Origin of the sequence: Ensifer sp. ENS10 (assembly GCF_014852025.1) — a bacterium.
GTDB lineage: Bacteria > Pseudomonadota > Alphaproteobacteria > Rhizobiales > Rhizobiaceae > Ensifer.
Map to the genome: position 1 here is coordinate 1,237,314 of NZ_JACVAS010000002.1, position 55,813 is coordinate 1,293,126.

The window sequence follows — 55,813 nt, forward strand, 5'->3', positions numbered from 1 at the left end:
GTTGGGAGAACGGCGTCATAGGTCCGGAGCGCATCGGCAAGCCCTTCGGCCGTCATCGGCACGTCCCCTTCGTTCAAGGTGACGTCGAACCGCTCGGCAAGCACCTGTTCCACCGCCCCCGGCCAGCGACGGGTGACGAGAATGCGGGGTTTCGAGCTCATGCCTGCCTCCGGAACAGAATCGTCGAGAGATAGTGCACGAAACGGCGCGACGCGACAGCCATCTCGACACGCGAAACACCTATCACGAAAAGCGAAGAAGAGGCGCCGTTGCAGGCGCCTCTTCCCGTGACTTCAAACGCATCAAGCCTTGGCGAAGGCGAGCAGGTCGGCGTTGAGCTGATCCTTGTGCGTGTCGGTGATACCATGCGGCGCACCGGCATAAACCTTGAGCTCGGCATGCGGGACAAGCGTCTTCGAGGCCCGTGCGGCCGCATCGATCGGCACGATCTGGTCGTCGTCGCCATGGATGATCAGCGTCGGCACGTCGAACTTTTTCAGATCTTCGGTAAAGTCGGTCTGCGAGAAGGCGACGATCGAGTCATAGGTGTTCTTGTGACCGCCCATCATGCCCTGCAGCCAGAAACTGTCGATCATGCCTACAGAGGCAACCGCGCCCGGGCGGTTGAAGCCGAAGAACGGGCCCGAGGCGATATCGCGGTAGAGCTTCGAACGATCCTTGAGGCTTGCCGCCTGCAGGCCGTCGAACACTTCCTTCGGCAGGCCGCCGGGATTGTTGTCGGTCTTGACCATCAGCGGCGGTACCGCCGAGATCAAACCGGCCTTGGCGACGCGGCCCGTGCCGTGGCGGCCGATGTAACGGCTGATCTCGCCGCCGCCGGTGGAAAAGCCGGCAAGGAAGATGTCCTTCAGATCCAGCGCGTTGATCAGATCGGCAAGGTCGTCGGCATAGTGATCCATGTCGTTGCCGTCCCAGGGCTGCGACGAGCGGCCATGGCCACGGCGGTCATGGGTGATGACGCGGAGGCCATTGTTGGCGAGGTGGAAGGCCTGCGCTTCCCAGCTGTCCGACGACAGCGGCCAGCCGTGGCTGAGCACGACGACCGGACCATCCTTCGGGCCCCAGTCCTTGTAATAGATCTCGACGCCATCGCGGGTGATGATGCGGCTGCCCGAAATCCCCCCACCTTGCGAACCGGCGCTCGACTGGTTGTTACTTGCCGCTGACACGTCGGCGGCCTTGGCCGGGCTGTTGACGGCCGATACGGCTGCAGCGGTCGCCGCAGCGCCGAAAGCGGCCGAGAGGACATCACGGCGGGAGATGCTGCTGGTTTCGGTCCTGCTGACTGCCTTGCTCATGGAGACGCTCCTTCTTCCCTGCGGTCATGCCGCGTTGCCGATAAATAATTAACGATTAGATCGTGCGCGATATATTCGAACTTAAATCGCCATCGATTAGATCGTGCACAAAGCTTTATAATGCGGTCGCACACCTGTCAATGCCTTGCGATTATATCGCGAACGATTTATTTTGAGGAAATGACAGGAGAGAACGATGACTGGCACCGAACTCAAAGATGACGATGCGATGCTGACGCTCGATAGTTTCCTCTGCTTTGCGGTCTATTCCGCAAACCACGCCTTAACGCGCATCTACAAGCCTCTGCTGGAGGAACTCGACCTCACCTACCCGCAATATCTCGTGATGGTGCTGCTGTGGGAAAAGGACGACCAGACCGTCGGCAGCCTCGGCGAACGGCTCTTCCTGGAATCGAGCACACTCACCCCGATGCTGAAGCGCCTCGAAGCCGCCGGCTACATCGCCCGCGTGCGGGATAAGACAGACGAGCGGCAGGTCCGAGTGCAATTGACCGATATGGGCAAGGCACTGCGCCGGAAGGCGGTCGATGTGCCGCGCGGCCTCACTGAGGCAACCAAACTCGGCGCCGATGATCTCGAGCGGTTGCGCGCCGAAGTCTCGTCACTGCGAGACACCTTGCTGAAGTAGCCAATCGCTGCGCCAAAGCCCCATCGCTAGTCTAGATGAACGCAGAAGGGATGCTTGGCCTTTGTTTCTAGAGCGCCGAGCGTTCAGACGAACGCACAAAGGACGCTCCACAGCGCCGCGCGTCTTATCAGACGCGCAAAGGTCGCTGCAGCACTTTGAATTGCTGCATGTTTTTGTCCTTTAATCGGATACGATTAAAGGAAACATGCAGTAGCACTTCGATTGTAGAGCATCTTTCCGCCTCCAGCGGCTCCACTTGAAAGCGGGATACTCTCGGCATCGCCAAAAAGAAAAGCCCGGCGATCGCTCGCCGGGCCTAACAGATCGGACGCGAGGTCCGAAATCAGAACTACTCGTTCTGGAAGTAGGTGTACTTGCCGTCGTCGCCCTTCTTCCAGGTGTACATGACGTAGTCCGGGCGGGTGATGTCGCCCTTTTCGTCATAGCCGAGTTCGCCGATCGCGGTCTTGAACGGACCCTTGGCCTTGATCGCTTCGGCAACCGCCTGCGCATCGGTCGTGCCGCCAGCCTTCGCAGCTTCTGCGATGACCTGGAGAGCTGCGTAGGAATAGAGCGTATAGGCTTCCGGCTCGAAGCCGGCAGCACGGAACTTCTCGACGAGTTCCTTGGAAGCGGGGTTCTTGCGCGGATCCGGCGCGAAGGTCATCAGCGTGCCGTCGACGGCGTCGCCGGCGATCGAGGCCAGTTCGTTCGAAACGATACCGTCACCCGACATCATCGTTGCCTTCAGGCCCTGGTCCTTCATCTGGCGCATGATCAGGCCGGCCTCGGTGTGCAGACCGCCCCAGTAGACGACCGAAACGCCGGCTTCCTTCATCTTGGCGATCAGTGCGGAGAAGTCCTTGTCGCCGATGTTGACACCTTCATAGAGGGCTTCGGTGAGGCCGGCTTCGTTCATCGCCTTCTTGGTTTCATCAGCAAGACCCTGACCATAGGGGGTCTTGTCATGAATGACGGCGATCTTCGCGTCTTTATGGTTGGCGGCGAGGAAGGCGCCGGCAACTGCGCCCTGCTGGTCGTCACGGCCGCAGGTGCGGAACGTGTTCCACATACCGCGCTCGGTGAACTGCGGGTTGGTAGCAGACGGCGTGATCTCCAGGATGCCGTTTTCGGCATAGACTTCCGATGCCGGGATCGACACACCGGAGTTGAAGTGACCAACGACGAACTTCACACCGTCAGCGACGAACTTGTTGGCGACCGAGATGCCCTGCTTCGGGTCCGAAACGTCGTCGCCGAGCACAAGCTTGATTTGTTCCCCGTTGATACCGCCAGCGGCGTTGATGTCGGCAGCGGCCTGTTCGGCACCTTTCTGGAGCTGCGCACCGAAGGCGGCGTTCGGGCCAGTCAGCGGGCCGGCGACACCAACGAGAATATCAGCCCAGGCCGTGCCGCTGAAGGCGACCATTGCCGTCAGCGCAACGGCCGACAGAAGAGATTTTTTCATTCTTGTTACTCCCAAATATTCGAGCGGGTCTCGTTATCAACCTGCGCAATGCCCACCATAGTTGCGCCGGTGTTTCCTTCGCACCGGCCGCGGCGGACCGGCACGCGCTGTTCCCTTTATTTGGTTTTCCAGGAGAAGGGTGAAGCCTTCTCGTAGAGCCAGTAGTAGATTTTGGTCATTTGCTTGGTCCGGTAGTACCGGAAAGCTACGGTAGCAAACAACAAAAGCACGATCGTGTCCACGATATAGTATTGCAGGCTGAACATCGTGCCGCCGAAGAGGGCGTGATGGATGAAACGGATCGCCAGCCCGAGCAACGCCACGTAGAGCAGCAGCCGCGGAACGTTATGCCAACTTTCGGCCACGCTCTTGCCCGTGCGCCAGGCGGTCCAGCCGCCAAGCACGCAGCTTATGAAAAGAAACTGCCAGATCGACGCTTCTTCGTAGAGAATTCCCTGCATGTCACTTGCTCCAGATGCGGCCGATCAATGACGGCCGCCTTCGAGATAGGCCGCGCGCACTTCCGGATTGGCGAGCAGATCCCTGCCGCTGCCGCTCATCGTCACCCGTCCGTTGACCATCACATAGCCGCGGTCCGAAAGCTTGAGCGCGCCGAAAGCGTTCTGCTCGACGAGGAAGACGGTCAGGCCTTCCTCCTTGTTGAGTTTCTTGATCGCTTCGAAGATGCCCTTGACGATCAGCGGCGCGAGACCAAGCGACGGCTCGTCGAGAAGCAACAGCTTCGGCCGTGCCATCAGCGCGCGGCCGATCGAGAGCATCTGCTGCTCGCCGCCTGACAGCGTGCCGCCGCGCTGCGCCTTACGCTCCTTGAGCCGGGGAAAGAGCCTGAAGATCTTTTCCACGTCCTCGTCGAAATGCTTCAGGTTGTCGAGGCTCGCCCCCATCTGCAGGTTTTCGAAAACCGTCATGCGCGGGAAGATGCGGCGGCCTTCCGGCGACTGGGCAATCCTCATACGCGCGATTTCGTGGGTCGGCAGGCGCGTGATGTCATGGCCGTCGAACATCACCGTGCCGGTGCGCGCCTGCGGGCTGCCGCAGATCGTCATCATCAATGTCGACTTGCCCGCGCCGTTGGCACCGATCAGCGAAACGATTTCTCCGCGATGGACCTCGACATCGACGCCGCTCAGCGCCCGAATGTTGCCGTAGTAGGTTTCGACGGCTTTCACTTGCAGCAGCGGCGCAGTCATTGCTTGGTGCCTCCCTGCCCGCCTTCGATTTCCTCGATTTGTTCGATCACCTGTTCAACCTCTTCATCCTCGACACCTAGATAGGCCGCGATGACCCTTGGATCGTTCTTCACGAAATCCGGGGTGCCGTCGGAGATCTTCTGCCCATATTCGAGCACGACGACATGGTCCGATATCTCCATGACCACGGACATGTCATGCTCGATCAGCAGGATGGAGGTGCCGGTGTCGCTGCGGATGCCCTGCAAAAGTTCATTGAGGGCATGCGATTCGCGCGGATTGAGGCCAGCCGCAGGCTCATCGAGGCACAGCAACTCCGGTCCCGTGCACATGGCACGAGCAATCTCCAACCGCCGCTGCGCGCCGTAGGGCAAGTCCCCGGCAGGGTCGTCTGCCCGGTCGATCAGCGATGCCTTTTCGAGCCAATGCTTGGCGAGTTCAGTCGCCTCCCTGGAGGCCTGCCGGTAGGCAGGAAATCCAAGGAGCCCGAGCACGGTATAGCCCGACGCCAGCATCAGTTTGTTGTGCTGCGCGACCAGCAGGTTCTCGAGCACGGTCATGCCGGAGAACATCCGGATGTTCTGGAACGTACGCGCCACCTTTGCATGCTTGGTGATCTCGAAGTCCGGCAGCCGCTCGAGGAGATACTCCTTTCCGGACTTCTGCTTCATCGTGATCATACCCATCGTCGGCTTGTAGAAGCCGGTGATGCAGTTGAATACCGTCGTCTTACCTGCCCCGTTCGGGCCGATCAGCGCGGTGATGTCGCCGCGATAGGCCTCGAAAGAGAAGTCGTTGATGGCCATCAGACCGCCGAAGCGCATCGACAGGTGCTCAACCTTGAGAATGGGATCTTGTGTCATTGTCATCGTCGTGGTCTCGAGGGCCATCAGCCATGCCCTTCCTTGGTAAAGCTGCCGGAGACGGCCTTGCGTTCGCGCAGGAACGCGGTCGGTTCACGCGATCCAACGAAGCCGCGCGGCTTCCAGACCATGACGACGACCATGGCCAGGCCAAAGATCAGCATGCGGTAGAGTTCCGGCGTGAAGTTCGGTCCGAAGACGGCCTTCAGGAAGTCAAGCTCACGCAGAATTTCGGTACCGCCGATCATGACGATCGCTGCGATCGCAATGCCCGTCAGCGACCCCATGCCGCCGAGGACGACGATCGCGAGGATCACTGCGGATTCGAGGAACACGAAGGATTCGGGCGACACGAAGCCCTGGCGTACTGCGAAGAAGGACCCGGCGATGCCGCCGAACATGGCGCCCATGGCGAAAGCCGTCAGCTTGGTGGTAACCGTGTTGATGCCAAGCGACTTGCAAGCGATCTCATCTTCGCGCAGCGCTTCCCAGGCGCGCCCGATCGGCATCCGACGCATGCGGATCGTCACGAAAGCCGTGATCAAGCAAAGACCGAGGATCAGGTAGAATAGGAAGATCTTGTAGTAGACCGACGAGATCGGCAGCCCCATCAATGCGGCAAAGCCATCCTTGGAGGCATCGAACTTGATGCCGAACAGCGTTGCCTTGGCAATGCCGGACACGCCGAACGTACCTTTGGTGACCTCGGTCCAGTTGATCAGGACAAGACGGATGATTTCGCCAAAGGCGAGCGTGACGATCGCCAGATAGTCTCCGCGCAGACGCAGCACCGGGAAGCCGAGGACCACGCCCCAGCAGGCGGCGAGGAGGCCGGCCACCGGCAACAACACCCAGAAGGACAGGCCCAGATAGGTGGAGAGCAGCGCGTAGGAATAGGCACCAACTGCGTAGAAAGCGACGTAACCGAGGTCCAGCAGGCCGGCGAGGCCGACGACGATGTTCAGGCCCCAGGCGAGCATCACATAGATCAGGATCTGGATGCCGAAATTGTCCACCCATTTCAGCGAGCCCTGAACACCGGTTAGCGCGACGATGACCGGCGGATAAAGGATCAAGGCAAGTATCGCAATCGTCGAGAAATTGCGGCTGAAGAAGCTTTCCTCCTTGGCAACTTCCGGCGCCGCCGCTTTGGCAGCCTTTCGCTGGGCAAGCCGCGGCTGGACATAGGCGACCATGAGGAAGCGGCCAACCATGGCGATGATCACGAAGATCGCCAGCAGGCCCCAACGTTGTGTCAGGATCAGCTCGTTGCGGATGTTCTGGTCGGTCTTGAGGCCGACGAACAGCACGAACAGTCCGAGCGTGATGAGGCCCGCGAAGACAGACTCGCGCAGGGCCCGCGCCGTCACCTCAGTGCCGGCGCTTGCAGTTGTAGAAGCAATGTTTGCCATTGAATTATACCTTCTCGACTTCCGGTCGTCCGAGAATACCCGACGGCTTGAAGATCAGAACGATTGCGAGAATGGAGAATGTCGCAACGTCCTTGTAGTCGATGGTGAAATAGGCCGACCACAGGGACTCGATCAGGCCGATCAGAAGTCCGCCCAAAACAGCGCCCGGCAGCGAGCCAATGCCTCCGAGAACGGCGGCGGTGAATGCCTTGACCCCGGGAACGAAGCCGTCGGTAAAAACGACCACGCCGTAATACATCAGGTACATGGTTCCCGCGACAGCAGCGAGTGCCGCACCCATGATGAAGGTCACCGAGATCGTACGATCGACGTCGACGCCGAGCAGAGCCGCCATCTTGCGATCCTGCTCGGTGGCGCGCTGTGCACGACCAAGCGGCGTCCTGTTGACGATGTACCAGAAGACGGAAAGCAGGATCGCCGTGATGATGATGATGATGATCTGCTTCAGCGAAATGGAGATGCCGAAAACCTCATAGACGGACGAGACGAGCGGCGGGATCGGCTTGTTGCGCGGTCCCTGCGTCACCTGGATGAAGTTCGACAACACGATCGACATGCCGATTGCGGTGATCAGCGGCGCCAGCCGGAATGACCCGCGCAGTGGCCGGTAGGCCACCTTCTCGATCGTCCAGTTCCACAGCGACGCCGCGAGCATAGCCACGACCATCATAAGCAAAAGCGCAAGTACAACCGGCACGCCTGCTATAAATGAGGTGAGAAGCAGAAAGACAATCAAAGCAGCAAAGCCGCCGAGCATGAAGATATCGCCGTGGGCGAAGTTGATCATGCCAATGATGCCGTAGACCATGGTATAACCGATTGCGATCATACCATAAATAGACCCAAGAGTCAGCCCGTTGACGAGCTGCTGGACGAAATACTCCATCAATCTTCCCCTGGACCAGATCCTTGAAGGTCCGGTCTCTTGTTTTTTGAGCTCATTTTGAGCGCTGTGTTTGATCGATTCCATACCTTTTTCAAACAAAAAGGAAAGCTAAAAAACGCGACTTCGGCAAAAACTTCCCCGATAAAATCGATTTGACGCTTTTAGAGCCAGAAAAACCAAAACTTCCGCAGCTTTCGCCCGCAAAATCATCAACTTTAGCCGTAAATGCCCGGGGATTCGCCTAGAGGCCTAGCCACCAAATGGCCAGGCCGGTGCGCTGCTTCGCCGCTCAGGTGCGCATCCGCTGCCCGTTTGCGTCGAACAAGGGATTCGCCTGGAGGCGTGCCGGCAGAATCTCGCCCAGGAGTTCGATCGACCAGCCATCGCTGCGATCGGCGATCTCCTTCGATACGTAACCCATGGCCACCGAAACGCCGCTCGTGTGCGCATAACCGCCCGATGTCACCCATCCGCGCACGACTCCGTCGAGATAGATCGGCTCGTCGCCGATGACGTCGGCATCCCTGGCCTCGAGGACGAAGGTCCTGAGACGCAGGGCGCCACCGTCCGCCTTCTCCTTCATTGCAGCCACCTTGCCGATAAAGTCCGCGTCCTTGCCGGTCGCGATGAAGCGGCCGAGGCCGGCCTCGACCGGGCCATAGAGCGGACGGTACTCGCGCGCCCAGCTGCCGAAGGATTTCTCGACGCGCAGCGCATTCAGCGCCCTGAGGCCGAACAGCCGGATCTCGGACGCTGCCCCCTTCTCCATCAGCAGCTCGAAGAGATAGCGCTGGTATTCGGGCTTCATCCAGATCTCGTAGCCGAGATCGCCGGTGTAGCTCACACGGCCGACGATCACGGGCGCCATGCCGAGGTCCATCCGGCGGATGTCCAGGAATGGAAAGGCGGCGTCGGAGACGTCGAGATGGGTGAGACCGGCAAGCACGTCGCGCGCCTTCGGCCCGGCGATCGACAGGCCAACCAGTTCCAGCTTCAGCGCCTTCAGCGAAACCGAGCCGTCCTCAGGCAGATGCGCCTCGAACCAGCGCATGTGATAGTCCTCGGCGATGCCGGAGCCGATCAGCAGGAAGTCTTCCTCCCCGAGCTTGGCAAGCGTGAAGTCGCCGATCAGCTTGCCGTCGTCCTTCAGCATCGGCGCCAGCGTCATGCGCCCCACCTGCGGAATACGGCAGGCCAGCAGCCGGTCGAGCCAGGCTTCAGCGCCCTCGCCCGTGATCGCATATTTGGCAAAGCCCGACGTCTCCATCAGGCCGACGCCCTCACGCACGGCGCGCGCTTCCGCGCCAACCGTCTCGAAATCCGTCGAGCGCCGCCAGGAGAAGGCGTCCTTCACCCCTTCGGGCGCAAACCACAGCGGCGTTTCGAGCCCATAGGACGCGCCGAAGACCGCGCCAGCCGCCTTCAGCCTGTCGTAGATCGGCGTCGTCAGCAGCGGCCTTGCCGCCGGCAGCTCCTCGTTCGGATAACGGATCGAGAAGCGACGTGAGTAGTTCTCGCGCACCTTGGCATTGGTATAGGCAAGCGTGGCGAAATCGCCGTAGCGCGAGACGTCCATGGCAAAGACGTCGAAGCCGGGGTCGCCATGGATCATCCAGTTGGCAAGCGCCAGCCCAACGCCGCCGCCCTGGCTGAAGCCGGCCATGACGGCGCAGGCCGACCAGAAATTCCTCAAGCCCCGCACCGGGCCGACGAGCGGGTTACCGTCCGGCGAGAAGGTGAAAGGGCCGTTGATGATCTTCTTGATGCCGGCTTTGTTGAAGGCCGGGAAATGCCTGAAGCCGACTTCGAGTTCCGGCGAAATGCGGTCGATATCCTCTGCCAGCAGCTCATGGCCAAAATCCCAGGGCGTGGAGATCGGCGACCACGGACGGCACGCCTTCTCATAGGTGCCCATCAGCATGCCCTGACGTTCCTGGCGCAAGTAGATTTCGCCATCAAAATCGACGCAGTGCATCAGCTCCTTGCCGCGCGTCTGGTTGAACTCGATGACCTCTGGCATATCCTCGGTGATGAGATACATGTGCTCCATAGCGAGCACCGGGAGTTCCAGCCCCACCATGCGCCCCACCTCGCGGGCCCAGAGGCCGGCGGCGTTGACGACGTGTTCGGCGACAATCTCGCCCTGGTTGGTGATGACCCGCCAGCAACCGTCTTCCCGCTGCACCAGATCCTCGACCTTGGTGTGCAGATAGATCTCCGCACCGTTCTTCTTCGCCGATTTGGCATAGGCATGCGTCGTGCCATAGGGATCGAGATGGCCCTCGACCGGATCGAAGACCGCGCCGACGAACTGGTCAGGATCGAGCAGCGGCATCAGGTCGTGCGCTTCCCTGGGCGTCAGCAGCTCGGCCTCGAGCCCCATGTAGCGCCCCTTGGCGAGGATCGACTTCATCCAGTCGAAGCGCTCCTTGGTGGCCGCCAGCATCATGCCCGATGTCATGTGCAGGCCGACGTCCTGACCGGAATACTCCTCAATCTCCTTGTAGAGCTCGACCGTATATTTCTGCAGCTTGGCGACGTTCGGGTCACCGTTGATCGTGTGCATGCCGCCGGCCGCATGCCAGGTGGAGCCGGACGTGAGCTCCGACCGTTCGAGCAGGACAACATCGGTCCAGCCGAACTTCGTCAGATGATAGAGCACCGAGCAACCGACGACACCGCCTCCGATAACGACGACCTTGGCATGGCTTTTCATGCGTACACTCCGTCTTTCCATGCTCCGGCGGAGGCATGGCCAAATTGTCAGGAAGAAAATCAAGACCGCTTACCTTCCGGACAGAAGCGCAGGCGGCGAATGGTGGCAGCCTAGTCAGAAAGGCGGCGCCGATAAAGACACGGCTGCGAAGGGCGCTTGTCCATTTCCGCCGTTTGCTGGCGGATCGGCGACCCGATTGCGGCATTTCATGCCGCATTTGTTTTCAGCCTCACGAAAGAGGCTGTTCAGTCTGAAAAAGCGGCGGTGAGATCGAACGCCCGCCCCATCCGCATCAGGTCGTCGAAGAGCGATTCGGCGTAGCTTCGCGGCACGATCAGTTCAAACGTATCCTCGTCCGTCCGGGCGAGATTGACCGGGATGTGGCCGCACAGAACATTGGCACTCCCCCCAAGCGAGAAGGTCGCGGGATGGACGTCGAGGCCGATACCTTTGGCAAGGATGCTGCGCACGTTCGGGCCGGTGAGGCGGAAGACGACGCGCCCGTCGCTTTGGTCGACGACATAGGCGCCCCCGTCGCAGAGCTCTTCGAGGCGACGCACGAGCCCGCTCGGCGCCTCCACCTCGGAGACCACCAGCCATTCCCCGGGGCCTGAGAAACGGAGCGACAGCTCGGGCACCGAAGCAATCGACTGCCGCACTGCCTCGGCCTGCCCGGCACGGGCAAGAACCGTCGCCATCGCACGCCAATGGCCGACCATCAGGTGATCGGCGGTCGCGGGCCTCGGTGCAGAGCGCAGTTTCTGTTCCAGTGCGTGGCGGTTGTTGTAGTCGCGAACCATCGCCGCCTCCTCAGGCCTTCAGCTTTGCGTTTTGCGGATCGACGAAGACCGGATCGCAGACCTCGGCGACGATCTCCTGATCGCGCAGCTTGTCGAAAACGATGACCTTCTCGCCGTACCGCTCACGCCCGGACTTCAGGAAGGCAAGTGCGATGGCATGCCCCAGGACCGGCGAGAAGCCGGCCGAGCTTACCCAACCCTGATCGTTCAGCGTCGAGGGCTTCGTACCTTCCTTCAGGAGATGGGCGCCGGCGCGCATGTCCTTGTCGGCATCGACGGCCTTCAGCCCGACGAGCTGCATGCGATCGGCGGCCGTCAGCCCGTAGCGCGTCGACAGCCGCTTGCCGATGAAGTCGACTTTCTGCATCGACAGCATGCGGCCAAGGCCGGCGTCGTCGGGTGTCACGCGACCGTCGAATTCGGCATGCGTCAGCAGTCCCTTCTCGAGCCGCAGCACATTGAGCGCCTCGACGCCATAGGCGCAGATATCGTGGGGCCGGCCGGCCTCCATGATCTGGTCCGCCACCGCTTCGCCGTTGCCGGCCGGCACGGCCAGTTCGAAGGCGAGTTCCCCGGAGAAGGAGATGCGGAAGAGCCGCGCGGCCACGCCGCTTTTCAGAACAATCTTCCGGGCGGAAAGGAACGGAAATGCGCCGTCGGAAATGTCGCCGTCGACAATCTGCTGCAACACCGCGCGTGCCTTCGGGCCGGCGATCGCCATCTGCGCCCATTGGTCGGTCGACGAGGTGAAACGGACTTCGAGTTCCGGCCAGAGCGCCTGGGCGCAATATTCCATGTGCGCCATGACCGGGCCGGCCATCGCCGTCGTCGTGGTGACGAAGAAATGCGCCTCGTCGAACCGGCTCACCGTGCCGTCGTCGAAGACGAACCCGTCCTCGCGCAGCATCAGGCCATAGCGCGCCTTGCCGACCGGCAGCTTCAAGACCGGGTTGCAGTAGAGCCGGTTGAGGAACTCCGCGGCGTCGGGGCCGAAAACCTCGATCTTGCCGAGCGTCGAGACGTCGCAGAGGCCGACATTGGCTCGCACGTTCAGCACTTCGCGATCGACGCTTTCGCGCCAGGTCTTCTCGCCGGCGCGCGGGAACCACGCCGAGCGATGCCAGAGCCCCGCCTCGACGAAGGTCGCACCGTTTTTCATCGCCCAGCCATGCAGCGGTGACTTCCGTGCCGGCGCCGCGTGTTCGTCGCGTGCCGTCCCGGCAAGCGCACCAAGGGAGACCGGTGTGTAGAAAGGCCGGAAGGTCGTGGTGCCGACCTCCGCCGGGCTGACACCGCGCATGCCCGCGAGAATGCCGACAGCGTTGATGTTGGAAAGCTTGCCCTGGTCGGTCGCCATGCCGTTGGTGGTGTAGCGCTTGGCATGCTCCACATGGCCGAAGCCTTCGCGAAGCGCGAGGCCAAGATCCTTCGCATGCACGTCGTTCTGGAAATCGACGAAGGCCTTCGACTTGGCACCCGGGACATACCAGAGCGCAGTGAAGGAAGAGGCTTCTTCAGCATCGACGACAGGAACGGCGGCCGAAACGGCGTTGAAACCGAGATCCGCCGCAATCGTTGCGGCCTTCTCCGCACCATCGGAAAGGCAGCCGGCGAGCGTATAGATACCGTTGGCAGCACCGACGGGGCGCAGACCACCGCCGACATCGGGGGCGGCGAATGCCTTCAACGCCTCCGACCAGACCGGCTTGGCACCTCGCTGGCAGGCAAGATGCACGACCGGGCTCCAGCCGCCGGACATGCCGAGTGCATCGCAGGCGATCAGTTCCTCGAAGCCGGAGCGCTCGACGACGATGCCCTTGAGGCGTTGCCTGCCCTTGGTATCGACGATGGAGGCCGAACGGATGACCCGGACACCATCGGGCGCCTGATCGCCGGATTCCGCTCGGGCATCGACGATCGCTGCGATCGCCACGCCTTTCGCAGAAAGCGTCCGCGCCGTGCGATAGCCGGCGCTGCCGCTGGTGAAGAGCGCGACCGTCTTGCCTGCGGCCACGCCGTAGCGTTCGGCAAAGGTGGTCATGGCACCGGCCATCATCACGCCGGGGCGATCATTGCCGCCGAAGACCAGCGGCCGTTCCTCGGCACCGGTTGCGAGCAGCGCGCGCTTGGCAACGATGCGCCAGACGCGCTCGCTTACTAGCTTCGACGACGGCTCGGCGACGTGCTTCTGCACGCGCTCGACGGCGCCGAAGACGTTGTCGTCGTACCAGCCAAAGACGGTGGTGCGCGAAAGCAGTGTGACGTTGGGCAGCGATTGCAGTTCCGCGACCGTGCGGTCGGCGAAGACGGATGCCGGGGCACCGTCGATGGTCTCGCTGGTCGAAAGCAGAGAACCGCCGAGCCGGAAATCCTCGTCTGCAACGATGACCCGGAGGCCGGCGCGGCCGGCCGTCAGTGCCGCCATCAGCCCGGACGGACCGGCACCGACGACGAGCAGATCGCAGAAAGCCCAGGATTTCTCATAAGCCTCGGGGTCGCGTTCGAGCACCGCCCGGCCGAGGCCCGCAGCACGGCGAATGAAGGGCTCGTAGATCCGCTCCCAGAACTGCTTCGGCCACATGAAGGTCTTGTAGTAGAAGCCGGCGCCGAGGAAGGGCGACAGCACGCCGTTGACTGCCCCGATATCGAAGGCGAGCGACGGCCAACGGTTCTGGCTTCGCGCCGTCAGCCCGCCGTAGAGTTCGGCGACAGTCGCCTTGGTGTTCGCATCGGTGCGGGCACCGGAGCCGATGGTGACGAGCGCGTTCGGCTCAGAGGGCCCGGTGCTGACGATGCCGCGCGGCCGATGGTACTTGAAGCTGCGGCCGACGAGCAACTGGTCGTTGGCAAGCAGCGCCGAGGCGAGCGTATCGCCCGCAAAGCCGCGCAATGGACTGCCGTCGAAGGTGAAGCTCAGCGTTTTGCTGCGATCGATCAGACCGCCGGAGGAGAGCCGATAGCCGCTCATCGCTCAACCCTCCGCGCGAACTCGGCGGCATCGACGACGGAATAGACCTCGTGGGTGGCCGTATCACGCTCGACCACCAGGAAGCGGCGACAGCCGGCAACGTGATGCCAGTGCTCGAAGGTCCGGCCGCGCGGGTTCACGCGCACATAGACATAGTCGTGCCAGGTTTCGTCAGAGTCCATCGGTTCGGGGCGGCCGCGCGAGGCATCGCCGCGGACCGCGAATTCTTCCTTCGGTCGAACCCCGCAATGCGGGCAGGTAATCAGGCTTGCCATTGTCTTCCGTATCCTGAAGCCGACCTCGGCCCCCGTTCATTCCGTACTGCCGGGCGGGCCGGCAAAGTGCTGTCAGTGAAGGTTGGGCTGTGGGCCGGCGCCGGCCTCGTCAACGGCATAGCCGCGCGCGAAGCGATCGAGCCTGAGGGCGCGCGCCACCGGATGGGTATCGTTCCTGGCGATCAGATGAGCGAAGCAATAACCGGAGGCCGGCGTCGCCTTGAAGCCGCCGTAGCACCAGCCACAGTTCAGGTAGAGATTGTCGATCGAGGTGCGGTCGATGATGGGCGAACCGTCCATGCTCATGTCCATGACCCCGCCCCAGGCGCGCAGCACCCGAACGCGTGACAGGCCGGGGATCATCGTCACCCCCTCCTCCATCACATGCTCGGCGGTCGCAAGATTGCCGCGCTGAGCATAGGAGGAGTAGCCGTCGATCTCGGCGCCGAAGACGAGGCCGCCCTTGTCCGACTGCGAGATGTAGAAGTGGCCGCCGCCATAGACGATCACGTGGTCGATGCAGGGCTTCAGCCCCTCGGTCACGAAGGCCTGAAGTACATGGCTTTCGAGCGGCAGCTTGAGGTCCGCCATCTCGCCGACGCGCGAGGAATTGCCGGCCGCAGCCAGCGCCAGCTTGCCGCAGCCGATGAAGCCCTTGGTCGTTTCGACCCCGGTGACGACGCCGTTTTCGCGGCGGATGCCGGTCACTTCGCAATGCTCGATGATGTCGACGCCATGCCGGTCGGCACCGCGGGCATAGCCCCAGGCGACCGCATCGTGTCTCGCCGTGCCGGCGCGCCGCTGCAACAGGCCGCCAAGGATCGGATAACGGGCGTGGTCGTAATTGAGAAAGGGGATCATCTTCTTCAATTGTTCACGCTCGATGAGCTCGGCCGCCACGCCTTCCATCCACATCGCGTTTCCGCGCCTGATATAGGCGTCGCGCTGGGCGTCGCTGTGATAGAGCATGATGACGCCGCGTTGCGACAGCATCACATTGTAGTTGAGATCCTGCTCCAGCCCTTCCCAGAGCTTCATCGAAAACTCGTAGAAGGGTTCGTTGCCGGGCAGCATGTAGTTGGAGCGCACGATCGTCGTGTTGCGCCCGACATTGCCCGAGCCGAGATAGCCCTTCTCCAGCACCGCGACGTTCTTCACGCCGAATTCCTTGGCGAGGTAGTAAGCGGTCGAAAGACCGTGCCCGCCGCCGCCGACGATGATCACGTCGTAATGCGGTTTGGGCTGGGGCTGGCGCCATTGCGGCTTCCAATTCAGGTTTCCGGAAAGGGCGTTCCTGACGAGCGAGAAGGCGGAATAACGCATGAAGGCATCCAGGTGAGTTGCGTCGGCACATTTGCACAGCCGTGAGGCGGAAGCCAAGACGCAAGCCTGGCGCAGGTGCAAAAAACCGTTCGCTGGCTCATCGTGCACTTCGCTGCGCAGCGGAGTGGATCGATGTTCGTCTCCAATCGAATGCGCCTACCGCCAAAAGCACGGGTACCATCCTGTTCCCGATATGCTATGGGCTTGGTGATGGACGGAAAGTAAGGGCGAATGCTGGAGATACTGCAACAATCGGCGATATCAGCGGGTCGGGCCATTCTCGACATCTACAACGCAGGCCCGGCGGTCACCTACAAGGCGGACTTTTCGCCGGTCACCGACGCCGATGCCTGCGCCGAGCGCATCATCCTGGCGGACCTCGCCCGCGCCTTCCCGGACGTGCCTGTGGTCGCCGAAGAGGCTGTCGCCGCAGGCTTCGTGCCTGACATCGCCGGCAAATCCTTCTTCCTTGTCGATCCACTCGACGGCACGAAGGAATTCATCGGCCGGCACGACGACTTTACCGTCAATATCGCGTTGATCGAGAACGGCGCGCCCGTGGCCGGCGTCGTTTACGCACCGGCGCTCGGCATCCTCTATGCGGCGAACCACGGCAAGGCAGTGAAGGCGGTCATCGACCAGACCTTTCACCTCGACCATGAAACGATCATTGGCTGCCGCAGTTGCGGCGATCGCATGGTGGGTCTAGCCAGCCGTTCGCACAACAGCGCCGAGACGATCGCCTACCTCGCCGAGCACGGCATAGCCGACTACAGAGCGGTCGGATCGTCCCTCAAGTTCTGCCTTCTCGCAGAGGGGCTCGCTGACGTCTATCCGCGCTTCAGCCGCACGATGGAATGGGACACGGCCGCGGGCGATGCCATCCTCCGGGCGGCTGGCGGCGAAACGCTGACGATGGACGGTGCGCCGCTCACCTACGGCAAGCGCAACCAGAAGAACGACAGCGACTTCGCCAACCCCTGGTTCGTTTCGCGCGGCAAGCCGTAAGGACCCCGCCGGGAACCCATCACTCTTGCCGAATTCCGGCGGCGATCAGCTGGCCGAGCGTCCTCTCGTTGAACGGCTTGTCTATCCGCGGGACGTCCCGCAGATGCCCTGGGAAAAGCTCCATGTCGCTGTAGCCGCTGGTGAACCCAAACGGCATGCCGCGTGCAAGCATCGCATCGGCAACGCCGAAGCTCGTATGGTTATCGAGACGGACGTCGAGGATTGCAAAGTCAAAGCTCTGTCGAGACAGGATCTCCATCGCCTGGTCCGCGTTCGCCGCGATCGTCACCTCGGCAATACCGAGCGACGTCAGGATTTCTTCGGCATCCGATGCAATGAGGAAATTGTCTTCGAGAACAAGAACGGTCCGGACATGCGGAGGAACTTCGTCCATCCAGCTTACTCCACCTTGTGCGCGTACCGACAGGGCATTCGCGCCGATAAGAGCAAGCTATAGGCGCCTCGAGGCGGCCCGGCATTTAAATAAGACATGTAGCGCCGATTGGGGCCAAGCGCGGAACAACCGACCGGTACCGACGTTCAACACCGGTACGCGGATCACGATCGCAAGCGATCGCTGTTTCGCGGCTTTCTCAAGATAGAACGGGAGCAGGAGAATGAAGCAGACAGCCTCCGTGCTTAAACCGAAGGTCAAGGACGAAGAATTCGACATCGGCCTGACCAGGGCCTACCGTCAGGAGATGGCAGCGGCACTGTCCGACATCCTTGCCGATACCTACAAGCTGGTGATCAAGAGCCACATCTACCATTGGAATGTGGTCGGCCCATTGTTCAAGCCGCTGCACGAATTGACGGAAGAGCACTACAACACGCTCTTTCAGGCGACTGACGTGATTGCCGAGCGGATACGTGCACTGGGTCACCTCGCCCCAGCCAAACTCACCGAGGCGGCGGCATTTGCCCCGAGCGGCGGCTCCGTCAACCACGCGAGCGCGGCCGACATGGTGGCCGACCTGATTGCCGATCACGAGGCGGCCGTGCGCCGCATGCGCGACGCCGGCACCACGGCGGACGAGAACGACGACCTTGTCACCACGGACATGCTGACCGATCGCCTCAACTTCCACGAAAAGGCGCTTTGGATGCTGCGCGCGATCGTCGCAGCCTGATCCTATCGGGGTCCGGCATCGATGCGGCGACGTTCGCCGCATCGGAAAGGAAAGGATACGGCGCCCTTCAACGGCATTTCAGATGAAGGGCCGCTTGGGTTCATTCAACCCTTCCCAGCCCGAAATCGCAAGCAATCCATCGATATCGCGGACATTGCAGCCCTTGTCCGCCCAGCGGATCAGGTCGCGCTCGGCAAGCTTCTTCAACGTCTTGTTGGTATGGACGATCGAAAGACCCAGCGTATCGGCCACATGCTGCTGCGTGACCGGAATGGCGACGCGACTGCTGCTGAAAAGGTCGAGTGCCTTTGCACGCTGGTAGAGAAAGGCAAGCAGGTAGGCGGCCCGTTCCAGCGCCGAGCGGCGACCGATGCTCAGGAGGTTCTCATCCAGAATGCGCTCCTCGCGCGCCGCGATCCAGGTGAGGTCATAGGCGAGTTCGGGATAGTTGGCGAACAGGCGGTTCAGCTTGCCGCGCTCGAAAACGCAAAGGGTCACCGGCGACAGCGCTTCAATCGAATGCTGCATCTCCCCCATCAGGCTGCCCTGCAGGCCGATCAGATCACCCGGCATCACATAATTCAGGATCTGGCGGCGTCCGTCATCGAGCATCTTGTAGCGAAAGCCCCAGCCGGAAAGCACCGTGAAGAGGTGGGCGCTGTGCGCGCCTTCAACGAGGATGGTTGCGCCGCCATCGACTGCGAGTTCACCGGTCTTGAATTGCGACACGAAGGCGAGTTCTTCATTTGTGAAGGCGCGAAAATGGTCGAGCTTCCGCAATGGACAGCTTTCGCAAGGTGTGCGTTTTTCGTTTCGAGTTGCAGTTCCGTTCATCGTTCCATCCGCGAAAATGCCTTCGGCCACGCGTTCAATGCAAAACTGCAAGTAGCGCCGGAGCTGCCCGGGACAAGGGACGGCCTTGAAAACACATGGTTTTCAGGAGCCTCTTGCCGAGACGCCAATGGACAGGCCGTCCTTGGTGCCCTATCTCTTGCACGCGATCCCGCCACAGGAGTTCCGTCATGTCGCACCCCGCCTTCGCCCCCAACAATGTTGCCGTCATCACCGGTGCCGCCTCCGGCATTGGATTGGCAGCATCGCGCCATTTCGCCTCGCTCGGCCTGCGCGTCGTGCTCGCCGATCTCGCAGGCGAGAGATTGGACAAAGCAGTCGCCGAGGTCGCTGCCGTCACGCCGGCGGGTGCACAGCATGTCGTTGCGATCCCGACTGATGTCTCGCGGCTCGAAGATCTGGAAGCGCTCGAACGCGAGACGCGTCGACGGTTCGGAGAGGTGCACGTGCTGATGAACAATGCCGGTATCCAGCCCGGCAGCGCCATGCTCGGTGCGTTGGCAGCCTGGGAGGCGACGATCGGCGTCAATCTCTGGGGTGTCATCAATGGTGCCCGCACCTTCGCGCCGGGCATGGTTGCCCATGGCAAGGCGGCGGTCATCATCAACACCGGCTCGAAGCAGGGCATCACCACGCCGCCGGGCGACCCGGCCTACAATGTCTCGAAGGCGGGTGTGAAGGTCTTCACCGAAGCGCTGGAACACGAGTTGCGCAACACCGCCGGCAGCCAGGTTCATGCTCATCTCCTGATCCCCGGCTTCGTCTATACGTCGCTGACGGCCCATGGCCGCACCGAGAAGCCCGCCGGCGCCTGGACGGCCGAGCAGACCGTCGACTTCATGATGGAAAGCCTCGCCTGCGGCGATTTCTATATCCTCTGCCCCGACAACGACGTCCCCCGCGCCACCGACGAGCGACGCATTCTCTGGGCTGCCGGCGACATCGTCGAGAACCGGCCGCCGCTGTCGCGCTGGCATCCGAAGTACGCGGAAGCGTTCAAGGCGTTCCTCGAAAAGGACAGCGACTGATCCTCGGACGTAAACACAGCGTTCGCCGCAGCGCTTCTGGTGCCGGCGCCGCGCTTCGTGTTTTGTGAGCAGAGACCAATGAGGAATCAAGAATGACGAGCGGCATCCACCACATCACCCTGATTGCCCGGAAGGTCCAGGCGAACGTCGATTTCTATGTGGGCTTCCTGGGTTTGCGCCTCGTCAAGCGGACAGGCGGCTACGAAGACGCTAACCAGCTGCACCTCTTTTATGGTGACGCCGAGGGCTCGCCCGGATCGCTCGTCACCTTCCTGATGTGGGAGGACGGCGGTCGCGGCCGGGTGGGGCACAGCCAGCCGAGCGAAATCGCCTTCGCCATCCGGCCGGAGAGCATCGGTTTCTGGCTGACCCGGGCGCTGCAATTCAACATCGCCACCTCAGGGCCGTCGCAGGAGTTCGGCGAACCGGTGCTGCGCCTCAAAGATCCGGACGGCGTCATCGTCAAGCTCGTCGGCACCGAGGCGGTTTCGGCCACGGCTCCCTGGAGCACGCGCGATATCCCGGAAGAAGATGCGATCCGACGCCTGCGCGGCGCCACGATCCTTACCGAGAAGCCGGCAGAATCCGTTCGCTTCCTGAAAACGCATTTCGGTTACAGTGAAACGGCCTCCAACGACACGATCCGTCGCCTCACCTCCGCCTCCGGCGACGTCATCGACGTGCGCGACGCAACTGGCTTCTGGACGTCTGCTCCTGGAACCGGGACGATCGACCACGTTGCTTTCCGCGCGCCGGATCGGGCTGCCGTGGAACAAGTGGGGGTCGACCTGCGACGCGATGACGCCGGCGCCATCAACGCGCATGACCGCAAATACTTCTATTCGCTCTACGTGCGCGAGCCCGGCGGCTCGCTCTACGAACTGGCAAGCGACGTGCCCGGCTTCACCGTCGACGAATCCGAGGAAACGCTCGGCACCGAACTCTTTGTCCCCACGCATTTCGGCGCCGCCAGGGAAGAATTGCTGCTCGCCATGCCGCAGTTCGCACTGCCGGGAGAACCGCGCCTGACGCAAAGGGATCTGCCCTTCGTGCACCGTTTCTACCATCCGGAGAAACTGAACGACCGCACCTTCATGCTGCTTCACGGCAGCGGTGCCGACGAGACACAGCTTCTGCATCTGGCCCATCAGGTCGACCGCGAAGCGACACTCGTCGGCATTCGTGGCCGGGCGAACGAAGAAGGTTTGCCGCGCTGGTTCCGCCGCTATTCACCGACGACCTTCGACCAGAAGGACGTGCGCGCGGAGGCCGATGCCTTCGCTGCCTTCGTCGAGGGAGCCGAAGACGGCTACCGCATCGATCTCGAGAAGACCGTCTTCATCGGCTACTCCAACGGCGCCAACCTGCTGGTCGCGCTGATGCTCCTGCATCCGGGACTGATCCGCAACGTCGTGCTGATGCGCTCGATGCTCGTGCTCGACGATGTGCCGCCTCCTGATCTCTCGGGCACGAACATCCTGCTGCTGACGGGCCAGCACGACAGCTACGGAGAATTCGCGCCTCGCCTGAAGGCGGAGCTGTCACGCACCGGCGCGGATCTGACGACGACAGAACTCGACATGGGGCACGAGATCGGCGCACCTGATATTGCTGCAATCCAGCAATGGCTGGAGGAGAAGGGGCTGTAAGTCCCCCCGCCCCGCCTCCGACTGTCCGGCACCCCCTCTGGTCGGGCTTCACCCGAGCATCCATTGCCAAGCCGGTGCCGCATCGTGGATCCTCGGTCGAACCCGAGGATGACGAGAGCGTCGCGTTAGGACGATGTCAGCCGCCTACGCTTCTTTTTCCGCCCTGGCAAAATCCGCGAACGCCTTGACGAAGGCTGCCAGTCGGTCGCGGGCAGCCGCATCCGTCAGCGTCCCCTCGTCGTCGAAAAGCGTGTCCGCTTTGGGCAACATCAGCCGCTTGCCCGACCAGAGCTCGGCACCGAGCGTGCGCATGACGGGCAGCCACGCGTTCTGACTCAGAATGGTGCCGAAATTGCCGGGCGAGGCGCCGGCGAGCGCGAAAGGTCGGTTGCGAAACACCTTGGCGATATCGGCCGATGGCCGGCTCAACCAGTCGATCGCGTTCTTGAACACGCCCGGAATGGAGTTGTTGTATTCAGGCGTGAACAGGATGACGCCATCGGCGGCCATCACCTGCTGCTTCAGAACCGTCACAGCCGGCGGAATACCGCTCTCTTTTTCGATATCGCCATCATAGAGCGGAATACCGTGCAGTGTCGCGGTGTCGAATTTGACGTCATCCGGCAGATTTTCCGCGGCCGCCCGCATCAGGCCCGTGTTGAACGACGCTTTGCGCAGGCTCCCGGATATGCCGAGGATTTTCGTCATGAGATCTGATCCTTCCTACTCTACAGGTCCTTGCGGGCGCGCCTCGATAAAGGGATGGCGGGATGCGGGCGGAAAGCCGCACATGTTTTCCTCACCCCGCTCCGATGCAGAACGCAACAGCCGTCATGATGGGTCCGTGCGCGGCCGATGTCCAACAGCACCAGAGGGATAGAGACAAAAAAGCCGGGGACGAATCCCCGGCTTGTCGTTCGGACCAGACTGTTAGACCAGCGGCTTCAGCCGTGCCTCGATCTGGGCGCGCTTCGGCTCCAGGAACGGCGGCAGCGACAGGCTCTCGCCGAGCGTTTCCATCGGCTCGTCGACGGCGAAGCCGGGACCATCGGTCGCGATCTCGAAGAGAACGCCATTCGGCTCGCGGAAATAGAGCGAGCGGAAATAGAAGCGTTCGACCTCGCCGCTCGACGGCAGGCGGAAGCCATTGAGACGTTCGGTCCATTCCGTCAGCGCCGCATTGTCGGGCGCCCGGAAGGCGACGTGATGCACCGCACCGGCCCCCTGCCGGGCAATCGGCAGACCCGGCTGGACCGCGACATGCAGTTCCGCCGCTGGTCCCCCTTCGCCCATCGTGAAGACATGGACTTCGCCTTCACCATCCGGCGACGGATAGGTGCGCGCCGCGCTCATGTTCATCACATGGGTCAGGACCAGTTCTGTGTTGGTGATGTCGGGCACGCTGATCGTGATCGGGCCGAGGCCCTTGATCTGGTGCTCGGCCGCAACCGGGCTCTTTTCCCAAGGATGCGAGGGCTGAAGTCCGCCGTCGTCGATCAGCCGGAAGCGCTGGCCTTCGCCGTCCTCGAAATCAAGCGACAGGCGTCCGTCGATTTCGGAGACTTCGCCGACCGCTACCTTCAGCTCGTCGAAACGACGCTTCCACCAGCGTACGCTCTCGGCGCTGCCGACCCTCAGGCCCGTGCGCGAAATGCTGTGCGTGCCGCGGCCCTGGGGCCCGACCGGCCAATCGAAGAAGGTCAGGTCGGTTCCGGGCGTGGCACGGCCGTCAGCGTAGAAAAGGTGATAGGCGGTGGTATCGTCCTGATTGACGGTCTTCTTGACCAGCCGCAGACCAAGCGTCTCGGTATAGAAGCGCAGGTTCTCCGGCGCGTTCGCGGTGATCGCCGTCAGGTGATGGATCCCAGTCAGTTGCAAGCTCATGATTGCCTCCAAAGCGTGGCATTTCTGTTGAGCACCATATGGGATGTCGGATCGTTTCCGACAGTGGATCAATAAAGAACGGAACGTTCCCTCACGGTGAACAATCACCCCCGCATCGTCGCTGAAAAAGCACCTAGTTCATGGTTGCCACCAGCGAGATCGGGCGCAACCCGCACACCCTCAACGCCGATTGAGATCGCCGAGATAGGTGTTTTCAAGGCGGGAGATTGCATAGGCCCGCGGGTCGATCTCGACCAGCAGCATGGTTTCCTGCCCCGGGCCCGCCTTGGCAAGCACCTGTCCGTCGGGTGCCGCAATGCGCGACAGGCCGGCAAAGGAAAACAGCGGGTCCGAGCCGTGATGATTGATGTAGGCGACGAAGACCTGGTTCTCGAAGGCGCGCGTCTGGATCATGTGCTCGGCGATGAAGTCGCCGGACCAGCCGGCCGGCAGCGCCGTCGGCACCAGAACCGCTTCGGCACCGGCCAGCGCCAGTCGCCGGACGTTCTCCGGAAACTCGACGTCGTAGCAGATCAGCATGCCGCAGGTGACGCCACGGTGCACGAAGAGCCGGGTCGACGGTTCCGGCGCCCGGAAGATCGCGCGCTCGTAATCGCCGTAGAGATGGGACTTGCGGTAGATGACCGGTGTTGCCTCGCCGCAGACGTAGACGGCGCTGTTGTAGACGTCGTTGCCGTCGCGCTCGGCAAAGCCGGCGATGATCGCAATGCCGGTCTCCGCCGATATCGCCTTGAGACGCTGAACGATCGCACCGTCTGCGGGCTCGGCGAGCGCCGTCAGCGCCTCACCGGCGCCATAACCGGTGACGCCGAGCTCCGGCGTCAGCAACAGCGTCGCGCCTTCGGCCGCAGCATCCTTGGCGGCGCGCGCGATGCGGTCGAGATTGGCGACGACGTCACCCGCCGCCGACTGCATCTGGAGAGCGGCGAGCTTCATCATTTTCCATCCGACGACATGGCACCGAGCAGCTTCGGCAGGTCGCCGAAGCGGGCGACGAGACCGAAGATCACCGCAGCCGTCGTGACGAAGAGAACCGTCACCGAAGCCATGGTCGGCGTGTAGCCGTAGCGAAGCGCGTTGAAGATCTTGATCGGCAGCGTTTCCACGGTAAAGCCGACCGTCATGTAGGCAACGATGTATTCGTTGAGCGACAGCACGAAGGCGAAAGCATAGCCGGAGACGATATAGGGCAGGATCAGCGGCAGCACGACGGTGCGGAAGATCGTGCGCTCGTCGGCCCCCATGGTCGAGGCTGCCTCGACCAGCGAACGGTCGATCGAGGTAAAGCCGAGAGAAAGGGTCACCAGCGGCAGCGTCACGAAGAAGATCGCGTGGCTGACCACGGCCGTCCAGGGTTGGCCATAAAAGCCGACCGTTGCCCAGAAGGTGAGCATGCCGAGCGCGGTAATGACCGGCGGCAGCGTGAAGGGGGCGACGCCGAGAAGCTGGAAGATGTTCGCCCAGGGCGCGATACGCCGCCACAGAAACCAGGAGAGCGGGAGCGCGATCGCAACCGCAAGCGCTGCCGAAAGCACCGCCAGCGTCACCGAGGCAAAAAGGGCGTTCCGCCATTCCGGATTGAGGAAGATCTCGCCGTACCAGGAGAGCGAAAAGCCCTGGGGTGGAAAGGCGAGCGTCTGCTTCTGATTGACCGAGACGCCGGCAACGACGATCAGCGGCAACGACAGGAACAGGCCAATCAGGAAGAAATAGGCCTTGCGGAAGATCGAGGTCATGCCGCTTCTCCCTTGCGTCCGGCAATCACGGTGAGTGCCACGAGCCCGAGCGTCACCAGCACGAGGAAAACGGCCATGGCGGCGGCGAACGGCATGTTCGACTGGTAGATCGCCTGGTCGGTGATCAGCACCGACAACGTCCAGTGCTGCGGCCGGCCGAGAAGCTGCGGCAACAGATAGGAGCCCAGCGCGAAGATGAAGACCATGATCAAGGTGGCTGTGATGGTGTTGCGAAGAGCCGGCACGACCACCGTGAAGAAGGCTTTCAGCGGCGAGGCGCCGAGCGTGCGCGCCGCTTCCGTCAGGGTCGGATCGAGGCGCACGAGCGCCGGGAAAAGCACCAGCACCGTATAGGGGAAGGCCTGGTAGACCATGCCGGTCAGCACCGCGCCGAAGCTCGGCGTCAATGCCTTGGCCTCGGCCATGATGCCGAGCGCGACCAGGATATTGGTGATGCCGGCGGTGCGCGAAAACAGCGTCGACCAGGCAAAGCCGATGATGACTTCCGACAGCGACAGGATCGAGAGAAGCGCCACCAGCCAGACGACCTGCACCTTCCGCGCCATGCGCGTCAGCATGTAGGTGAAGGGCAAGGCGAGCACGACGCAGCAGATCGCCACGATGATGGCGAGCATCAGCGAGAAGCCGAGCACGCCGCCGAAGAAGACCGAGAGGAAGCGGGCGTAATTGTCGAAGACGAACGCCGGCGTATAGAAGCCGCCCTGCTGGCGCTGGAAGAAGCTGACGGCGATCATCGTGCCGAAGGGCACGACGAAGAAGATCGTGAGCATCGCCGCAGGAAAGAGAAGCGGCAGGTAGTCACCAAGGGTCTGGGGCGGTTCGCGTCTCATTTCTTCAGCACCACGCAGACATCGGGGGTGAGCGCGATGCCGACCTCCTGGCCGACGGTGACCTCCGGTCGCTCACGCGGGGTGGAGACGGCGACGATCTGGTGTCCGGCAACATCGACGAAGGTTTCGATCGTGCCGCCGAGATCACGCACGAAGGTGACCTTGCCAGTGAGCGCGCCGGCGCTAGGGGCAGTCAGGTGCACGTCTTCCGGGCGCACCGACAGGGTGCCCTTGGCGGCACCGGCCGGCAATTCAAGGCCGGGGATCGCCTGGCCGAGAACGACGGCGCGGCCAGAGCTGTCGCCCGCAACATCGAGCAGGTTCGTCTGGCCGATGAAGTCGGCGACGAAGCTGTCGGCCGGACGGCGGTAGATCTCGATCGGCGACGCGGCCTGGCGGATTTCGCCACCGCTCATGACGACGACGGTGTCGGCCATGGTCATTGCTTCGCGCTGGTCGTGGGTGACGACGATGGTGGTGATGCCGAGCTTCTGCTGAAGCTGGCGAAGTTCCACCTGCATCGCCTCGCGCAGTTTGGCGTCGAGCGCCGAAAGCGGCTCGTCGAGCAGGAACAGTTTCGGCGAGATCGACAGCGCCCGGGCGATCGCCACGCGCTGGCGCTGGCCGCCGGAGAGCTTGGCGACCGGCCGGTCGGCGTAACCCGTCAGATGGATCATCGCCAGCAGTTCGTCGACCCGCTTCTTCTGGTCTTCCTTTGCCGCACCGCGGATGCGCAAGGGATAGGCGATGTTTTCGCCGACGGTCAGATGCGGGAACAGCGCCAGCGACTGGAACACCATGCCGAGATTGCGCTTGTGCGTCGGAACCTGGGTGATGTCCTCGCCGTCGAGCCGGATCGCCCCGCCGGTCGGCAGGTCGAGACCGGCGATCATCCTGAGGAGTGTGGTCTTGCCGCAGCCGGAAGGTCCGAGCATGCAGACGAAGGTGCCGTGCGGCACCGTCAGGTCGACATTGTTGACGGCCCTGAAGGTTCCGAATTCCTTGACGACGTTTTGAAGGGCAAGTCCGGACATTGTTTCTCCGCGAGGATGGTCCCCTCCACCTCATGGGAGGGTTTCGGGCGGGGAGCGGCCGCAAGGCCTCTCCCCGTCGTTAGGTCGGTGGTTCTCCCCGATGACCGGGGAGCAGGCAGGATCAGCCGACGATCAGCTCGGTCCACTTCTGATTCAGCCAATCCGACTTCGTCTGGTAGAGATCGTAGCGCGGAACGATCGGCTCGATGTCGGACGAAACCGCTGCGAATTCCTTATCGGTGAGATCCGTGACTTCGCGCTTGACGGTCGGCGACGTCCCGACCTTACGCGACAGCGTCGCCTGGATCGAGGGCTGGCACATATAGTCGATGAAGATATGGGCCTCTTCCGACTTCTGCGAGGCACGCGACAGCGCCCAGCAACCGGAATCCTGAATGCCGCCTTCCTTCGGGAAGGTCGAACGAACAGGATGGCCGTCGGCGGCGGCAAGGCCGGTCACGTCGTGATAGTACTGGCCCATCGGGATTTCGCCCGACTTCAGCGACTGCTCGAACTGCGCCTCGTCGCGGTACCACAGGCGGACGTTCGGCTTCACTTCTGCGAGCTTCTCGAACGCCTTAAGCAGGCCCTCTTCCGTGTCGAGCGCGTTGGTGCCGCCCATGAAGGTCTTGGCCGTCACTTCGAGCAGGAACGAGTTGGAAACGAGTGCTAGAAGGCCGAGCTTGTCGGCATTCGCCGGATCCCAGAAGGCGGACCAGGAAGTCGGCGCTTCCTTGTAGACGTCGGTGTTGGTCACCAGCGTGATGTACCACGAGACGGCGCCGATGCCGGCAATGCGGCCATCCGGGTATTTATTGACGAAGCGATCGAGCAGGTCCGACGCGTTCTTGATCTTCGCCGTATCGATCGGCGTCCAGAGATCGGTCGACTGGCCTTTCAGCATTGCCACCTGCGACATCATCGAGACGTCGGCCGGCGCCTGGCCGGCGCGGGCGGCCTGTTCGAGCTGGACCAGCCAGGCTTCACCGGTCGGCTCGGCGATCGATTCGACCGCAATGCCGGTCGCCTTGGTGAATTCTGGGAAGATGTTCTTGTCGAACGAATCCTTGAAGTAGCCGCCATAGACGCCGACCTTCAGCGACTTGTCCTGCGCCCGCAGGATCGACGGCATCGCCAGCATGGAAGCGCCGGCAAAACCGGCGCCAAGCAGCGTGCGGCGCTTGATGGGAGTGGTGATCATTCTCGTTCTCCTTTTTTGTTTCGGCGTTGCCCGCCTCGTTCCCTGTTGTATTTGATTCCTTACATGTTTTCAGTCCGGGGCGCGATCAGGAGGCGCCCCAAAATCCGTGGCCTAGTGCGCCGGCGCCCTCCGCTCGAGCATGCGCGCATATTGCGTCAGCGGATAACACAGCACGAAGAAGATCACCGCAACCAGCCCATAGACCGTGAAAGGTTCGAAGGTTGCATTATTGATCGCATTGGCGGTTCTGAGAAGCTCCTCGAAGCCGATGATCGAGGTGAGCGCCGTGCTCTTGATGAGCTGCACGAGGAAGCCGACCGCCGCCGGCCGGGTGATGGCAAAGGCCTGCGGCAGGATGACGAGGCGTAGCTCCTGCAGGCGATGCAGCCCGAGACTGGCGCCGGCATCCCATTGCCCGCGCGGCAGCGCTTCCACGCCGCCACGCCAGATCTCGGCGAGATAGGCGCTGGCATAGAAGGTCAGCCCGAGTGCGGCTGCCGTCCAGGGTTCGATGCGGAAGCCCAGCATCGGCAGACCGAAGAACATCAGAAAGAGCTGCATCAGGAGCGGCGTGCCCTGGAAGAGCGCGATGTAGCCGGAACCGAAGCGGCGCAGCCACGGACGTTCGGAGATGCGGGCCGCGAGGATCGCCAGTCCCACAGCGGCACCGCCGGCGAAGGCGACGGCCGACAGAAGAGCGGTCCAGCGGGTGGCGAAGATCAGGTTGCGCAGGATGTCCCAGAAGGTGAATTCGATCATGACACGCCGGCTCCCAGCACACGCCGGCCGCCGGCAACGAAGAGCCGCCGGACGGCCATCGAGAGGGCGAGGTAAATCAGCGTGACGACGAAATAGGTCTCGAACGAGCGGAAGGTACGCGCCTGCAGGAGATCCGCTTCGTGCGCCAGTTCCCGCACCGCGATCTGCGAGACGACCGCCGATTCCAGCATCATGATGATGACCTGGCTGGTGAGCGCCGGGAAGATCACCTTCAGCGCCTGCGGCAGGATGATCTTGATGAAGACCTGTCGCGGTTTCAGCCCGAGCGCAAATGCCGCCTCGCTCTGCCCCTTCGGCACCGCATCGAGCCCGGCCCCGACGATCTCGGTCGTATAGGCGGCCATGTTGAGCGTCATCGCCACGATCGCCGCGACGATCGGGTCGAGGCGGATACCGAGGCTCGGCAGGCCGAAATAGATGAAGAACAACTGCACCAGAAACGGCGTGTTCCTGACGACTTCGACATAGACGGCCACGGCCTTGCGTAGCACGGCATAGCGGCTGCGGCGGGCGGCCGCGAAGAGAATGCTGATCAGGATGCCGAGCACCGTCGTGCAGGCGATCAGAAACACGGTCATAGCCGCGCCATGGGCGATTGCGCCCGCGGCGTCCTTGAGCCAACCGAAGCTGAGGCCGTAGCCCATCGTCGCAACCTTTCGAACAGGTCCGCGAGAAGCAGGGCTCCTCGCGGCCATCAGGCTCTAATTAGTCCTTGAGGTTGTCGGGGTTGAGCGGCGTCTTCAGCCAGGACTCGGAACTCGCGTTCAGCTTGCCATCGGCAAGCATCTTGGCGACCACGTCGTTGACCGCCTTCTTCAGGCCGTCTTCGTTCTTGTTGAGGCCGATATGCGACGGCGAAGTCAGAAGCTGGAACTTCTGCTCCGGCTTCAGCGCCTCCTGGCGCGCCAGCACCTGGGCGCCGACGTCGTTGCCGACGACCATCAGCTGGGCCTGGCCGGAGATGAAGGCCTGGATCACGGCATTGTAGTTGTCGAAGCGCTGAATGTCGGCGTTGGCGGGAGCCGCCTCGGTGAGCGAGGTGTCCTCGAGCGTGCCGCGGTTGACGGCAATGGTCTTCTCGGCAAGGTCTTCCTTACCGGCGACCTTGAGCTCGGCCGGACCGATGACGGCGATGTAGTAAGGTGCGTAGGCGGCGGCGAAGTCGATCACCTCGGCGCGTTCCTTGGAGAAGCCGACGCTCATCAGGATGTCAACGCGCTTGTCGTTGAGATAGGGAATGCGGTTCTGGCCGGTGACGCTGACGAGGTTGAGCTTGACGCCGAGGTCGTCGGCGATCTGCTGGGCGACATCGACGTCATAGCCCTTGATGCTCATGTCGGCGCTGGCCGAGGAGAAGGGCGGGAAGTCGGAGAAGATGCCGACATTGATCTGGCCGGCGGACTTGATATCGGCAAGCGCATCGGCCTTGGCGATGCCGGCGGCCGCACCGAGCATCAGGGCGGCAGCGAATGCTGTCTTCAGTTTTGCATGGATCGTCATGGTTATTCCCCTACCCGGAAGCTTTGTGATTGTGCAGTCTGGTGGTCGGCCGCCGTTTCCGGTCCGGCAGCCGACAAACGTTTGTGTCAGGCGGACTTGCCGGTAATGGCCGGGCTATAGACCATCAGGCTCAAAATCTCGAAGAGCACCTGCGCGCCGGCATGGGCCGTGTTGGTCGTCGAATCGTATTGCGGCGCCACTTCGACGACGTCGCCGCCGACGAGGTTGATGCCCTTGAGGCCGCGGATCAGTTCCAGTACCTCGCGGGTCGTGAGACCGCCCACTTCCGGTGTGCCGGTGCCCGGCGCAAAGCTCGGATCGAGGCTGTCGATGTCGAAGGAGAGATAGGTCGGGCCGTCGCCGACGATCTTCTTCGCCTTCTCGATGATCGCGGGAATGCCGAGGCCGGTCACTTCTTCGGCGTGGACGACGGTCATGCCGGACTCGTAGGAGAACTCCCAGAGATATTCGGCCGAGCCGCGGATACCGATCTGCACGACGCGGGTCGGATCGAGCACGCCGTCGAGCACGGCGTTGCGGAACGGACCGCCATGGTGGAACTTGGTAAGATCGTAGGCGCCGCCGGTGTCGCAATGGGCGTCGATGTGGATCATGCCGACCGGACGCTTCTTGCCGACCGCCTTCAGGATCGGATGGGTGATCGAATGGTCGCCGCCGACCGAGAGCGGAAGAACGCCGGCATCAACGATCTGGTTGATGCGCTTTTCGATATCCTCATGGCTGAGCTCCAGCCGGTAGCGGCTCTGGAACGGTACGTCACCGATATCGGCGACACGCAGTTCCTGCACCGGCGTGCAGCCGAGCACATGGTTATAGGGACCGATGCGCTCGATCGAACGTAGCGCCCGCGGTCCAAAGCGGGAGCCCGGGCGGTTGGTGACGCCGAGGTCCATGGGAATGCCGACGATCGCCACCTGAAGGTTGCCGAAATCCGGGTTTTCCGCATCGACCGGCATGTGCGGCGCGGTCAGGAAGGTCGGGATGCCGGAATAGGGAGCAAGGCGCGTGCCGCTCTTGTTGAAGATCTTGTCGGCAACCTTGCGGAAGGTGGGGTCGAACAGCTCGCCGCCATGGCTTTCGCCGTATTTCGCCTTCAGTTCGGCAAGCTTGTTGTCGTCCCAGGCCATCGGTTCAATCCTCCGTCATCCATAGCCCGAGGCATGCGCGCGAGGCGCCACAGAATTTTGTCTGCGGATGGGGCCGGCTCATCCGGCGCGATCATGTTCCCCAGGCTTTTTCGCCTTTGTTGACGATTATTAGGCGGCAATTCCCCTAGAAAATCAATTGACATTGTTATAGCGTTTCGTGTGAGAAAAATTCACATAACAGCAATTGCCGGAACCGCTCGATTTGTCCAGCCGCCTGCCGCCCTTGAACCCTTTGCGAGCCTTCGAAGCGACGGCGCGACGGGGCTCCGTATCGGCTGCCGCGCGTGAGCTGAACGTCACTCACGGTGCGATCAGCCACCAGATCCGCGCGCTTGAACTCTCGGTCAAGGCGGCCCTCTTTGAACGGGGCGGCAAGCGGCTGAAGCTGACGCCGCAGGGCGCGCTGCTCCTGCCGGCCGTCACCCATGCCTTTGCCGAGATCGCCGCGGCGACGGCGGCGATGACGCGTCCGACGACGAGCGGCGAACTGCGCATTACCTGCGTTCCCGCACTTCTCTCCTTCTGGCTGATCCCGCGGCTGCATCTCTTCACCGAACAGTATCCGGACGTGCGCCTGACGCTGATCGCTTCCAATGACGAGGCCTATCTGCATTCGCCCGATGTCGACGTCTGCCTGATCTATGGCGACGGCAACTGGTCGGGCGCGTGGGCGAAGCTTTGGAGTCGGCTGGAGCTTTTTCCGGTCGTGAGCCCGACACTGCTCAACATGCGGCCGCTGCGCTCCGTGCGGGATCTGCGCGACCACGTGATGCTGCATGGCGACGACGGCCGCGAGTGGAACACCTGGCTCGCCGCAGCCGATGCCAGTGACCTGCAGCGCGGGCGGCAGCATTTCATGAGCGATGCGCGGCTCTCGACCGAAGCCGCGCTGCACAATCAGGGCGTGGCACTCGGCGACACTATCACCGCCGGCAGCCTGATCGCGCGCGGCGAACTGATCGCCCCCTTCGACCTGACCGTGCCTGCCAACGACGCCTTCTTCGTCGCCTGCCGCAACGAGGTGCTGGCCGCCCCGATCGTGCGCATCTTCATCGACTGGATGTTTTCGACGCTCGAAAGCGACCCTATGCCGGAACTGCAGACTTCGGCCCGCACGATTATTCGCAGCCGGGCCTCGAAATTGGAGCCAACAGATCGTAAATCGGGCAAGGACAGCTTTCAGCCGGTCTCGGCGCCGAGCCGCGCCCGCCGCGCCGATCGCCCGCAGAAACGTAAAGCCAAGGCCTGAGGCAGGATGAGGAAAATGTACGCGGTTTTCCGCCCGCATCCTGCTTCAAACCATCGTGATCTAACGCAGGAACACCCGCCATGCCGCATTTCAACCCGCTCGTCGAAAAGCTCTCGCCGCCGCCCGTGCCCTCGGTGCTGGCCTGGGCGAAGTCCTACGACGGCTCCCGTGGCCCGCTGATCGACCTGTCGCAGGCCGTGCCCGGCTATCCTGCGCATCCGGATATGCTGGCATGGCTCGGCGAGACCGCCGCCTCCACCGCCTATACCGGCTATGGCGCGATCGAGGGCGAAGCAGTGCTGCGCGAAGCCTATGCGGCTCATGTCGCCGGGCTCTATGGCGCGGCGGTGACGGCCGACAACATTCACATCACCTCGGGCTGCAACCAGGCCTTCATCTGCACGGCGATGGCGATTGCCGGCGCGGGCGATACGATCCTGATGACCAACCCCTACTACTTCAACCAGGAAACCACGCTTTCGATGCTCGGCATCAATGTCGAGCTCGTACCCTGCGACGCCGGTGCCGGCTTCCTGCCCGAGGTCGACGCGATTTCTGCAGTGCTTCGCCCCGGCATCCGGGCACTTGCGCTGGTCTCGCCCAACAACCCGACCGGCGCCGTCTATCCGCCGGAGCTGCTCGCCCGCATCCACGAGGCCTGCCGCGCCAAGGGTGTCTGGCTGATCCTCGACGAGACCTATCGCGACTTCCTGCCCGACGCGTCCGTCGCGCCGCACGGCCTGCTTTCGAGCGAAGGCTGGCAGGAGAGCTTCATCGGCCTCTACAGCTTCTCCAAGTCCTTCTGCATACCCGGCCATCGCCTCGGTGCCATCACCGCCGGCCCTGCTGTCATCGAGCAGGTGACGAAGATCATGGACAACCTGCAGATCTGCGCGCCGCGCTCGGCCCAGGCCGCCGTCGCCAAGGCCATCCCCGCGCTTGCCGACTGGCGCCAGGCCAACCGCGCCGAGATTGCCGCGCGCGCCGATGCGCTGCGCGATGTCATGAGCCGGTTGCCGAAATGGAAGCTGCAGGCGGTCGGCGCCTATTTCGCCTACGTCCGCCACCCCTTCCCCGATATCGACTCACAGTTCATTGCCGAGAAGCTCGCAAAGCTCGCCGGCGTCGTCTGCCTACCGGGCGATTATTTCGGCGAAGGCCAAGAGAACTACCTGCGCTTCGCCTTTGCCAATGCGGACGCCGAGACGATCCGCAAGCTCGAAGAGCGGCTGGCAAATTTCACACCGCCGGGCCTCTAAGAAGTCAGCAGAAAGCGCGCGGCGTTATCCGCGCCGCGCAATGAGGATGCCGATCAATACGATCGCCCCGCCGATCGCCTGCATCAGGCCGACCGGCTCGGCAAGCAGTATCCAGGCGAGGATCGCCGCCACCACCGGCTGCAAGAGCAGGGTTAGCGACGAAAAAGCAGGCGGCAGATACGCGAGCGCATAGGTGATCGCCACCTGCCCGCCGGCATGGCTGACGAAGGCGAGTCCGAAGAGCATCGCCCAGCCGAAGGCCGTCACCGGGAACAGCGACTGTTCGAAGACAACCGCCATCGGCAGCATGCAGATCGCCGCCGAAGCGGTGCTCCAGATCATGATGCGCACGGTGCCAAAGAGGCTGCGCAGCCGGCCGATCGCCAGGATATAGCCGGCATAGAACATCGCCGCGACGACGGCGACGCCGTCGCCGACGAGGTTGCCCTCGCCCAGCGCCATCGGGCCACCCTTGAGGGTCACCACCCCGGCAACGGCCGTCACGAGGCCAATGACGGAGACGGTGCTAATACGCGCCCGAAACAGAAGCCAGCTTGCGAGCGTCACGAAGACCGGCGCGAGGTTGGCAAGCAGCGTGGCATTGGCGACCGACGTCTTGGTCAGCGCATAGTGCCAGGCCGCAAGATCGATCGCGAGAAACACGCCGGGCAGAATGAGCAGCGCATATTCCGAGAGCTTTTGCGGGCGCCGGTCATTGGCACTCTCCCCGCGAAACCACGACCACGCGAGCAGCGGGATCAGCGCCAGCGCCACCCGCCAGAAAGCGGTCGCCATCGGCCCCACCTCCGACAGCCGCACGAAGATCGGCGAACCGCCGATTGCAGCGCCGCCGATGAGGAGTGCCGCCATGGCAACGCGATTGTGGGCTGTGGAATGCGATGCGTGGGTCACGGGAGATATCCGGAAGGGGCTTGGTAGCCAGAGGCAAGAGGCCCTGAGCGCTTCGCAGCTATCAGATGGGCGCGGCCGGCGACAACCCCTGCTACCACAAAGCCCGAAAGAAAAAACGGCCGCCGCTGGATGCGACGGCCGATTTTCAATGCGTGGCGCTCCACCGCCGCTCAGGCAGCGTCCGGAACGTGCACGGTCTTCACTTCGAGGAAGTCCTCAAGACCGAACATGCCGCCCTCACGACCATTGCCCGACTGCTTGTAGCCGCCGAATGGGCTGCCGTAGCGGTGCGGTCCGCCATTGATATGCACCATCCCGGCCCGCAGGCGTGCAGCGACGCGCTCCGCCCGCTTCGGGTCGCCCGTCTGCACATAGGCGGCGAGACCGTAATTGGTGTCGTTGGCAACGGCGATCGCTTCCTCCTCGGTGTCGAAGGGGATGATCGCAAGCACCGGCCCGAAGACCTCCTCACGGGCGATGCGCATGTCATTGTTGACGTCGGCAAAGATCGTCGGCTTGACGAAGTAGCCGGTCTCGAAGCCCTCCGGCTTGCCGGCACCGCCGACGAGCAGACGCGCGCCCTCGGCAATGCCCGCCTCGATCAGCGCCTGCACCCGGCCAAACTGGACGTGGCTGACGAGCGGGCCGATATGGCTGCCTTCCTTGGTCGGATCGCCCACATTTGCCTCGCGGCCGACGCGCTTGGCGATCTCGACCACCTGGTCGTAGACGCTGCGCTCGACCAGCATGCGGGTCGGCGCGTCGCAGGATTGGCCGGAATTGTTGAAGCATTCGAGCACACTGCCGGTCACGCGATCTTCGAGATCGGCATCGGCAAAGACGATGTTCGGCGACTTGCCGCCAAGTTCCAGCGTCACGCGTTTGACGGTCTCGGCCGCATCCTTGCTGACGGCGATGCCCGCGCGCGTCGAGCCGGTGAACGACATCATGTCGATGTCGCGGTGCTTGGAAAGGGCAGCACCCGCATTGATACCGTCGCCGTTGACGAGGTTGAAGACGCCGGCGGGGAAGCCCGCCTCATCGATCATCTCGGCATAGAGCATGGCGTTGAGTGGCGTGAATTCGCTCGGCTTCAAGACGCAGGTCGAACCGGTCGCAAGCGCCGGCACCACCTTCAGCGCGATCTGGTTGATCGGCCAGTTCCACGGCGTGATCAGGCCGCAGACGCCGATCGGCTCGCGCAGGATCACGTCGCCGTTCGGCAGCCGGTCGCGGGTCTTCAGGCGCTTCAGCGCATCGATGAAGCCTTGCAGGTGGCCGACGCCGACATCGGCCTGCTGCTCGCGGGTCATGGTCTTCGGCGCGCCGAGTTCCATGGTGATGGTGTCGACCATCTCGTCATAACGGCGCGTGTAGACGGCGAGCAGTTTTTCGAGCAGCGCCAGCCGTTCTTCGACGCTTGTCTGGCTATAGGTGACAAAGGCCTTCTTGGCGGCGGCCACGGCCCGGTCAATGTCTTCGGCCGTGCCCATCGAGATCACCGCAACAGGCTTTTCCGTCGCCGGGTTCAGGACCTCGAGGTCGTTGGCGACGATGGGATCCACCCAGGCGCCATTGATGTAGAACTTGCGTTTGTCGAGCATTCGCTCCTCCTTCCCGTCAGTTTGTCTTTTGTTTTTCAGCAAGCCAGTCGCGGATAAGCGCTCTGTAACGCTCGCCGGAAAAGCTCGGAAAATGTCCGCCGTGAACGATACGCGCGGGTACCTTCAGCAGCCGTTCCATCGACGCCAGGTAGTCGTCGGCATTGGAATGATAGGTGTCCTCGATCAGCGGCCCATCGTAGACGATGTCGCCGGAGAACATGATGCCGGTCTTCGCCTCGAAGAGCGCGATACCGCCGGGCGAATGGCCAGGCGTATGGATCACGTCGAAGACCCGGTCGCCGAGATCGATATGATCGCCGTCTTCCAAAAGCCGCGTCGCCGGCGCCGCCTTCACCGCGTAGGTGGTGGAGGCATAGGGTTCGGGCGGCAGCGCGTCAAAGATCTCGTCGGCGACGTAAGGGTCGGCGAGCGTGTTCTTGCGCGTCGGATGGGCGAGAAGCTGCGCTTCCGCCGCGTGCACGCAGCGGCAGTCGAACTCGTGATGGCAGCCGATATGGTCGAAGTGGGTGTGGCTGGCGACGGCGGTCAGCGGACGCTCGGTGACGAGCGGCACCCATTCCCTCAGCGACACCACGCCCATGCCGCTATCAACAAGCATGTCGCGGTCGCGGCCGCGCACGTGCCAGATGTTGCAGCGATAGAACTCCTGGATGTAGGGCTCGTCGATGGCGGTGACGCCGTCGTCGAGCCGCCGCACGCGATACCAGTCCTTGGGGGCAATTCTCTGCATGGTGCTACGCATGTCCGCCTGTGGCGGGCAAGGCTACGACGTCGGCAGCGCGCACTGCAAGTGGCACGATCTCGCCTTCGCGCACGCTTGCCGATTGCGGCAGATGCGCCACCAGCGCCCTGGTATCCGTGGCACAGGGCTGCAGATGGCAGCGATAATGGGTGCCGAAAAAGGCGCTGCCGGCGACCCGTGCCTCGCCGAGCGCCACGGTCGGTCCTTCCGCCCGGTCGTCGGCGCGGAAATGCTCCGGCCGGATGGTGAGCGTGATGCGGTCACCGGCCTTCGGCGACGATGCCGTGAAATTCTGAGCAGGCAGCGCCAGGCTGCCGAGCGCGGTCTCAACCCGGGCGGAGCTCGCATCCGCCGCCGCAACACGGCCGGAAACGAAGTTGACCTCGCCCATGAAGCCCGCGGAAAACAGCGAACGCGGCCGCATGTAGACCTCCGAGGGCGGGCCGAAATCCTCGATCCGCCCCTGGTTCATCACGACGATGCGGTCGGCGATCGCCATCGCCTCTTCCTGGTCGTGGGTCACGTGCACGAAGGTCGTGCCGACCCGCTTCTGGATCGCCTTCAGTTCGTCCTGCATCTGGCGGCGGAGTTTGAGATCGAGCGCGCCAAGCGGCTCGTCGAGCAGAAGCACATCCGGGTCGACGGCAAGCGCCCGAGCCAGGGCTACACGCTGGCGCTGGCCGCCCGAGAGTTCATGCGGCCTCTTGCCGGCGGACGCCTTTAAGCCCACGAGGTCGAGGAAGCCCAGTGCCTTTTCGTCACGCTCGGCCTTGGCAAGGCCGCGCATTCTGAGGCCGAAGCCGACATTGTCGACGAGGCGCATATGCGGAAACAGCGCATAGTCCTGGAACATCGTCGTCGTCGGGCGCTTAGACGGCGCCACATAGGTCATGTCCTGCCCGCCGATCGTCACCCGACCCGAGCTTGGCGACAGAAAGCCGCCGAGGATCGACAAGAGCGTGGTCTTGCCGCAGCCGGACGGCCCGAGCAGGACGATGAATTCGCCGGCCCGGATGTCGAGGGAGACGTTGTCCAACGCCGTGAAGGCGCCGAAGATCCTGCTGACGTTTTCGATCGTGACGGAAGCGGTCATTGTTTTTTCGTCCTTCCGAACAGGGAAAGCTCAAGGATGAAGAGCACGGCGACGGAGGCGAGAAACACCAGCGAACCGATGGCATTGGTCTTGGGGTTGAGGCCAGAGCGCAGCATGCTCCAGATCTCGACAGGCAGCGTCACGTCGAAGCGCGATAGCAGGAAGGCGATGATGAATTCGTCCCAGCTGAAGGTGACGGAGAGGAAGAAGGCGGCAAGGATCGAGGGCATCAGCATCGGTGCCGTCACCAGCGCCATCACCTTGAAATCGCTGGCGCCAAGGTCACGCGCCGCCCGCTCGATGTTGATGTGATGATCGCCCATCGAGGCGTAGATGATGGCAAAGCAGAGCGGCAGGTTGATCACCACATGGCCGATCCCGACCGTCATCAGCGACAAGGGAACGTGCAGTGCATTGAGCACTGACAGCAGCCCAAGCGCGATGATCAGGTAGCTGACCGTCATCGGCGCGATCAGCAAGCCGCGCTGCAGGGCCGAGCCCGGCAGCTTGTAGCGCGCCAGCGCATAGGCCGCGAGGAAGCCGAGCAGCACCGAGATGACCGAGGAGGCAAGCGCCACGACCATTGAGTTGCCGAGCGCTGCCATCAGCTTGCGGTCGGCGAAAACCGCCTCGTACCACTGCAGCGAAAAGCCGTTGAAGGGCGGCACCGGCAGCCGGCCGTCCTGGAACGAAAAGAGCACCAGCACGGCAACCGGCAGGAAGATGAAGGCGTAGACGAGGACGAGATAGGTCCAGGACAGAACGCTTGCGGAGATCTTGCGCAACATCGTCAGGCCCTCTCGATCTTCAGCCAGCGGGCGCAGGCAACGTAGGCGACGGTGACGGCGAGCATCAGCACGATCGACAGCGCCGCGGCCATCGGGAAATCCGCCCTGCGCCCAAGCTGCAGCATGATGATCTGCGGCAGCACCAGCTCGTTGTTGCCGCCGAGGATCTGCGGCGTGACATAGTCGCCGATGCAGAGCACGAAGGTGAGAAACGCGCCGGTCATGATGCCGGGCAGGGTCAAGGGCAGCACCACGTGCCAGAAGGTCTGGAAGGCATTGGCGCCAAGGTCGGCGGCCGCGCGGCGGTAGTTGGGCGACAGCTGGATCAGGTTGGAATAGATCGTCAGCGTCAAAAGCATGACGAAGAAATGTACGAAGCCGATGACCGTCGCCGTGCGGGTGCTGGCAAGCTCCAGCGGCTCGGAAATCAGCCCGATGTTCATGAACATCTGATTGATCACGCCGTTCTTCGACAGAACCAGCAGCCAGGAATAGGAGCGGACCACGTAGGAGGTCCAGAACGGTAGGATGGCCAGGATCAGCGCCATGCGCTGCAGCCGCTTCGGCACCCGCTCGGCGATGATCCAGGCGAGCGGATAGGCAAGCAGCACCGAGATCACCGTCACGATGACGGTGATTTCCAGCGAATTGACCAGCCCCTGGAACAGCGCGTTCTCGGAGAAGAAGCGCGCGTAGTTGTCGAAGTTCCAGACGCGGACGAGCTCCCGCCCTTCCCGCTTCCAGAGGCTCATCGCCGCCATGAAGGCGAAGGGCACGACGAAGAAGGCGGCGGCCCAGAGCAGCGCCGGGGCAACGAAGCCCCAGGCCTTGCGCCGGTCGGCGTCTTCGAGCGCTGTCGCTGATGTCAGGGTTCCGGCGTCTGCCATGGCTATCCCGGGGCTCAAGGGTTGCGGGGCATGGTTTGCCCTCGTTCGCCGCCAAGGCGGCGTTGATCAGGCGAACGCGATGCCGATCGCATCCGCCCTTGTCGTTACTGCTGCAGCATCTCCGTCCAGGCGTCCTGGAACTGCTGGTCGAGTTCGGCCGACGGGATCGGATAGAGCTGCGTCTTCTTCAGGTATTCGGCCTGCTCGCTGAAGCGCAGCGCCGTCTTCTGCTGGTCGTTCAGGAATTCACCCGCCTTGGCGTTGGCCGGCATCGCCCAGTAGCAGGACGAGGTCGCAAGCCGCGCCTGGCCTTCCGGACTCAAGATGTACTGCACGAATTTCAGCGCCAGATCCTGCTTGGTCGAATCCTTCATGACGCCGATCGATTGCGCCCAGCGCACCGCACCCTGCTCCGGAATGGTCCAGTCGAGGCTCGGCTTGTCGGCCGAGAGAACCGCGGTGATCCACTCGCCGCCGCCGACGAGAATGTCGACTTCACCGGTCGCAAGCGCCGTCTGCGAGGACACGACGTCGCTCACCTGTTTCGACACGGCGCGCATCGCCGCAAGCTTTTCCTTGATCGCCGGCATGTCCGCTTCGGTCAGCTCGGAGGTCTTCTTGCCGAGGCCAAGCCCGACGAGACCGATCATCGGCAGATAGTAGTCATAAAGCGCGATGCGGCCCTTGTACTTGTCCGACCAGATGACCGACAGGTCCTGCATGTCCTTCGGGTCGACCTTGGTCTTGTCGTAGGAAATCGTGTTGTAGCCGAACTTCTCGGTGACGGCGTAGGTCTTCCCGTCCTTGGTGTTGTTGGCCTCCATGCGGACTTCCGGGAAGATGTCGGCGGTCGGCAGCGCATCGGCAGGCATTTCGGCGAGAAGATCGAGATCGATGGCGCGGTGCACATCAACGCCGTCGATGACGAGCACGTCCCAGTCGCCGGGCTGCGATTGGTCGAGGATCGAGAGCCCTGCCCCGGTGCCCTCATAGACCTTGACGTTGACCTTGACGTCATTGGCCTTCTCGAACGGCTCGAGCAGCGCCGGATCGGTGTGGTCGCACCAGACGAGCGCATTGAGCTCTTCCTGGGCGAAGACGGGTGCAGGCGCTGCAACCGCCGACAGCGTGGTGATCGCGATTGCGGCGCTGGAGGAGAGAAACCGGCGCAGGGGCGCACCGTCACGAACTGACTGCATCATGCTGTTGCCCTCATGGTTTTGACGCTCGTTTCGGCGTCTTCAAAAAAAGATTGAATGAATTCATTTTTTAAGTCAATCTCAATTTTGAACCAATTCATAATTCGGGGAAACATCAGATGACGGGACTGCGCGCACGGCAAAAAGCCGATCGGAACCGGCGGATTCTTGACGCCGCCGCCGTGCTTTTTCGCGAAGTCGGCTATGACAGCGCGCGCATCGAGGACATCGCCGAGCGCGCCGAGATCTCGGTCGGGACCTTTTACAACTACTATGAAAACAAGGGCGACATCCTGCTTGCCACCGTGTCGATGGAAGTCGAGGAAGTGCTCACTGCCGGCCGCTCGATCGTCGACAACCCGCCCGCCTCCGTCATGGGTGCCCTGGACGCGCTGATCGGCGAATACTACGACCACTCGCTCTTCTATCTCAGCAAGGAGATGTGGCGCACCGCCATGGCAATTGCCATCCAGCAGCCCGATGGCCCGTTCAGCAAGCGCTATACGGAACTCGACCGCCGGCTCTGCGATCAGATCTCGACCCTGATCCTCAAGCTGAAGGCCAAGGGTGTCGTCGCGCTCGATATCGACGCCGAGGCGGTCGGCGAGATGTTCTTCAACAATCTCAATATGATGTTCACCGAGTTCGCCAAGCGCGAACCAATGACGCTCGACGACCTGAAAGCCCGCGTTTCCCGCCAGAACCGTCCGCTCGCGACACTGATCTCGGCCCGCTGACCATCACAAAAACACGACCGGAGCAAATCTGCGCCCGGAAAAAGAGGAAACACGATGCAGGATCTCGAACAGTCGGTGCTTTCCGCCGCCGACCGGCTGGTTGCCGCCTTCGCGCGGCACGACCGCGCTTCCTATTTTTCGGCCTTCGCGCCGGATGCCACCTTCATCTTCCACACGCTGGACCGGCCGCTTCTGAGCCGTGCGGCTTATGAGGCGGAATGGGCCCTCTGGGAGGAACGGGATGGTTTTCGGGTGCGCGCCTGCCGTTCGAGCGAACGGCATGTGCAGGCGGTGGGTGATGTCGCGGTCTTCACGCACCGCGTCGAGACGGAACTGGAATTCAATGGCGAACCGGCGACGGCGGACGAACGGGAAACGATCGTGTTCCGGCGGGCATCGTCAGGCGATTGGATCGCCGTGCACGAACATCTGTCTCGCCAAAGCTGAATCAAGAAAGATCAGAAAGCGCCCACGACGACGGCGCTGACGAAGGAGAATGCGGCCACGATCGCAATTGCGTGCGGGACCAGATGGACGAACGACCGGCGCTGGGGTGCTGATGCATAAGCCGCGTATCGGGATTGGACCATCGGCCTCGAAGCGTTCATCGCGTCTCTCCGTCATTCACTCGCGGGATTTAGTCCGCCTTCTCTCTTGTTCTCCTATATTATCGATTGAGTTTATAGATATTATTTTCCGCTAAATGCGCATGTCGTAAAAAATCGGTTCGGCGAAACCGCCGTCGTTAATGGCGATTGCGGTCGCGGTCCAGGAGGTGTTTCGACCAGGTTTCGCTGAACCACGGGGTCAGCAACGAAACATCGGAGCCGTGATGCGAGCGCGTGAGCGCACTGTCGGCCTCGACACAGGTCCAGACGGTGAAGGCGGTCAGTTCGTGTTTGCCGAAAGTCTGGATCAGCGGAATGTCGGCCGCGTCACGGCCGCGAGCGACCGCAATCCGCCCTGCCCGTCGCTGATTGTTCTTGGCGTCGAACGTATGCCAGCGATCTCCAAGAAAGACTTCGAACCACGCGTTGAAATCCATCGGCGCCGGATGATCGCTCTTCGGGATGTCGGCCATGTAGCCGTTCACATAGCGCGCCGGCATGTTCATGCAGCGGCAAAAGGTGATCGCCAGATGCGCATAGTCGCGGCTGACGCCGACGCGATCCTCATGGGCTTCGAGCGCGGTGCGCATTGCCTGGGCATAGCCGTAGCTGAAGACCAGGCGCTCATGCACATAGTCGCAAATCGCCTGCACGCGCTGCCAACCGGCAGGCACATCTCCGAACAGTCGCCACGCGAGCGTACCGAGCCGATCCGTTTCGCAGTAACGGCTGGCCGCGAGATAGGGTAGCCAAGCGGCCGGCAGGTTTTCGACCGGCACAGCATCCGCCAGCGGATCGGAGGCGTCGAGCCTGCCGTCATCCTCGATCACCGCGTCATAGGAGAGCTTGAAGTCGCCTTCGGGCACGGTCATCCGGAAACATGTATTGCCATGCGGATCGGTGATCTCTTCCATCTTCACGATTGGCATGGAAACCGGCCCATGTTCGCGCCGAAGGGTTGCGCGCCGTTCCGGCACGACGGAAAGATAGGTCATCATCGGGGTCGGTTGCGGGCAACGAATGCCGATTTCATAGCCAAAGCGCACGAACATCTCGAGGCCTCCCAGGAAATCAATCGGGAGTCATATGCTCCCCGCCTGCCTTGCCCGCAGAAATGCGGGCCCTCCTTGGTATCCGTTTGCATACGAACGCCGCTCCCACGGACCGGCCGCATGCCAAAGATGCAACGGGCCCTTCGAACGGGCGAACCGATGCGCTACAGCGCCGCGCGTCTTATCGGACGCGCAAAGGTCGCTGTAGCACTTTGATTTTCTGCATCCTCAAATCGGCGACGATTTGAGGAACCGTGCAGTAAGGGATTAATACTAGCGCATCAGCCGGCAAGGCGGAATTACACTCCGCGGGAAATCTGCCATTCGACTCGCGCGCAAGGGGCGTGGCCGGCTTTATGGCAAGCCACCCCATCACAGAGCATCGGCCTTTTGCCCTACAATCCGACCGCGTCCTTGAACTGGTACCACCAGGAACCGATCGTCGAATATTGCGCCCGGAACATGCGCCCGCCCGGGAAGGGATACCAGGGCAGCTTTTCGAAGACGTCGTAGCGCGTGGTGTCGCCATCGATCGCTTCGGCGAGTGTGCGGCCGAAGAGATGCGATCCGGTGACCCCATGGCCGCTGTAGCCGTGGGCGAAATAGGTGTTGGAGCCGATCCGGCCCATCTGCGGCACGCGCGTGAAGGAGAGCGCGAAATTGCCGCTCCACGCATAGTCGATCTTCACGCCCTTGAGCTCAGGGAACACCTTTTCAAGATTGGGCTTCAGCTTGGCGACCACATCGGCCGGATCGGTGCCACCATAGACGGTGCCGCCGCCGAAGATCATCCGCTTGTCGGCGGAAAGCCGGAAGTAGTCGAGAATATAGCGCACGTCCTCGACGCACATGTCGCTCGGGATCAGCGAATGGGCGAGCTCTTCGCCGAGCGGCGCCGTCGTGATCATCTGCGTCGAAACAGGCATGACGCGCGAAACGAGCTTCGGCACCGCGTCGCCGAGATAGGCATTGCCGCAAAGCACGACAATACGTGCCGAAACCTCGCCGCCTTCGGTATAGACGGTCGGCCGCGCCGCCTCGTGGTCGACGCGCGTCACGGGCGACTGTTCGTAGATCGTGCCACCGATGCTTTCGAGCGCGCGCGCCTCGCCGAGCACGAGATTGAGCGGATGCATGTGCCCACCGGTCGTGTCGAGCATGCCGCCGCAATAGGCATCCGACGTGACGAGCTTGCGAAGCGCGTCACGATCGAGAAGCTGGTGATCGTCCATGCCGTATTTGCGCCAGAGCGCCTGCTTGGCTTCGAGTTCCTTCATATGCGCCGGCGTATAGGCGGCATAGATGTTGCCCGGCTTCAGGTCGCAGTCGATCTGATACTGGCTGACGAGACGACGGATGATCTTGCCGCCTTCCTGCACCAGCCCGCCGATGAAGCGCGCGGCGTCGTCGCCGTAGCGGCGCTGGATCGTCGATAGGCTGGCGTTGAGGCCGTTGACCACCTGGCCGCCGTTGCGGCCGGAAGCACCCCAACCGACCTGGGCGCCCTCGACGACGACGACCTTGTAGCCTTTTTCCGCAAGGTGGATCGCCGTCGACAGGCCGGAGTAACCGGCACCGACAACGCACACGTCGGTCTCGACGCGGCCCTGAAGTCGGACCGGCGTGCGGATGATGTTGCGGGATGCGGCGTAGTAGCTGGTCGGGTAGCTGCCGTCGCCGGCATAGGAGTTCTGTTTCGTGACCATCAGACAATTTCCAGATAGGCGCTGAATTCGTAATCCGTGACCTGCTCGGCAAAGCCTGCAATCTCCTGGCGTTTGCAGGCGATCAGCATCGAGCGCAGCACGGGATCGAAAATTTCGGCGGCAATCGGTCCTGCCTCGAAGCTATCGACCGCTTGCCCCCATTCCGAGGGAATTTTGGGCAGTTTCTCCGCTGCATAGGCCCGACCCGAAACAGGCGCCGGTGGCTTCCACTTGTTGCGGATGCCAACGAGGGCAGCGCCGAGGATCGCGGCGATGACGAGATAGGGATTGGCGTCGGCTCCGGCGACGCGATGCTCGATGCGGCGCGCGGCCGGATTGCCGCCTGGAATGCGGATTGCCGAGGTGCGGTTCTCATAGCCCCAGCAGACGGCCGTCGGCGCGTGCGTGTCCGGCCTGAGCCGCCGGTAGGAGTTGAAATGCGGCGCAAACAGCAGCGTCGTCTCGGCCATGCCGCGCAAGAGGCCGGCAACGGCGTTCTTCAGCATTGGCGAACCTTCGTCGCTGCCGTCGTTGAAGACGTTGTTGCCCTCCTCGTCGAGCAGGCTGAAATGGATATGCATGCCGTTGCCCGACCGTGTGCCGTAGGGCTTGGCCATGAAGGTGGCGGCGAGGCCATGCTTGCGCGCGACACCCTTGACGATGCGCTTGAAGAAGATGGCGTCGTCGGCCGCCTTCAGCGGGTCGTCGGTGTGGAGTAGATTGATCTCGAACTGGCCGATGCCGTTCTCGGCGATCGCCGCATCCGCCGGCACGTTCTGCCGGGCACATTCCTTGTAGACGTCCGAGAAGAACTCGCCGAAATCGTCGAGCTCGTCGATCGACAGGATCGCATCGGAATCGAGGCGCTTGCCGGTATAGGGCGAGATCGGCGGCACCGCGCTGTCGGGCTCCGGATCGATCAGGTAGAACTCCAGTTCGGTCGCAACGACGGGGCGAAGACCGAGTTCCTGATATTCGCGCACGACCGCCGCCAGCGCCTGGCGCGGATCGGCAAGAAACGGCTTGCCGTCCTCAAGCTGCAGCCAGAGCGGCACCAGCGCGCTCGGTCGCGAAGTCCAGTTGACCGGCAGCGCGCCGCGGCCGGTGACACCGCAGATACCGTCGCGGTCGCCGCTGGCGAACACCTGCTCGCTGTTGATGATATCCTCGCCCCAGACATCGACCCCGACGATCGAGAGCGGCATGCGGATGCCGCCGCCGAGCACCTTCGCCGCCTGCTCCACCGGCACGCGTTTGCCCCGCATGATGCCGTTGAGGTCGCAGACCACCGCCTGGATACTTTCGATCGGCCCGTTCTGCTCGAGCCATGCCTTGAATGCGCTGGGGTCTTCCGCGTCGAGCGACATATCGCAAATCTCTTTTTGTGATCACATTTTGTGATAGTTGACATAATTCAGGAATTGGAGTCAAGCATCGGCAATGGTATCAGGCGCATGAAGGACGCCAGGCAGAAGGAATGCGATCGTGAAACCCCTTGTTTTGCCGCCACTTGCCCGACCCGACGGCATGACCACGCATGACTATGCCTTCAACCGGCTGCGCCAGGCGATCATGGTCGGCGCTTTCCGCCCCGGCACATCCGTCACCATCCGCGGCCTTGCCGAAGCGCTCGAAAGCAGCCCGACGCCGGTACGCGAGGCGCTACGTCAGCTGACATCGATCGGCGCGCTGCAATTCCTTGAGAACCGCCGTATCGTCGTGCCGCACATCACGCCCGCGCGGTTCGAGGAACTGATCTTGCTCCGCATCGCGCTCGAAAGCCATGCCGCCCGCCGGGCCGTCGCCCATCTCTCCGAGCGCCAGATCGAGAAAATTACGGCAATCGATGACAGTATCGAGACGGAAATCCGCAAGGGGAACAAGGTGGCAGCGCTGATCGCCAACCAGGCGTTTCATCGGATGATCTACTCGGCCAATCCCGACCCGGTCGCCATGCCGCTGATCGAAAGCGTGTGGCTGCAACTCGGGCCCATCCTCGGCATCGCCATGGAGCATGTCACCGAGCTCTACGTGGTCGATCGTCATCGGGAGGCCATCGATGCCCTTAGGCGGCGCGACGAGGAGGCCGTTGCCGATGCGATCGCCGCCGACATCCGGGAGGGGATCGGCGGCTTCGATCAGCAGGCGGTCGCGCGCCTTCTGCGGCTGGCGGCCTGAGCCGACGGCAGGCCACGGCCTCATAAATTTTAGTGTGACTAAAATTCCGTATTGACAACGCTCAGGCACGGCACCAAAGTCGTGAAAATACAGATGCATAGCGACGGGAGGCGCGAGCCTTCCGGCCCAATGCCCGCGCATTCGAGGGGGAGGAGTCCGCTTGAAGAGCCAAAGATTTTCAGCCTGGGGCAACACCTGCGCCGGCCTATAGCATTCCCCAAAACCGCCACATCACGCCGGTCGGCCCGGCCACCCCATCCGCCCGTCGATGAGCGCTACAGCCGCGTGAATGGCGAGCGCATCCTCAAGCCAGAACTGGAAACATCATGAACGAACTCACCAAGAGCCGTTTTGCTGCGCTCCGCCGCAAGATGGCCGAAAGCAAAGTCGGCCTCGTCGCGCTCGCGCCCGGATCGCACATGGATTGGCTGATCGGCTACCATCCGCATCCGGACGAGCGCCCCTGCCTGCTTCTGATCGGCCCGGAAAAGGAAGCCTTCCTGATGCCGGCCCTCAACGCCGAGGGCACGCGCGAACACACCGACATCGCCTTCCACAACTGGGCTGATGACGTGGGCCCGACCGATGCTCTGACGTCGGCCCTCGCCGATGTCGGCGCGACTGCACCTGGCCGCATCGTGCTCGACGAGACCATGCGCGCCGATTTCGCCCTGCTGCTGATCGATGCCCTGCCAGAGGATACCGCGCGCGAATTCACCCCGGCAACGCTCGGCGCCCTGCGCATGCGCAAGGACAAGAGCGAATACGCCCTTTTGAAGATGAATGCCGGCATTGCCGACCGCGCCATGCAAGCGGCCTTTTCCAAGATCCGTCCGGGCATGACCGAGAAGGAACTGGCCGCTGAGATCCGCGGACACTTTTCCTCGGAAGGTGCGGCACCGGCCTTCTGGATCGTCGGCGCTGGCGGCAATGGCGCCTTCCCGCATCATTCGGCGAGCGAACGGGTGATCGAGGAAGGCGATGCCGTCGTCATCGATATCGGCGGCCGCAAGCAGGGTTTTCCGAGCGACATCACCCGCATGGCAATCGTCGGCCGCGCCCCTGAGGGATACGGCCAGATCCACACCATCGTGGAAAGGGCCGTGCAGGCAGCGTTGAAGGCCGCCCGTCCCGGCGTGCTCGCCAAGGACGTCGACGCGGCCGCCCGCAAGGTGATCAGCGATGCCGGCTACGGCGAATACTTCGTTCACCGCACCGGTCACGGCATGGGCATCGACGGTCATGAGCCGCCCTACATCACCGCGACCTCGGAAACCGTGCTGGAAGAAGGCATGGTCTTCTCGATCGAGCCCGGCATTTATCTTCCCGGCCGCTTCGGCATCCGGCTTGAGGATATCGTCATCCTGCGCGAAGACGGGCCGGAGGTTCTCTCTTCCCTCCCCCGCGACGTGCACGTCGCCACAGTCTGATCAAACAAGGTCTGATCAAAGCTGCGGCGCTCTCGGGCGCCGCTTCTCTTTGTTCGGTTCGCTCGGCAGCACAGCAATGCCTATTGGGTCGGCCGCTTGCGGGGTTTCGACGTCGTGTTGCCGACTGGACCATCCTGGCCGGGACGTTGCCTGTAGGCTGGCTGCCGCTGTTCGACCGGCGGCCAGATCCAGTAATAGCCATAGGGCTTGCGCTGGACCCCCTCGTAATACTCGCCCTTTCTGGTGCGCATCTGCGCTTCCGCATCGCCCGCGACGCTCGTCACGGCAAAGACCGCGCCCACCATGGCGATGGCAAACAGATATCCCGATTTCAACATCGTCAAGCTCCTTGCCTCCTGTCTACGCCGGAAGCGTGCGAGGTCAACCACCTGCGCGTTCCATCAGTTCCTGCTTGACGACCTCTCGCGCCTTATCCATAGTGGTGAGATGTCAGACCAATTTGGCGCCGAGGGGGAGGCTGAATGACTGAACAAGCCAGAGCCGCGCTTCTGCCATTGCCGCCCGCCGACCGGGCCCAGCAGGTCATTGCCGCGTTGGCTGACTACATCGAACAATCGGGGCTTAGACCCGGCGAACGCCTGCCAGCTGAACGCGAACTGATGACGGCGCTTGCCGTCGGTCGGTCGACTATTCGCGAAGTCATCCGCCACTTTCAGGCGCTCGGCGTCGTCGAGGCGCGCAAGGGCAGCGGCACCTATCTCTTGCGCATGATCACGGGCGCCACCGTCCATATGCCGCTCACCCTCGACGCTGCGCATCTGCGCGACGTGCTTTTGATGACGCTCGAGGTCCGCCGCGGCATCGAGGTTGAGGCCAATATGGTCGCGGCCCGCCGGCGCACCGACGAAGACCTTGATATCATCGAAGTGAAGCTCAACGAGATGGAGCGGGTGCATATCGCCAAGGGCACGTCAGGTCCGGAAGACCTTGCCTTCCATCTGGCGATCTACGATGCCACCCACAATCCGCTCTTCCGCCAGCTCCTCGAACAGATGCGCGAAGCCTTCGAGCGCTTCTGGGAGGAGCCGTTCGATCGGTCGGACTTCGCCCGCCGCTCCTTCCCGTTCCACCGTACCCTGTTCAACGCGATCGCAGCCCAGGATCCTGACACCGCGCGCGAAGAAACGCTGAAAATCCTCGCGATCGTCGAGGAAGACATCAAGGAAATGTCCAAATGACCAACGGCCTCGATCCGTTCGACCACGCCTCGCTGACCGTCGCGCATGACGAAGGCCACGCCTTCGATGCCGTCGTGCCGCCGATCGTTCAGACCTCGCTTTTCACCTTCAAGGATTATGACGACATGGTCGCGTCCTACCGGGGCGAGCGTGTGCGACCGATCTATACCCGCGGTCTCAACCCGACCGTGCGCATGTTCGAGGAGATGCTGGCGAAGCTCGAAGGCGGCGAAGACGCGATCGGTTTTGCCAGCGGCATGTCGGCGATCTCCTCGACCGTGCTGTCCTTCGTCGAGCCGGGCGACCGCATCGTCGCCGTCAATCATGTCTATCCCGACGCCTTCCGCCTGTTTGGCACGCATCTGAAGCGCATGAAGATCGAGGTGACCTATGTCGACGGTCGCGACGAGGAAGCAGTCGCCAAGGCCCTTCCCGGCGCCAAGCTCTTCTACATGGAAAGCCCGACAAGCTGGGTGATGGACACCCACGACGTCGCCTCCCTCGCCCGCCTTGCCAAGGACCAGGGCATCATCACCGCCATCGACAACAGCTGGGCAAGCCCGATCTTCCAGCAGCCGATTTCGCTCGGCGTCGATCTCGTCATCCATTCGGCGTCCAAATATCTCGGCGGCCATTCGGACGTCGTCGCCGGCGTCGTGACCGGCTCGAAGGAACTGATCGGCCGCATCCGCTCGGAATCCTACCCTTATCTCGGCGGCAAGCTCTCGCCCTTCGATGCCTGGCTCCTGATCCGCGGCTTACGCACCCTGCCGATCCGCATGAAGTCGCATGAGCGCTCGGCGCTTGAAGTCGCGCGGCGGCTGCAGGCCCATCCGCTGGTCGAGACCGTCTGCCACCCCGGCCTCGGCAACACGCTGCCGCCGGGCCTTTCGGGCACATCCGGCCTGTTCTCCTTCATCTTCCGCGAGGGCGTCGATGTCAGGCGCTTTGCGGATCATCTCGAACTCTTCAAGCTCGGCGTTTCCTGGGGCGGACATGAAAGCCTCATCGTGCCGGGCGAAGTCGTGCTGTCGCAGAAAGCCCAGCCCAATTCCGCGGCCGCCTTCGGCATCTCGCCGCGGTCGGTACGGCTCCATGTCGGCCTGGAGGGAACGGAGGCCCTCTGGAGCGATCTTGAAGCGGCGCTCGCCGTCGCTTCGACTGGCTGACAGGAGCGGCTGCAGGCGGTTTTCCGCCGGCATCCCGCTATCCCCACTTTGAACCAAACCAACGAAGAAAAGAGGGAACAAGAATGAAGAAACTGATCACTGCCACGCTTCTCGCCAGCCTGATGGCCGGAAGCGCACTCGCCGATACCAAGCTGAAACTGGTCGAGGTCATCACCAGCCCCGAGCGCACCGAGACGCTGAAATCGATCGTTGCCAAGTTCGAAGCCGCCAACCCCGGCACCACGGTCGAGATCATCTCGCTGCCCTGGGGCGAAGCATTCCAAAAGTTCGCGACCATGGTTTCGGCCGGCGAACTGCCTGACGTGATGGAAATGCCCGACACCTGGCTGTCGCTCTATGCCAACAACGGCATGCTCGAAAGCCTGGAGCCCTACCTCGCCAAGTGGGAACACACGGGCGGCCTGACCGAACGCGCGCTCGAACTCGGCCGCGACGTCAACGACACCGCCTACATGCTGCCCTACGGCTTCTATCTGCGGGCGATGTTCTACAACAAGAAGCTGCTCTCGGAAGCCGGCGTCAGCGAACCGCCGAAGACCATGGACGATTTCGTCAAGGCATCGGAAGCCGTATCCAAGCTTCCGGGCAAATCCGGCTACTGCCTGCGCGGGGGACCGGGTGGTCTCAACGGCTGGGTGATGTTCGGCGCCACCATGGCCGGCAGCAACAAATTCTTCAATGAGGATGGCACCTCGACCATGAACAGCGAAGGCTGGGTCAAGGGCCTGACCTGGGTGATCGACCTCTACAAGAAGGGGCTGGCGCCGAAGGACAGCGTCAACTGGGGCTTTAACGAAATCGTCGCCGGTTTCTACAGCGGCACCTGCGCCTTCCTCGACCAGGATCCGGATGCGCTGATCGCCATTGCCGAGCGCATGAAGTCGGAAGATTTCGGCGTCACCACCATGCCGAAGGGTCCGAGCGGCAAGGCGTTTACCACCATCGGCTTTGCCGGCTGGTCGATGCTGTCGGCAAGTCAGAACAAGGATCTCTCCTGGAAGCTGATCGAGACGCTCGAGGGGCCGGAAGGCAACATCGAGTGGAACAAGCGCACGGGCGCGCTGCCGGTGCACAAGTCGGCCGAGAAGGATCCCTTCTATGCGAGCGCGCAGTTCAAGGGCTGGTTCGACGAGCTTGCCGACAAGGACGTCGTATTGACGGTGATGCCGACCTACCTCGAGGAATTCGCCTTCTTCAAGGATTCGCTCGCCATCAAGACGACTCAGGAAGCCCTGCTCGGCGACATCACGCCGGAAGAGCTCGCCAACCAGTGGGCCGACTACCTGACCAAGGCGCAGCAGAAGTTCCTCGCCAGCAAGAAGTAAGCCTTCGGCCGGCGGCGGTTCGCCGCCGCCGGCCCTCGTGACCTTGAGCGGAATGACGTGGGCGCGGTCTCCGCCTGCATCCCGCTCCGACTGAACGAAAACGAGGCACGTCGAAAAAACCGGCGGCCGCACAGGGGAAATTTCGATCGATGGACCATGTCGCCCGCCAAAGCGGCCTGCCGGCAGGCAGGACGCCGCTGAAGAAGCGCATCGCCGATGGCGCCGCGCCCTATCTCTATAGCGCGCCGGCGCTGATCCTGATCGTCACCGTCATGCTGGTGCCGCTGGTGCTTGGCGTTTCCTACGCCTTCCGCGACATCCAGCTCTTAAACCCGTTCTCCGGCGCCTACATCGGCCTCGATCATTTCCGCGCGCTTGCCGAGGACCAGGCCTTCTATCGGGCGCTGCGCAATACGCTGTGGTGGACCGGCGCGTCGGTGTTCTTCCAGTTCGTCTTCGGCCTGATCCTGGCGCTGCTGCTCGACAAGCCATTCTATGGCCGCGGTCTCGCTCAGGCCCTCGTCTTCCTGCCCTGGGCAGTGCCGAGCTTCCTTGCCGGCCTCAACTGGGCCTGGCTTTTCAATCCGGTCGTTGGTCCCTTGCCGCATTGGCTCTACGCGCTCGGCATCATGAGTGAGCCGAACAACATCCTCTCGGACCCGCAGCTTGCCATGTGGGGGCCGATCATCGCCAATGTCTGGTGGGGCATTCCCTTCTTCGCGATCACCCTGCTTGCCGCCCTGCAGGCGATCCCGCGCGATCTCTATGAGGCCGCCAGCATCGACGGCGCCGGCCCGGTCCAGCGTTTTCTCTCGATCACGCTGCCCTTCCTGGCGCCGACGATTGCCATCACCATCCTCTTGCGCACCGTCTGGATCTCGAACTTCGCCGACCTGATCATCGTCATGACCAATGGCGGACCGGCCGACCGCACCCAGATCGTCGCCAGCTATATCTTCACCCAGGCCTTCAAGCGGCTGGATTTCGGCTACGCCTCGGCGATCGCACTGGTGCTTCTGGCACTGCTGCTCGCCTATTCGATGCTGATCGTCATCCTGCGGCAGTGGCTGTTGAGCAAGGATTGAGACCGATGCGCGCCAAACCGCTTTTCCTCATGATCGCGCACCGATCGGCAATCCTTGCCTACATCGCCTTCGCGCTCTTCCCGCTCTATTGGCTGCTGAAGGTTGCAGTCACGCCCAACGACCTGCTCTACTCGGAAGGCATTCGAATGTGGCCGTCGCGCGCCAGCCTCGAACATTTCGATTTCGTGCTGCGCCACAGCGCCTTTCCGGTGTTCTTCAAGAACAGCCTGATCGTATCCGGCTCCACCGCCGTTATCGTCACCATCCTCGCCTCGCTCTCGGGTTATGCGCTGTCGCGCTTCAACTTCCGCGGCAAGTACTGGCTGGTGGCGCTGATGCTTTTGACGCAGATGTTCCCGCTGGTCATGCTGGTGGCGCCGATCTTCAAGATCCTGTCGCCGCTTGGCCTCACCAACAGCCTGACCGGGCTCGTCATCGTCTACACCGCCTTCAACGTGCCGTTTGCCACCTTCCTGATGCAGTCCTTCTTCGACGGCATTCCGAAGGACCTGGAAGAGGCGGCGATGATCGACGGCGCCACCCAATTCGTCGCCTTCCGCCAGATCATCCTGCCGCTGACGCTGCCCGGCATTGCCGCAACCCTCGGCTTCGTCTTCACCGCCGCCTGGAGCGAACTTCTGTTCTCGCTGATGCTGATCTCCGGTAACGACCAGGCGACGTTCCCCGTCGGATTGTTGTCCTTCGTGTCGAAGTTCTCCGTCGACTTCGGGCAGATGATGGCGGCCGGCGTGCTCGCACTCATCCCCGCCTGCCTCTTCTTCCTGCTCATTCAACGTTATCTCGTCCAGGGCCTCACGGCCGGCGCGGTCAAAGGCTGAGGATTGCTCTCATGGCTTCCATCGATATCGCCAACATCCAGAAATCCTACGGCATCCACCCGGTCCTGCATGATGTCGACCTGAAGATAGGCGACGGCGAATTCGTGGTGCTCGTCGGCCCATCCGGCTGCGGCAAGTCTACGCTTCTGCGCATGATCGCCGGGCTTGAAAGCGTCACCTCGGGCGAGATCCGCATCGCCGGAAAACGCGTCAACGAACTGGCGCCGAAGGACCGCGACATCGCCATGGTGTTCCAGTCCTATGCGCTCTATCCGCATATGTCCGTCGCCAAGAACATGAGCTATAGCCTCAGGCTCCGGAAGACGGCCAAGGAGAAGATCGCGAGCATCGTTTCAGGGGCCGCCGCCAAGCTCGGCCTAGATCCGCTGCTCGAACGCCGGCCGCGCGCACTCTCCGGCGGCCAACGCCAGCGCGTCGCCATGGGCCGCGCCATCGTGCGCGAACCCAAGGCGTTTCTCTTCGATGAGCCGCTGTCGAACCTCGACGCCCGCCTGCGCGAGCAGATGCGCGCCGAGATCAAGAAGCTGCACAAGGACCTCGGCGCGACCTCGATCTACGTGACCCACGACCAGATCGAGGCGATGACGCTTGCCGACCGCATCGTCGCCATGAACGGCGGCTTCGTCCAGCAGGTCGGCAGCCCGCTCGATCTCTACGACCGTCCCGCAAACCTCTTCGTCGCCGGCTTCATCGGCTCGCCCGGCATGAACTTCTTCGAGGGCACCTACCTGAACGGCACCGCCCCGCGCTTCGAGACGGAAGGCGGCGTTGTCATCCCGGCACAACCGCATCCGGCGCTCGCCGACGGCGCCCGCGCCACCCTCGGCATTCGCCCGGAACATGTGGAGATCGGCGTCGAAGGACCGGATGTGCTGAGCGCCAATGTCGACCTGGTCGAGCCGACCGGCTTCGGCATCATCCTGCATCTCTCCTTC

54 protein-coding genes (2 of these 54 only partly in view) are annotated in these 55,813 nt (G+C 62.6%); 17 read left to right on the forward strand and 37 right to left on the reverse strand.

The genetic code is table 11. The features are described from left to right. Positions 1-161, reverse strand: partial view of a D-glycerate dehydrogenase gene (locus IB265_RS12985; protein ID WP_057249029.1) — the beginning only. 814 nt of this gene lie to the left of the window's left edge; the window shows 161 of its 975 coding nt (coding positions 1-161); it begins with the start codon at positions 159-161; its stop codon lies beyond the left edge, outside the window. A 141-nt stretch (positions 162-302) separates the two neighbouring features. Further along, the gene (locus IB265_RS12990) at positions 303-1,319 is read right to left on the reverse strand and encodes an alpha/beta fold hydrolase (RefSeq protein ID WP_057249028.1); all 1,017 of its coding nucleotides are present in this window, start codon (positions 1,317-1,319) and stop codon (positions 303-305) included. A 196-nt stretch (positions 1,320-1,515) separates the two neighbouring features. Here IB265_RS12990 and IB265_RS12995 point away from each other — a divergent pair, with 196 nt between their 5' ends. Then, entirely contained in the window at positions 1,516-1,968 is a 453-nt protein-coding gene (locus tag IB265_RS12995) for a MarR family winged helix-turn-helix transcriptional regulator (protein WP_057249027.1), read from the forward strand. A gap of 349 nt (positions 1,969-2,317) precedes the next feature. Here the strand turns inward: IB265_RS12995 and IB265_RS13000 are convergent, their stop codons facing one another. The 11 genes from IB265_RS13000 to IB265_RS13050 form a co-directional block, all read right to left on the reverse strand. After that, entirely contained in the window at positions 2,318-3,436 is a 1,119-nt protein-coding gene (locus IB265_RS13000) for a branched-chain amino acid ABC transporter substrate-binding protein (protein ID WP_057249026.1), read from the reverse strand. A gap of 116 nt (positions 3,437-3,552) precedes the next feature. After that, positions 3,553-3,897, reverse strand: a complete 345-nt coding sequence (locus IB265_RS13005; protein WP_057249025.1) for a DUF6867 family protein — start codon at positions 3,895-3,897, stop codon at positions 3,553-3,555. 24 nt (positions 3,898-3,921) lie between these two features. After that, the gene (locus IB265_RS13010) at positions 3,922-4,647 is read right to left on the reverse strand and encodes an ABC transporter ATP-binding protein (protein ID WP_057249024.1); all 726 of its coding nucleotides are present in this window, start codon (positions 4,645-4,647) and stop codon (positions 3,922-3,924) included. Further along, positions 4,644-5,537 (reverse strand): ABC transporter ATP-binding protein, encoded by an 894-nt coding sequence (locus tag IB265_RS13015; protein ID WP_057249023.1) that lies wholly within the window; start codon positions 5,535-5,537, stop codon positions 4,644-4,646. The genes IB265_RS13010 and IB265_RS13015 overlap by 4 nt, the downstream gene beginning before the upstream one ends. After that, entirely contained in the window at positions 5,537-6,922 is a 1,386-nt protein-coding gene (livM, locus tag IB265_RS13020; RefSeq protein WP_057249022.1) for a high-affinity branched-chain amino acid ABC transporter permease LivM, read from the reverse strand. The genes IB265_RS13015 and livM overlap by 1 nt, the downstream gene beginning before the upstream one ends. 4 nt (positions 6,923-6,926) lie before the next feature. Then, a complete protein-coding gene (locus tag IB265_RS13025) occupies positions 6,927-7,829 on the reverse strand; it encodes a branched-chain amino acid ABC transporter permease (protein ID WP_053248038.1) in 903 nt (300 codons plus the stop codon). 289 nt (positions 7,830-8,118) lie between these two features. Further along, a complete protein-coding gene (locus IB265_RS13030; RefSeq protein ID WP_057249021.1) occupies positions 8,119-10,545 on the reverse strand; it encodes an FAD-dependent oxidoreductase in 2,427 nt (808 codons plus the stop codon). A 245-nt stretch (positions 10,546-10,790) separates the two neighbouring features. Then, the gene (locus tag IB265_RS13035) at positions 10,791-11,345 is read right to left on the reverse strand and encodes a sarcosine oxidase subunit gamma (protein WP_192494810.1); all 555 of its coding nucleotides are present in this window, start codon (positions 11,343-11,345) and stop codon (positions 10,791-10,793) included. Between the two features lie 10 nt (positions 11,346-11,355). Continuing rightward, positions 11,356-14,313 (reverse strand): sarcosine oxidase subunit alpha family protein, encoded by a 2,958-nt coding sequence (locus IB265_RS13040; RefSeq protein WP_057249019.1) that lies wholly within the window; start codon positions 14,311-14,313, stop codon positions 11,356-11,358. Continuing rightward, positions 14,310-14,588: a sarcosine oxidase subunit delta gene (locus tag IB265_RS13045; protein WP_057249018.1), complete on the reverse strand. Its 279-nt coding sequence runs from the start codon at positions 14,586-14,588 to the stop codon at positions 14,310-14,312. The genes IB265_RS13040 and IB265_RS13045 overlap by 4 nt, the downstream gene beginning before the upstream one ends. Positions 14,589-14,660: 72 nt before the next feature. Continuing rightward, positions 14,661-15,911 carry a sarcosine oxidase subunit beta family protein gene (locus tag IB265_RS13050; protein ID WP_057249017.1) on the reverse strand — a complete coding sequence of 417 codons (1,251 nt, stop codon included), beginning with the start codon at positions 15,909-15,911 and terminating at the stop codon, positions 14,661-14,663. Positions 15,912-16,142: 231 nt separating this feature from the next. Between IB265_RS13050 and cysQ the strand changes: the two genes are divergently transcribed. Further along, on the forward strand, positions 16,143-16,919 hold the full coding sequence (gene cysQ / locus IB265_RS13055) for a 3'(2'),5'-bisphosphate nucleotidase CysQ (protein ID WP_057249016.1): 777 nt from the start codon (positions 16,143-16,145) through the stop codon (positions 16,917-16,919). A gap of 19 nt (positions 16,920-16,938) precedes the next feature. Here cysQ and IB265_RS13060 read toward each other — a convergent pair whose 3' ends face one another. Further along, positions 16,939-17,313 (reverse strand): response regulator, encoded by a 375-nt coding sequence (locus IB265_RS13060; RefSeq protein ID WP_057249015.1) that lies wholly within the window; start codon positions 17,311-17,313, stop codon positions 16,939-16,941. Positions 17,314-17,536: 223 nt separating this feature from the next. On the opposite strand from IB265_RS13060, the gene IB265_RS13065 reads away from it, so the two are divergent. Beyond that, a complete protein-coding gene (locus IB265_RS13065) occupies positions 17,537-18,049 on the forward strand; it encodes a Dps family protein (RefSeq protein WP_057249014.1) in 513 nt (170 codons plus the stop codon). 78 nt (positions 18,050-18,127) lie between these two features. Here IB265_RS13065 and IB265_RS13070 read toward each other — a convergent pair whose 3' ends face one another. Next, on the reverse strand, positions 18,128-18,883 hold the full coding sequence (locus IB265_RS13070) for a Crp/Fnr family transcriptional regulator (protein WP_057249124.1): 756 nt from the start codon (positions 18,881-18,883) through the stop codon (positions 18,128-18,130). A gap of 188 nt (positions 18,884-19,071) precedes the next feature. On the opposite strand from IB265_RS13070, the gene IB265_RS13075 reads away from it, so the two are divergent. Together IB265_RS13075 and IB265_RS13080 are read left to right on the forward strand one after the other, a co-directional pair. Further along, complete coding sequence (locus tag IB265_RS13075) at positions 19,072-19,929, forward strand: SDR family NAD(P)-dependent oxidoreductase (RefSeq protein WP_057249013.1); 858 nt, start codon at positions 19,072-19,074, stop codon at positions 19,927-19,929. Positions 19,930-20,021: 92 nt separating this feature from the next. Next, positions 20,022-21,578, forward strand: a complete 1,557-nt coding sequence (locus tag IB265_RS13080; protein ID WP_057249012.1) for a VOC family protein — start codon at positions 20,022-20,024, stop codon at positions 21,576-21,578. A gap of 144 nt (positions 21,579-21,722) precedes the next feature. Here the strand turns inward: IB265_RS13080 and IB265_RS13085 are convergent, their stop codons facing one another. The 11 genes from IB265_RS13085 to speB form a co-directional block, all read right to left on the reverse strand. Continuing rightward, positions 21,723-22,286, reverse strand: coding sequence for an NADPH-dependent FMN reductase (locus IB265_RS13085; RefSeq protein WP_057249011.1), 564 nt, complete (start codon positions 22,284-22,286; stop codon positions 21,723-21,725). 222 nt (positions 22,287-22,508) lie between these two features. Next, positions 22,509-23,462, reverse strand: a complete 954-nt coding sequence (locus IB265_RS13090) for a ring-cleaving dioxygenase (protein WP_057249010.1) — start codon at positions 23,460-23,462, stop codon at positions 22,509-22,511. A 180-nt stretch (positions 23,463-23,642) separates the two neighbouring features. Further along, complete coding sequence (locus IB265_RS13095; protein ID WP_057249009.1) at positions 23,643-24,422, reverse strand: carbon-nitrogen hydrolase family protein; 780 nt, start codon at positions 24,420-24,422, stop codon at positions 23,643-23,645. Beyond that, on the reverse strand, positions 24,419-25,219 hold the full coding sequence (locus IB265_RS13100) for an ABC transporter permease (protein ID WP_057249008.1): 801 nt from the start codon (positions 25,217-25,219) through the stop codon (positions 24,419-24,421). Before IB265_RS13100 ends, IB265_RS13095 begins: the two co-directional genes overlap by 4 nt. Continuing rightward, a complete protein-coding gene (locus IB265_RS13105; RefSeq protein WP_057249007.1) occupies positions 25,216-26,070 on the reverse strand; it encodes an ABC transporter permease in 855 nt (284 codons plus the stop codon). The genes IB265_RS13100 and IB265_RS13105 overlap by 4 nt, the downstream gene beginning before the upstream one ends. Continuing rightward, positions 26,067-27,104: an ABC transporter ATP-binding protein gene (locus IB265_RS13110; RefSeq protein WP_057249006.1), complete on the reverse strand. Its 1,038-nt coding sequence runs from the start codon at positions 27,102-27,104 to the stop codon at positions 26,067-26,069. The genes IB265_RS13105 and IB265_RS13110 overlap by 4 nt, the downstream gene beginning before the upstream one ends. 121 nt (positions 27,105-27,225) lie before the next feature. Next, positions 27,226-28,305, reverse strand: a complete 1,080-nt coding sequence (locus tag IB265_RS13115; protein WP_057249005.1) for a PotD/PotF family extracellular solute-binding protein — start codon at positions 28,303-28,305, stop codon at positions 27,226-27,228. Between the two features lie 111 nt (positions 28,306-28,416). Then, on the reverse strand, positions 28,417-29,064 hold the full coding sequence (locus tag IB265_RS13120; protein ID WP_057249004.1) for an amino acid ABC transporter permease: 648 nt from the start codon (positions 29,062-29,064) through the stop codon (positions 28,417-28,419). Further along, complete coding sequence (locus IB265_RS13125) at positions 29,061-29,729, reverse strand: amino acid ABC transporter permease (RefSeq protein WP_057249003.1); 669 nt, start codon at positions 29,727-29,729, stop codon at positions 29,061-29,063. The genes IB265_RS13120 and IB265_RS13125 overlap by 4 nt, the downstream gene beginning before the upstream one ends. 61 nt (positions 29,730-29,790) lie before the next feature. Continuing rightward, positions 29,791-30,585, reverse strand: a complete 795-nt coding sequence (locus IB265_RS13130; protein ID WP_057249002.1) for a transporter substrate-binding domain-containing protein — start codon at positions 30,583-30,585, stop codon at positions 29,791-29,793. 86 nt (positions 30,586-30,671) lie between these two features. Continuing rightward, positions 30,672-31,733 (reverse strand): agmatinase, encoded by a 1,062-nt coding sequence (speB, locus tag IB265_RS13135; protein WP_057249001.1) that lies wholly within the window; start codon positions 31,731-31,733, stop codon positions 30,672-30,674. A 223-nt stretch (positions 31,734-31,956) separates the two neighbouring features. Here speB and IB265_RS13140 point away from each other — a divergent pair, with 223 nt between their 5' ends. Both IB265_RS13140 and IB265_RS13145 read left to right on the forward strand, forming a co-directional pair. Continuing rightward, complete coding sequence (locus tag IB265_RS13140) at positions 31,957-33,003, forward strand: LysR substrate-binding domain-containing protein (RefSeq protein ID WP_057249123.1); 1,047 nt, start codon at positions 31,957-31,959, stop codon at positions 33,001-33,003. Positions 33,004-33,083: 80 nt separating this feature from the next. After that, entirely contained in the window at positions 33,084-34,262 is a 1,179-nt protein-coding gene (locus IB265_RS13145) for an aminotransferase (protein ID WP_057249000.1), read from the forward strand. A 24-nt stretch (positions 34,263-34,286) separates the two neighbouring features. Here IB265_RS13145 and IB265_RS13150 read toward each other — a convergent pair whose 3' ends face one another. The 7 genes from IB265_RS13150 to IB265_RS13180 all read right to left on the reverse strand — a co-directional run bounded on the left by IB265_RS13150 (position 34,287) and on the right by IB265_RS13180 (position 41,508). After that, positions 34,287-35,132 carry a DMT family transporter gene (locus IB265_RS13150; protein ID WP_192494824.1) on the reverse strand — a complete coding sequence of 282 codons (846 nt, stop codon included), beginning with the start codon at positions 35,130-35,132 and terminating at the stop codon, positions 34,287-34,289. Between the two features lie 212 nt (positions 35,133-35,344). Then, positions 35,345-36,778, reverse strand: a complete 1,434-nt coding sequence (locus tag IB265_RS13155) for an aldehyde dehydrogenase family protein (RefSeq protein WP_057248998.1) — start codon at positions 36,776-36,778, stop codon at positions 35,345-35,347. Between the two features lie 16 nt (positions 36,779-36,794). Next, positions 36,795-37,529, reverse strand: a complete 735-nt coding sequence (locus IB265_RS13160) for an MBL fold metallo-hydrolase (protein WP_057248997.1) — start codon at positions 37,527-37,529, stop codon at positions 36,795-36,797. 4 nt (positions 37,530-37,533) lie between these two features. Continuing rightward, positions 37,534-38,634, reverse strand: coding sequence for an ABC transporter ATP-binding protein (locus tag IB265_RS13165; protein WP_192494811.1), 1,101 nt, complete (start codon positions 38,632-38,634; stop codon positions 37,534-37,536). Further along, positions 38,631-39,422, reverse strand: a complete 792-nt coding sequence (locus IB265_RS13170; RefSeq protein ID WP_057248995.1) for an ABC transporter permease — start codon at positions 39,420-39,422, stop codon at positions 38,631-38,633. Before IB265_RS13170 ends, IB265_RS13165 begins: the two co-directional genes overlap by 4 nt. Before the next feature lie 2 nt (positions 39,423-39,424). After that, positions 39,425-40,309, reverse strand: a complete 885-nt coding sequence (locus IB265_RS13175; protein ID WP_057248994.1) for an ABC transporter permease — start codon at positions 40,307-40,309, stop codon at positions 39,425-39,427. A 104-nt stretch (positions 40,310-40,413) separates the two neighbouring features. Continuing rightward, positions 40,414-41,508: a PotD/PotF family extracellular solute-binding protein gene (locus IB265_RS13180; RefSeq protein ID WP_057249122.1), complete on the reverse strand. Its 1,095-nt coding sequence runs from the start codon at positions 41,506-41,508 to the stop codon at positions 40,414-40,416. A gap of 119 nt (positions 41,509-41,627) precedes the next feature. Here IB265_RS13180 and IB265_RS13185 point away from each other — a divergent pair, with 119 nt between their 5' ends. Further along, entirely contained in the window at positions 41,628-42,245 is a 618-nt protein-coding gene (locus tag IB265_RS13185) for a TetR/AcrR family transcriptional regulator (RefSeq protein ID WP_057248993.1), read from the forward strand. 54 nt (positions 42,246-42,299) lie between these two features. Further along, positions 42,300-42,692, forward strand: a complete 393-nt coding sequence (locus tag IB265_RS13190) for a nuclear transport factor 2 family protein (RefSeq protein ID WP_057248992.1) — start codon at positions 42,300-42,302, stop codon at positions 42,690-42,692. 298 nt (positions 42,693-42,990) lie between these two features. Here IB265_RS13190 and IB265_RS13195 read toward each other — a convergent pair whose 3' ends face one another. The 3 genes from IB265_RS13195 to IB265_RS13205 all read right to left on the reverse strand — a co-directional run bounded on the left by IB265_RS13195 (position 42,991) and on the right by IB265_RS13205 (position 46,978). Then, positions 42,991-43,905, reverse strand: a complete 915-nt coding sequence (locus IB265_RS13195; protein WP_057248991.1) for a transglutaminase family protein — start codon at positions 43,903-43,905, stop codon at positions 42,991-42,993. Between the two features lie 395 nt (positions 43,906-44,300). Beyond that, positions 44,301-45,614 carry an FAD-binding oxidoreductase gene (locus IB265_RS13200; RefSeq protein WP_057248990.1) on the reverse strand — a complete coding sequence of 438 codons (1,314 nt, stop codon included), beginning with the start codon at positions 45,612-45,614 and terminating at the stop codon, positions 44,301-44,303. After that, entirely contained in the window at positions 45,611-46,978 is a 1,368-nt protein-coding gene (locus IB265_RS13205) for a glutamine synthetase family protein (protein WP_057248989.1), read from the reverse strand. Before IB265_RS13205 ends, IB265_RS13200 begins: the two co-directional genes overlap by 4 nt. 118 nt (positions 46,979-47,096) lie before the next feature. Between IB265_RS13205 and IB265_RS13210 the strand changes: the two genes are divergently transcribed. Together IB265_RS13210 and IB265_RS13215 are read left to right on the forward strand one after the other, a co-directional pair. After that, on the forward strand, positions 47,097-47,789 hold the full coding sequence (locus IB265_RS13210; protein WP_057248988.1) for a GntR family transcriptional regulator: 693 nt from the start codon (positions 47,097-47,099) through the stop codon (positions 47,787-47,789). A 326-nt stretch (positions 47,790-48,115) separates the two neighbouring features. Next, a complete protein-coding gene (locus IB265_RS13215; RefSeq protein WP_082615758.1) occupies positions 48,116-49,219 on the forward strand; it encodes a Xaa-Pro peptidase family protein in 1,104 nt (367 codons plus the stop codon). 80 nt (positions 49,220-49,299) lie between these two features. Here the strand turns inward: IB265_RS13215 and IB265_RS13220 are convergent, their stop codons facing one another. Continuing rightward, entirely contained in the window at positions 49,300-49,557 is a 258-nt protein-coding gene (locus IB265_RS13220) for a hypothetical protein (RefSeq protein ID WP_156414596.1), read from the reverse strand. Positions 49,558-49,701: 144 nt separating this feature from the next. Between IB265_RS13220 and IB265_RS13225 the strand changes: the two genes are divergently transcribed. From IB265_RS13225 to IB265_RS13250, 6 genes are all read left to right on the forward strand, one after another. Then, positions 49,702-50,418: a FadR/GntR family transcriptional regulator gene (locus IB265_RS13225; RefSeq protein ID WP_057248985.1), complete on the forward strand. Its 717-nt coding sequence runs from the start codon at positions 49,702-49,704 to the stop codon at positions 50,416-50,418. Then, entirely contained in the window at positions 50,415-51,587 is a 1,173-nt protein-coding gene (locus tag IB265_RS13230) for a PLP-dependent transferase (RefSeq protein ID WP_057248984.1), read from the forward strand. The genes IB265_RS13225 and IB265_RS13230 overlap by 4 nt, the downstream gene beginning before the upstream one ends. A gap of 83 nt (positions 51,588-51,670) precedes the next feature. Next, the gene (locus tag IB265_RS13235; protein ID WP_057248983.1) at positions 51,671-52,933 is read left to right on the forward strand and encodes a sugar ABC transporter substrate-binding protein; all 1,263 of its coding nucleotides are present in this window, start codon (positions 51,671-51,673) and stop codon (positions 52,931-52,933) included. 149 nt (positions 52,934-53,082) lie between these two features. Beyond that, on the forward strand, positions 53,083-54,018 hold the full coding sequence (locus IB265_RS13240; RefSeq protein ID WP_057248982.1) for a carbohydrate ABC transporter permease: 936 nt from the start codon (positions 53,083-53,085) through the stop codon (positions 54,016-54,018). A 5-nt stretch (positions 54,019-54,023) separates the two neighbouring features. Next, entirely contained in the window at positions 54,024-54,857 is an 834-nt protein-coding gene (locus IB265_RS13245; RefSeq protein ID WP_057248981.1) for a carbohydrate ABC transporter permease, read from the forward strand. Positions 54,858-54,868: 11 nt separating this feature from the next. Next, on the forward strand, positions 54,869-55,813 hold the 5' portion of the coding sequence (locus IB265_RS13250) for an ABC transporter ATP-binding protein (RefSeq protein WP_057248980.1). The gene runs 123 nt beyond the window's last position; 945 of the gene's 1,068 nt are visible here — the first part of the coding sequence; the start codon lies at positions 54,869-54,871; the stop codon falls past the right edge of the window.

Excerpts from the sequence above, each read along its gene's own strand:
- IB265_RS13070 (WP_057249124.1), bottom strand. The coding sequence starts at position 18,883 with ATGAACGGAACTGCAACTCGAAACGAAAAACGCACACCTTGCGAAAGC.
- IB265_RS13235 (WP_057248983.1), top strand. The coding sequence starts at position 51,671 with ATGAAGAAACTGATCACTGCCACGCTTCTCGCCAGCCTGATGGCCGGA.
- IB265_RS13215 (WP_082615758.1), top strand. The coding sequence starts at position 48,116 with ATGAACGAACTCACCAAGAGCCGTTTTGCTGCGCTCCGCCGCAAGATG.
- IB265_RS13080 (WP_057249012.1), top strand. The coding sequence starts at position 20,022 with ATGACGAGCGGCATCCACCACATCACCCTGATTGCCCGGAAGGTCCAG.
- speB (WP_057249001.1), bottom strand. The coding sequence starts at position 31,733 with ATGGCCTGGGACGACAACAAGCTTGCCGAACTGAAGGCGAAATACGGC.
- IB265_RS13000 (WP_057249026.1), bottom strand. The coding sequence starts at position 3,436 with ATGAAAAAATCTCTTCTGTCGGCCGTTGCGCTGACGGCAATGGTCGCC.
- IB265_RS13230 (WP_057248984.1), top strand. The coding sequence starts at position 50,415 with ATGACCAACGGCCTCGATCCGTTCGACCACGCCTCGCTGACCGTCGCG.
- IB265_RS13185 (WP_057248993.1), top strand. The coding sequence starts at position 41,628 with ATGACGGGACTGCGCGCACGGCAAAAAGCCGATCGGAACCGGCGGATT.
- IB265_RS13245 (WP_057248981.1), top strand. The coding sequence starts at position 54,024 with ATGCGCGCCAAACCGCTTTTCCTCATGATCGCGCACCGATCGGCAATC.
- IB265_RS13045 (WP_057249018.1), bottom strand. The coding sequence starts at position 14,588 with ATGGCAAGCCTGATTACCTGCCCGCATTGCGGGGTTCGACCGAAGGAA.
- IB265_RS13085 (WP_057249011.1), bottom strand. The coding sequence starts at position 22,286 with ATGACGAAAATCCTCGGCATATCCGGGAGCCTGCGCAAAGCGTCGTTC.
- IB265_RS13030 (WP_057249021.1), bottom strand. The coding sequence starts at position 10,545 with ATGAAAAGCCATGCCAAGGTCGTCGTTATCGGAGGCGGTGTCGTCGGT.
- IB265_RS13195 (WP_057248991.1), bottom strand. The coding sequence starts at position 43,905 with ATGTTCGTGCGCTTTGGCTATGAAATCGGCATTCGTTGCCCGCAACCG.
- IB265_RS12995 (WP_057249027.1), top strand. The coding sequence starts at position 1,516 with ATGACTGGCACCGAACTCAAAGATGACGATGCGATGCTGACGCTCGAT.
- IB265_RS13165 (WP_192494811.1), bottom strand. The coding sequence starts at position 38,634 with ATGACCGCTTCCGTCACGATCGAAAACGTCAGCAGGATCTTCGGCGCC.
- IB265_RS13040 (WP_057249019.1), bottom strand. The coding sequence starts at position 14,313 with ATGAGCGGCTATCGGCTCTCCTCCGGCGGTCTGATCGATCGCAGCAAA.
- IB265_RS13145 (WP_057249000.1), top strand. The coding sequence starts at position 33,084 with ATGCCGCATTTCAACCCGCTCGTCGAAAAGCTCTCGCCGCCGCCCGTG.
- IB265_RS13180 (WP_057249122.1), bottom strand. The coding sequence starts at position 41,508 with ATGCAGTCAGTTCGTGACGGTGCGCCCCTGCGCCGGTTTCTCTCCTCC.
- IB265_RS13005 (WP_057249025.1), bottom strand. The coding sequence starts at position 3,897 with ATGCAGGGAATTCTCTACGAAGAAGCGTCGATCTGGCAGTTTCTTTTC.
- IB265_RS13225 (WP_057248985.1), top strand. The coding sequence starts at position 49,702 with ATGACTGAACAAGCCAGAGCCGCGCTTCTGCCATTGCCGCCCGCCGAC.
- IB265_RS13125 (WP_057249003.1), bottom strand. The coding sequence starts at position 29,729 with ATGGGCTACGGCCTCAGCTTCGGTTGGCTCAAGGACGCCGCGGGCGCA.
- IB265_RS13050 (WP_057249017.1), bottom strand. The coding sequence starts at position 15,911 with ATGCGTTATTCCGCCTTCTCGCTCGTCAGGAACGCCCTTTCCGGAAAC.
- IB265_RS13090 (WP_057249010.1), bottom strand. The coding sequence starts at position 23,462 with ATGAGCTTGCAACTGACTGGGATCCATCACCTGACGGCGATCACCGCG.
- IB265_RS13015 (WP_057249023.1), bottom strand. The coding sequence starts at position 5,537 with ATGGCCCTCGAGACCACGACGATGACAATGACACAAGATCCCATTCTC.
- IB265_RS13115 (WP_057249005.1), bottom strand. The coding sequence starts at position 28,305 with ATGATCACCACTCCCATCAAGCGCCGCACGCTGCTTGGCGCCGGTTTT.
- IB265_RS13170 (WP_057248995.1), bottom strand. The coding sequence starts at position 39,422 with ATGTTGCGCAAGATCTCCGCAAGCGTTCTGTCCTGGACCTATCTCGTC.
- IB265_RS13175 (WP_057248994.1), bottom strand. The coding sequence starts at position 40,309 with ATGGCAGACGCCGGAACCCTGACATCAGCGACAGCGCTCGAAGACGCC.
- IB265_RS13095 (WP_057249009.1), bottom strand. The coding sequence starts at position 24,422 with ATGATGAAGCTCGCCGCTCTCCAGATGCAGTCGGCGGCGGGTGACGTC.
- livM (WP_057249022.1), bottom strand. The coding sequence starts at position 6,922 with ATGGCAAACATTGCTTCTACAACTGCAAGCGCCGGCACTGAGGTGACG.
- IB265_RS13105 (WP_057249007.1), bottom strand. The coding sequence starts at position 26,070 with ATGAGACGCGAACCGCCCCAGACCCTTGGTGACTACCTGCCGCTTCTC.
- IB265_RS13060 (WP_057249015.1), bottom strand. The coding sequence starts at position 17,313 with ATGGACGAAGTTCCTCCGCATGTCCGGACCGTTCTTGTTCTCGAAGAC.
- IB265_RS13205 (WP_057248989.1), bottom strand. The coding sequence starts at position 46,978 with ATGTCGCTCGACGCGGAAGACCCCAGCGCATTCAAGGCATGGCTCGAG.
- IB265_RS13065 (WP_057249014.1), top strand. The coding sequence starts at position 17,537 with ATGAAGCAGACAGCCTCCGTGCTTAAACCGAAGGTCAAGGACGAAGAA.
- IB265_RS13075 (WP_057249013.1), top strand. The coding sequence starts at position 19,072 with ATGTCGCACCCCGCCTTCGCCCCCAACAATGTTGCCGTCATCACCGGT.
- IB265_RS13025 (WP_053248038.1), bottom strand. The coding sequence starts at position 7,829 with ATGGAGTATTTCGTCCAGCAGCTCGTCAACGGGCTGACTCTTGGGTCT.
- IB265_RS13240 (WP_057248982.1), top strand. The coding sequence starts at position 53,083 with ATGGACCATGTCGCCCGCCAAAGCGGCCTGCCGGCAGGCAGGACGCCG.
- cysQ (WP_057249016.1), top strand. The coding sequence starts at position 16,143 with ATGCTGGAGATACTGCAACAATCGGCGATATCAGCGGGTCGGGCCATT.
- IB265_RS13220 (WP_156414596.1), bottom strand. The coding sequence starts at position 49,557 with ATGTTGAAATCGGGATATCTGTTTGCCATCGCCATGGTGGGCGCGGTC.
- IB265_RS13100 (WP_057249008.1), bottom strand. The coding sequence starts at position 25,219 with ATGACCTCGATCTTCCGCAAGGCCTATTTCTTCCTGATTGGCCTGTTC.
- IB265_RS12990 (WP_057249028.1), bottom strand. The coding sequence starts at position 1,319 with ATGAGCAAGGCAGTCAGCAGGACCGAAACCAGCAGCATCTCCCGCCGT.
- IB265_RS13160 (WP_057248997.1), bottom strand. The coding sequence starts at position 37,529 with ATGCAGAGAATTGCCCCCAAGGACTGGTATCGCGTGCGGCGGCTCGAC.
- IB265_RS13190 (WP_057248992.1), top strand. The coding sequence starts at position 42,300 with ATGCAGGATCTCGAACAGTCGGTGCTTTCCGCCGCCGACCGGCTGGTT.
- IB265_RS13130 (WP_057249002.1), bottom strand. The coding sequence starts at position 30,585 with ATGACGATCCATGCAAAACTGAAGACAGCATTCGCTGCCGCCCTGATG.
- IB265_RS13035 (WP_192494810.1), bottom strand. The coding sequence starts at position 11,345 with ATGGTTCGCGACTACAACAACCGCCACGCACTGGAACAGAAACTGCGC.
- IB265_RS13110 (WP_057249006.1), bottom strand. The coding sequence starts at position 27,104 with ATGTCCGGACTTGCCCTTCAAAACGTCGTCAAGGAATTCGGAACCTTC.
- IB265_RS13155 (WP_057248998.1), bottom strand. The coding sequence starts at position 36,778 with ATGCTCGACAAACGCAAGTTCTACATCAATGGCGCCTGGGTGGATCCC.
- IB265_RS13150 (WP_192494824.1), bottom strand. The coding sequence starts at position 35,132 with ATGGCGGCACTCCTCATCGGCGGCGCTGCAATCGGCGGTTCGCCGATC.
- IB265_RS13010 (WP_057249024.1), bottom strand. The coding sequence starts at position 4,647 with ATGACTGCGCCGCTGCTGCAAGTGAAAGCCGTCGAAACCTACTACGGC.
- IB265_RS13120 (WP_057249004.1), bottom strand. The coding sequence starts at position 29,064 with ATGATCGAATTCACCTTCTGGGACATCCTGCGCAACCTGATCTTCGCC.